Source organism: Sphingomonas mangrovi (assembly GCF_047975845.1).
In the GTDB taxonomy this organism is placed as follows: Bacteria; Pseudomonadota; Alphaproteobacteria; order Sphingomonadales; family Sphingomonadaceae; genus Sphingomonas.
Genome location: NZ_JBIUCZ010000009.1, coordinates 55,418 through 112,764, shown reverse-complemented (window position 1 = coordinate 112,764; position 57,347 = coordinate 55,418). Strand labels below are relative to the sequence as shown.

Genomic DNA, 57,347 nt, shown 5'->3' with positions numbered 1-57,347 from the left:
AGACCAACCTCGACAGCATCCCTGCGACCTTTGTCGAACGGGTCGCGCGCGCCTACAACAACACCCCCAGAAAGTGCCTCGGCTTCCGTACCCCCGCCGAGGCGTTCCAACTGTTGCACTTCGAATGTGAATCCACATGCTGACTTCCGTTAGCATGACGGCGACAATAGGGGGTGTTTTCCTCACCCCAAACGCAAACGGCCCGCCGCTCCGGAGAGCGACGGGCCGCAATTGCGTACGTCGTGGCGCGTCAGTCGCCGATGCGCACCGGCATGTAGATGCCCTGGCCCCGGCGCTGGACGAACAGCAGCACCTGGTCGCGCCCGGCCGACTTGGCCTGCGTCACCAGCCGCGCCACGTCCGCCGAGGTCGCGACCGGCGTGCGGTTGACCGAGACGATCACGTCGCCGCGGCGGATGCCCTTGCCGGCGGCATCGCTCGACGGATCGGTGCCGGTGACGACGACGCCCTTGGTCGCGGGATCGACGCCGATGCTGCGCGCGATCGACGGCGTGAGCGGGGTCACGCCGATGCCGAGCGACGCCGCGGCGCTGTCGGCGGGCGGCTGGTCCTGCGGCATGCCGCCGTCCTGGTCGGCGTCGAACTGCGCGAGCTGCTCCTCCGGCGGGCGCTTGCCGACGGTGACGTTCACCGTCTGGCGCTTGCCGTCGCGCAGCAGCTCGACCGGGATGCGCGTGCCGGGCGTGGTGTTGGCCACCAGATAGCTGAGCGTCTGCTCCGGCGTGACTTCCTTGCCGTTGACCGAGACGACGACGTCGCCCTGACGGATGCCGGCCTTGGCCGCTGCCTCGCCCGGCTCGACCCGCGAGATCAGCTCGCCGCGATCCTTGCGCAGGCCCAGCGCCGCCGCGATGTTCTCGTCGACCGGCTGGATGCCGACACCCAGATAGCCGCGCTCGATCGACTGCCCGCGCATCAGCTTGTCGACGATCGGCTTGGCCTGCTCGGCCGGGATGGCGAGGCCGATGCCGATGTTGCCGCCGGTCGGCGACAGGATCTGCGAGTTGATGCCGATCACGTTGCCCTGCAGGTCGAACATCGGTCCGCCCGAGTTGCCCCGGTTGATCGCCGCGTCGGTCTGGATGAAGTGATCGTAGGCGCCGCCGCCGGTGACGCGGTTGATCGCCGAGACGATGCCCGCGCTGACCGAGCCGCTCAGCCCGAACGGGTTGCCGATCGCGACGATCCAGTCGCCGACGCGTGCCTGGCTCGAATCGCCGAAGCGGACGAACGGGAAGGTCGCGCCCTCGATCTTGAGCACCGCCAGGTCGGAGGCCGCGTCGTGGCCGACCAGCTTCGCCTTGAACTCGCGGCGGTCGGACAGCGTCACGGTGATCGATTCGACGACCGCGGAGGCGGTGCCGGCCGAGACGACGTGGTTGTTGGTGACGACATAGCCGTCGGCCGAGATCAGGAAGCCCGAACCGAGCGACTGCGCCTCCTGGGTGCGGGAACCGCCGCCGCCGCGCGGACCGCCGAAGAACTGCTCGAACGGCGTTCCGGCGAACGGGTTGTTCTGCTGCACGGTCACGCGCTGGGTGGTCGAGATGTTGACCACCGCCGGCTGGAGCCGCGCGACCATGTCGGCGAAGCTCATCGGCGCGGCGGCGCGCGGCGCGCTGGCCGCGGCGACGGCGCCCGGCTCGTTCTGCGCGGTCTGCGCGCCGGCAGGCGGCTGGAAGCTGAAGGCTGCCGCGGTGCCGCCCAGCAGCAGCGCAGAGGTAAGGGCGTAGGCGTAACGCACTAGGATAGGTCCTCTCTAACGACGGGGATCGTAACGACGAAACGCGTCCGACCCGATGGTGCCTTGGTCATGCTGAACTTCGTTTGAATATGGCGGGCGCGCTCCTCAGCGCTCGCGCCCCCGGAATTCCCGCAGATAGCCGTTGTCCGGCGAGAGAACGATCGACGTGTCGCCGTTGCCCTGCTGCTTGGCGAAGGTCGTCCGATAGGATTCCATCGCGCGCCAGAAGGCGTAGAAATCGGCGTCCTTGCCGAAGCTCTGCGCATAAATCTGCGCCGCCTGCGCCTCCGCATCGGCGCGGATGATCTGTGCCTGCTTCTGGCCGCGCGCCTGGATCGTCACCGCCTCCTGCGTCCGCGCCGAGCGCATCCGGTTGAGCGCGCTGGTGAGCGGGCTCCCCTCGGGCAGGTCGGCATGCTTGATCCGCACATCCACGATCTCCGCGCCATATTGGCTGGCAGTACGCTGGAGCGCCGTCTGAATATTTTCCATAACCTGGGTGCGTTCCGGGCTGAGCAGCGCGGCGAACGGCCGCTTGCCCAGCTCGCCGCGCAGCGTCGAGCCGAGGATCGGCTGCAGCTGGTTCGCGACGCTGTCCTCGGAGCCGGCGGTCACCACCATCTGCACCGGATTGACGATGCGGAAGCGGGCGAAGGCGTCGACCTCGAGCCGCTGCTGGTCGCTGGAGAGCACCTGCTGGTTGTCGAGCTCGACCGCGAGCACGCGCTTCTCGACCCACACCAGCCGGTCGAAGAACGGCAGGCGCAGCACCATGCCGGCCCCGGTGCGGCCGAACGGCTCGTCGGCGCGATACTGGTTGACGATGGCGATCGGCTGCTGGACGCGCAGGATCACCGCCTGCTTCGTCTCCGGCACGATCGCGATCGACGCGGCCGCGAGGATCGCGAGCACGAGCAGCGCGATTCCGATCGCCACGGGATTGCGGAACAGGCTGCGGCTCATCGTGCGGTCTCCACGGCGGGCGCTTCCGCGGCCGGCGGTTCGGGCGGGGGCGGCGTCGTCGCGCGACGGCGCACCTCGGGCAGCGGCAGATAGGTCTGCACGCCCGGCTCGACGATCGTCTTGTCGGCACCGCGGAGCACCTGCTCCATCGTCTCGTAATAGAGCCGGCGGCGGGTGACTTCGGGGGCCGCGCGATACTGTTCGTAGATGCGGTCGAACTGCGCGGCATCGCCCTGCGCACGCTCGATCACCTGCTGGGCATAGGCGCGTGCGTCGTTGAGGTTGGACTGCGCCTCCTGTTGCGCGGCGGTGACGGCCTTGAACGCGTCGTCGACCGCGGCGGGCGCCGCCGCCTGCTTGATCGCCACGCCCAGGATCCGCACGCCCGATTCATATTCGTCGAGCAGCGTCTGCATGCGCTGCTGCACGTCGTTCTGGATGCCGATTCGGCCGGCGCCGATCGCCTGGTCGAGCTCGACGTTGGCGATCGCCGCGCGCATCGCGCTTTCGGCCACCGCGCGCACCGTCTCCTGCGGCTGGGCGATCTCGAACACGTAGTTCTCGGGATTTTTGATGTCCCAGCGCACCGAATAGCCCAGGTCGACGATGTTCTGGTCGCCGGTCAGCATCAGGTTGGGCTGGTTTCCGCTGGGGAAGTTCTCCGTCCGGACTTCCTTCACGTCGACCATCTCGACCGACGCGAACGGCGCCGGCAGCGTGACCTTGAAACCGGGGTCGAGCGTTCCGGTATAGCGGCCCAGGCTGGTCGCGACGCCGCGCTCCTGCGGCCCCACGATGTGGAAGCTGGTCGCCAGCCAGATCAGCAGCAGCACGAAGGCGCCGAGCACCCACAGCTTGCCGGTGTTGGCCGGCAGCACCGGGCCACGGCCGTTGTTGCCACCGCCCCCGCCGCCGCTGCCGCGGGCGCGGCGCAGGAAATCCTCGAGCGAGTTGGCGGTCGCCGGCTTGGCGGGGCGATTGCCCGGAGGCACCGCCCAAGGGTTGCGGGGCCCGCCCGAACCGTCGCCGCCGCCCGAGCCGCCCTCGGTTCCGCCGCGTCCGCCCCAGGGGCCCTTGCTGTTGTCGTTCCTGAGCACGCCGGCGCGTGCGAACCAGCCGGTAAAGCTTCGCATCCGGCCGTATATAAGTCCGTGCCGCGCGATTTACAGTGTCAACACGTGTCCGCGGGGACTATCTGCGGCGCCATGACCGACCGTTTCGCCGTGCAAGCCGCCCTCGCCCCCCTCGCCGCCGGCCGCGCCACCGCGCGTGTCGAGGGCGCCCGCGCCAGCATCGTGCTCGACGTGACCGGACTCGCCGCCCCCGCGCGCGACGCGCTGGAGGCCGACGTCCGCGCCGCGACGCTCGCGCTGCCAGGGATCGACGAGGTGCGCGTGGCGCAGACCAGCGAGCGCGTCGGCCGCCGGCTGATCGCGGTGGCGAGCGGCAAGGGCGGCGTCGGCAAGTCGACCGTCGCCGCCAATCTCGCCATCGCGCTCGCCCGCGCCGGTCGTCAGGTCGGGCTGATCGACGCCGACATCTACGGCCCCTCGCAACCCAAGCTGATGGCGGTCGAGGGCACCCGGCCGGAGGCGCGCGAGAAGCAGCTGCTGCCGGTCGCCACCCCCTATGGCGTGCCGCTCTTGTCGATGGGCCAGCTGGTCGCGCCGGGTCAGGCGATCGCATGGCGCGGGCCGATGGCGGGCGGCGCGCTCACCCAGCTCGCCGACGCCGACTGGGACCCGGCCGACACGCTGGTGGTCGACCTGCCGCCCGGCACCGGCGACGTGCAGCTCACCATGATCCAGAAGCACAAGCCGGCGGGCGCGGTGATCGTGTCGACCCCGCAGGACCTGGCGCTGATCGACGCCACCCGCGCGATCGACCTGTTCGCCAAGGCCGAGGTGCCGGTGATCGGGCTGGTCGAAAACATGTCCGGTTACGTCTGTCCGCATTGCGGCGAGGCGTCCGAGCCGTTCGGCCAGGGCGGCGCCGAGGCGGCGGCGGCCAAGCTCGGCATTCCGTTCCTCGGCCGCATTCCGCTGGCGATGGCGGTGCGCCAGGCATCCGACGCGGGCACGCCGCCGGCGGCCGGGAACGGGGCGGAGGCGACCGCGTTCCATCAGATCGCCGGCCAGGTCGGCGAATGGCTGGACCGCAAGAAGGGATGACCCGCATGCCGCTGACCCGCGACGAGGACATCAAGGCGCTGCTCGAAGGCGCCCGCACCATCGCGCTGGTCGGTGCATCCGATCGCCCGAACCGCGCCTCCTATGGCGTAATGGCCTATCTCCAGGACTGCGGCTACCGCGTCATTCCGGTAAACCCGCAGATCACCGGCGAGCACCTCCACGGCGAGTTCGTGTTCCGCGAGCTCGCCCAGATCGGCGAGCCGATCGACATCGTCGACGTCTTCCGCAACTCGGCCGCGGCCGGCGACGTGGTCGACGAGGCGATCGCCGTCGGTGCCAAGGCGGTGTGGATGCAGCTGGGCGTCGTCAACGAGGCCGCCGCCGAGCGCGCCGAGGCCGCCGGTCTGCAGGTGGTGATGGACGCCTGCCCCAAGATCGAGATCCCGCGGCTGGGCGTAGCCCGGGTCGGCTGAGGCCTAACGCCCTTCTGTGTACCCCGGCGAAGGCCGGGGCCCAGTTGGGGGACCTCCCCGCATTTCACGAACCGCCCGCACCTGGACTCCGGCCTCCGCCGGGGTACACAGAAGGGACCTAGTCGCTCGCCCCAACCGTGCTCCTGCGCAGGCAGGAGCCTAGGATTGCGAGTGTGCCACCCTGCCGCCCTCTCCCTCCGTCATCCTGACGGAAGTCAGGATCCATTGCCGCTCCGTTCACGATTCGCGAGCCGTGCGCGTCTGGATGCCACCCTGCGCTGGCATGACGATGTTGGAGCGGACCGCGCGCATGCCCCGTACCGCAGCGCCCGGTACCCTGGGCCCCTGCCTGCGCAGGGGCACAATCGAATCAATCGCGCAGCAGTTCGTTGATCCCCGTCTTCGCGCGCGTGCTTTCGTCGACGCGCTTGATGATCACCGCGCAATACAGCGCCGGCTTGCCCTCGCCGCCGCCCAGCGATCCCGGCACCACCACCGCATAGGGCGGCACTTCGCCCATCGTCACTTCACCGGTGGTGCGGTCGACGATCTTGGTCGACTTGCCGAGATAGACGCCCATCGACAGCACCGCGCCCTCGCCGACGCGGACGCCCTCAGCCACTTCCGCGCGCGCACCGATGAACGCGCCGTCGCCGATGATGACCGGGTCCGCCTGCAGCGGCTCCAGCACGCCGCCGATGCCCGCGCCGCCCGACAGATGGACGTTCTTGCCGATCTGCGCGCAGCTGCCGACGGTAGCCCAAGTGTCGACCATCGTGCCTTCACCGACATAGGCGCCGATGTTGACGAAGCTCGGCATCAGCACCGCGCCCTTGCCGACGAACGCACCATGGCGGACCACGCTGCCCGGCACCGCGCGGAAACCAGCGGCGCGGAAGCGCGCCTCGTCCCAGCCCTGGAACTTCGAGGGCACCTTGTCGAACCAGGTCGCGCCGCCCGGGCCGTCCATCACCGCATTGTCGTTGAGGCGGAACGACAGAAGGACTGCCTTCTTGAGCCACTGGTTGACGCGCCAGCCGCCCTGGCCGTCGGGCTCGGCGACGCGGGCGGTGCCGGCATCGAGCTGCGCCAGCGCCTCGGTCACCGCGTCTCGCACCGCGCCGGTGGTGGCGAGGCCGAGCTCCGCGCGATTGTCCCAGGCGGCGTTGATGGTGGCTTGCAGGTCGGTCACGCAGGTGTCTCCAGGATGGTGTCGAGCCAGTCGCCCAGGTCGGCGACGGTGTAGTCGATGAAACTGCGGTCGTCGCCCGGCCCCTGTTCGGAGCCGTTGTCGATCCACACGGTCCTCATGCCGATCGCCTTGGCGGGCCGGAGGTTGCGGGCGAGATCCTCGACGAACAGCGCCGTCGCCGGATCGATCGCATAGGCATCGCACAGCCCTTGATAGGCGATCGGATCGGGCTTGGGCCGGTACTGGGTGGCATGCACGTCGTGCACCGCCTCGAACGCTTGCGAAAGGCCGATGCGGTCCAGCACCCGCGCGGCGTAAGTCGCGTCGCCGTTGGTGAAGACCAGCTTGCGCCCGGGCAGCGCGCCGATCCGCGCGGCCAACCCCAGATCCTCCAGCACGTCCATCTCCACGTCGTGGACATAGTCGAGGAAATGGTGCGGGTCGGTGCCGTGGTCGGCCATCAGCCCGGCGAGCGTCATGCCGTGTGCGTGGTAATACTGCTTCTGCAGCGTGCGCGCCGCTTCCGGCTCCATGCCCAGATGCTCGGCGATATAGGCGGTCATCCGCGCGTCGATCGCCGGGAACAGGCTCACGCTCGCCGGGTACAGCGTGTTGTCCAGATCGAAGATCCAGGTGCGGACATGGGCGAGCGCGGGGAGCATAGGCGGCGCCCGTTTAGGGGGGTGCCCCCCGCCCGGCAAGCTTGGCGCGAGCGCGGCGCGTTCCCATCTGTCGGCGATGACCGACTATTCGCTGCTCGACTTGGTCCCGATCGTCGCCGGGGGCGACGCCGGCACTGCGCTCGCCAACGCCGCCGATCTGGCCGCCCATGCCGAGGGGCTCGGCTACAAACGCTACTGGGTCGCCGAGCATCACGGCATGCCCGGCATCGCCAGCGCCGCCACGGCGGTGGTGATCGGCCATGTCGCCGCCGCCACCCGCACCATCCGCGTCGGCGCCGGCGGCATCATGCTCCCCAACCATGCACCGCTGGTGATCGCCGAGCAGTTCGGCACGCTCGACGCGCTGTACCCCGGCCGCATCGACCTGGGGCTCGGACGCGCGCCCGGCTCCGACCAGCGGGTGGCGCGGGCGCTGCGCCGCACGCTCGACAGCGATCCCAACGCCTTCCCGCAGGACGTGCTGGAGCTGCAGAGCTATTTCGCCGCCGACGGACAGACGGGGATCGAGGCGGTGCCCGGCGGCGGCGCCACCGTGCCGCTGTGGATTCTGGGCTCCAGCCTGTTCGGCGCGCAGCTCGCCGCGGCATTGGGCCTACCCTACGCCTTCGCCTCGCACTTCGCGCCCGCCGCGCTCGACCAGGCACTGGCGATCTACCGGCAGGACTTCCGCCCCTCGGCGCAGCTCGACAAGCCCTACGCGATGGCGGCGTTCAACGTGCTCGCCGCCGACACAGACGAGGAGGCACGCTTCCTCGCCAGCTCGACCGAGCAGGCGTTCGTCGCGATCCGCACCGGCCGCGGCATCCAGATGCCGCCGCCCGTCGCCGGCTACCGCGACTCGATCGGCGCACAGGGGCAGGCGATCCTCGACCAGGTGCTCGAATGCTCGGCGGTCGGCGGGCCGGAAACGGTCGAGCGCGGCCTCGCCGCCTTCCTCGAACGCACCAAGGTCGACGAGGTGATGATCACCGGCGCGATGTACGACCCCGCCGCGCGCCGCCGCAGCACCGCCATCGCCGCCGACGCGATGCGGCGCCTGAACGGCTGACGCGGCGGCGCCGGCTGACGCCTATTTGGCGATGACGATCAGCTCGGTGCGGCGGTTCTCGAATCGGCCCTGCGCGGTCGCGTTCGTATCGACCGGGGCGTTCTCGCCGCCCGACGCGGCGGCGATGCGGCTGCGGTCCACGCCCTTGGCGATCAGCGCCTGGGCGACCGCCTCGCCCCGCTGTTGACCGAGCTCCGCATTGCCCCGGCCCGTGCCCGTCGTGTCGGTGTAGCCGACGACCTGCGCACGCGCCTCGGGGTAGGCGTTGAGGATTTCGGCCAGCGCGTCGACATTCGCCTGATCCTGGGCGCGGATCGCCGCCGAACCGATGTCGAAGTTGAGCTTGTCGAAGGTGAAGGTGCGCGGCGCCGGCGCGTTCGAGGCGAGATAGGCCTGGAGCGCGTAGTTGAGCGAGTTCGGCTCTGCGGAGATCGTGCGGCCGCCCGGCAGCGTGACCTGCTCGACCGGCAGCGCCGCCGTCCCGGTGGCCGGCGCGGCGGGTTCGGCAGCATAGGGCGCCGTCATCGCGGTGTCGCTCGCGACTGGCTCGGTCCGGTCGGGAGAACAGGCCTTGGTCAGCAGGAGCAGCAGCAGGACGAGGCCGACCAGCCCGACAATCCACGGCAGGTAGAAGTTGCGCCGCGGTGCGCTGCCCTCGACGGCGCGGTTCTTGACCGGCGGCAGCGGGCTGGCGGCGGTGGCGTCCCCCGTCGTCGCCGCGGTCGCGGTGGCGACGCCGACGAGTCCGAGCGCCGCCGCGGTGCGATCGAGATGGACGTGCGCGTCGACCCGCGCGACGGCCGAGAGCGGCACGTAATGATGGTCGCCGTCGGGCGAGTCGCGGCGCGCCAGCTTGATGCGGTCGCCCTCGATATGATCGACCGTACCGACGTGCGCACCGTCCGAGCCGAGCACTTCCATGTGCGGCCGGATCTGCGAAGTCTCCACCATCCTCGTCCCTCCTTTTTTTGCTGAGCGCGTAACGGCAGTGGCGTCCGGAGGTTCCGGCGGAGGTTCCGGCGGCGGCGCTGGGCTCTTGCGGTTGCCGAGAATGGCGCTATTCCGCGGGTCTCCCGAAAGGGGGCGGTTAGCTCAGTTGGTAGAGCATCTCGTTTACACCGAGAGGGTCGGCGGTTCGAGCCCGTCACCGCCCACCACGCGCGATGCGCGCCCGCGGACCTTGCACACTCTGGCGCCCGCTACCGGGTCGATTTTTCGCGCATCTGCCGCCATAGGGCGCGCGAGCGACGCCGTGTCCGCTGGGGACGCGGCCGACAGGAAGGACATGCAATGGGGCTGCTCAACGATCTCGGCGCCAAGGGCACCGCACCGTGGCTCGACTTCGTCGACCGCAAGTTCCTCGAAGCGGGCGGGCTGGAGAAGCTAGTGGCCGAGGACGGGCTGACCGGCGTCACCTCCAATCCCGCCATCTTCGAAAAGGCGATGGGCTATGGCGACGCGTACGACGCCACGCTTGCCGCCTATGACGCCGCCCATCCGGGCGCGGCGACGATCGACCGCTACGAGCATCTGGCGATCCAGGACATCAAGGCCGCGGCAGAAACGCTGCGCCCCGTCTATGACCGTACCGATGCCAAGGACGGCTATGTCAGCCTGGAGGTGTCGCCGTACATCGCCGACGACACCGACGCGACGGTCGCCGAGGCGCAGAAGCTGTGGGCGGCGGTCGACCGGCCGAACCTGATGATCAAGATCCCCGGCACGCCCGCCGGCGCGCCCGCGATCGCCGCGACGATCGCGGCCGGCATCAACGTCAACGTGACGCTGCTGTTCTCGCAGGAAGCCTATCGCCGCGTCGCCGAGGCGCATGCCGCCGGGCTGGAGCAGCGCGTGGCTGAGGGCCTGCCGATCGACCGCATCGCCGGGGTCGCGAGCTTCTTCGTCAGCCGCATCGACGCGGTGATGGACAAGGCGATCGACAGCCGCGTCGCCGAGGGCGACCCGGAGGCGGAGGCGCTAAAGGCGCTGCGCGGCAAGATCGCGATCGCCAACGCCAAGCTCGCCTATGGCTGGTACCAGGACTTCGTGGCGAGCGACCGCTGGCAGGCGCTCGCCGCCAAGGGCGCGCAGCCGCAGCGGCTGCTGTGGGCGTCGACCGGCACCAAGGACCCGGCCTATCCCGACACGCTCTATGTCGACGCGCTGATCGGGCCGGACACGGTCAACACCATGCCGCCCAAGACGATGGACGCGTTCCGCGAGCGGGGCACGGTCGCCGAGACGCTGACCGCCGACGTCGAGGACGCGCGCCACGTGCTGGTCGAGGCCGAGCGGCTGGGGCTGGACCTGGACGGCGCCACCCAGCGGCTGGTGGAAGAGGGCGTCGCGCAGTTCGTCGGCGCGTTCGACGACCTGCTCGGTGCGATCGCGAAGAAGCATCCGGGGGCCTGAACGCCCCCTGCCCTTCCCTCGTCAGGAGGACGGGGGAAGGGCCGCGCAATGTGATGTACCCCGGCGGAGGCGACACGTTCGCGAAGTATGCACCAGCCCCCTTTGATTGCCGTATCCCTGCGCAGGCAGGGATCCAGGGCCAAGCGGAACAACAGCGGCCGGCGTCCGGAACCCTGGGCTCCTGCCTGCGCAGGAGCACGGCAAGGGTTGCGCAAGGTTCTCCTTCGCTCAGATCAAGTGGGCGCGGCCTCCGCGGACCCTGTGCGTACCCCGGCGGAGGCCGGGGTCCAGTTGGGAAGGTGGTTGCGGGGCACGACTCCCAACGGACTTCGTCGCAACTGGGCCCCGGCCTTCGCCGGGGTACGGTCGGGTAGTTGGCGAGGCTAGCGTGCCTCGCGTGCCTCGCCGGCCGCCGCTCCCAACTCCGGATAGCGCTCCAGCAGTGCGCTGGTGACGCCGTTGGTCCAGCCGAAGCCGTCCTGCAGCGGATATTCGCCGCCGCCGCCGGGCTTGCGCTCCTCGATGTCGTATTTCTCCAGCATCTTGCCCGTCTCGGTGTAGGCGGCGGCGACCGTGCCGATCCAGCGGCGGGCGATGTCGCGCGCGAGCGCCGGGTCGGTGGCCGCCAGCCCGCCGATCGCCACCCATTGCAGCGGTGCCCAGCCGTTGGGCGCGTCCCATTGCTGGCCGGTGCGCAGGGTCGTGGTGCGCAGCCCGCCGGGGGCGAGCAGCTGCGCGCACACGGTCGCGGCGAAGCCGCGCGCCTGGGCGGGGCTGGCGTGGCCGGCGAACAGCGGGAACAGCGTCGCGGCTGACAGCACCGGCGTGGGCTTGCCCGTGCTGCGGTCCCAATCGGCATAGCGACGCGCGCGCGGCTGCCAGAGATAGCGGTCGATCGCCTTGCGCCGGGCGGCCGCCGCCCGGGTGAAGCTGCGCGCGCAGGGCTGGTCGGCAAGTGCCGCGCAGCGTTCGGCGATACGGCGCTCCATCGTCCACAACAGGCTGTTGAGGTCGACCGGCACGATGTCGGTGGTGTGGATGGTCGCCAATTGCTGCGGGTCGCGCAGCCAGCGGCTGCTGAAGTCCCAGCCGCTTTCCGCGCCCGCGCGCAGGTGGCGCTGCACCTCGACTGCGGGGCGCGGCGCGGCTTCACGCGCGGTGGCGACGTCTTCCGCCCAGCTTTCGTCGCGCGGGGTATCGCGATCGTCCCAATAGCGGTTGAGCAGGCTGCCGTCGGGCATGCGCACCACCCGCTCGCACGCGCCGCGCGCATCGAGGCAGCCGCGGCCGTGCATCCAATAGCCGTGTTCGGTGCGCAGCGCCGCCAGCCGCCGCCGCGCGAGCACGGGGTCCTTGTTCTCCGACAGATCGAGCATCAGCGCGAAGAACGGCGGCTGCGAGCGGCTGAGGTAGTAGGTCCGGGTGCCGTTGGGGATGTGGCCGTAGCGCTCGACCAGCGCGGTGAAGTCGGCGAGCATCGCCTCCACCAGCGGCTGCTCGCCGTCGGCGCGCAGGCCCAGCATCGTGAAATAGCTGTCCCAGTAATAGATTTCGCGGAAGCGCCCGCCCGGCACGACATAGCGTTCGGGCAGCGGCAGCGCCGAGCTGCCCGGCTCGGGCTGCTTCGGCGGGCGGGTGAGCGCGGGCCAGAGCTGGCGGACGTGCGCGCGCAGGTCGGTGCGCGCGGCGTCGTTGACGCCCGGCACGGTGAAGCGCCGCAGCACGAACGCGCGCAGCGCCTCGGGGGTCGCCGGCCGCTCCGCGCGATAGGCGGCGAGGATCTCGGCCGGCGGCTGGTGCGGCACCGCGTCGACGAATGCCTTGCCGTCGTCGAACACGCGGCCGCGCTGCACCGCCTCGAACAGCGGGCTGTAGAGGTCGGCCGGAGTCTGCGGGCCGGGCGCGGCGCCCGCCAGCAGCACGGCGGCGGCGAGCGTCGCCAGCGATCGGATCGGGTGCTTCACGTCTGCCTCTCCGGTGGTTGCCGGAGAGGCTATGCCGGATCGGGCTGCGGGTGCGAACCCCTCAGCCCGCGCGGACCCGCAGCAGCACCGCGCCGTGCGCCGGGACGGTGACGTCCGCCGCCGGATCGGCGACGCGCTTGTTCGCCCACAGATCGTGCGCCTCGCCGATGCGCGTGGCACCCGCGTCGGCCGGTGCCAGCAGCATCCGCTTCGCCGCCGTGCCGCGGTTGAACAGCGCCACCGCGACCGATCCGTCGGCGAGCGGCTTGGCCCAGACCTCGGCATCGCCGTCCTTGCGCACGCGCGTGCCCTGGATGCCGCGCGCGTCCTGGTCGATCGCGATCACCGCGCGATTGGTGAGCAGCGCCAGCGCCTCCGGGCTGGTCTCACGCAGGTCGTGGCCCATCACCAGCGGCGCGGCGGAGATCGCCCACAGCGTCATGTGGGTGACGTATTCGTCGTGGGTCATGCCGCCGTTGCCGATCTCCAGCATGTCGGGATCGTTCCAGCCGCCGGGCCCGGCATGGGCGGGGTTGCCGTTCCGCTCGAAGCCGATGTCGGTCATCACCTTCCACTCGTCGGTGATGTCGCCGGTGGTGCGCCACAGATGGCCGCCGACCTTGCGTCCCCAGCTGCCGACGTCGAAGCGGCCGTACTCGCACAAAGAGAACAGGATCGGCCGGCCGGTCGCGCGCAGCGCTTCGCCCATCTCGTAATAGCTGCGCTGGACGGTGTCGGCGGTGTCGTAGAACCACTCGCCCGAGCACAGATCGTACTTCAGATAGTCGAAGCCCCAGTCGGCGTAGGTCTGCGCATCCTGGCGGACATGACCGTAGCTGCCCTCGTAGCCGGCGCAGGTGCGCGGCCCCTGCGAGCTGTAGATGCCGATCTTCAGACCCTTGGCGTGGACATAGTCGGTCAGCGCCTTCATGTCCGGGAACTTGGCGTTGGGGCGGATGCGGCCATCGGGGCCGCGCGTGCCCTGCCAGCCGTCGTCGATGTTGACGTAGGTGTAGCCCGCGTCGCGCAGCCCGCTGCTGACCAGTGCATCGGCCATCGCGCGCACCGTCTTGTCGTCGATATGCTCGGCGAACTTGTTCCAGCTGCTCCACCCCATCGGCGGGGTCCTGGCCATGCCGTCGGGTGCGAGCGTCCCGAGCGGCGGCAGCGTGGTGACGCGGAACGCGCGCTGCGCCGCGTCCGCTTTGGTGCCGCGGCGACCGAGTTCGTCGATTTCGGAGAACCAGATCTGGCCGAGCAGCCGCAGCTTGCCGTCCTCCAGCTTCGCGCGCCACTCGCGCGTCGGATGCTCGCGATCGTTGAGGTTGCGCATGGTGAAGGTGGCGGTGTCGCCCTCCACCGTCATGCGCGCGATCGGCATCGGGCCGTACCATTGGGTGGTGACGGTGCCGGCGGTGACGCCGCCCTTCGTGGCGATCTCCACCATCGTCACGCCGGGGCGGGGGTCGGCGTCGTCGAACAGCCACACGCCGTCGAACGGACCGGGCTTGGCATGGGCGGGCGCCGTGGCGGCGAACAACAGACAGACGAGCGAAAGGATCAGGCGGCGCATGGGTGCGGTCTCCTGTGCGGGTGGGAACGGGGATGGCTGCGCGCGGCGCCGGGGCACCGCGCGCGACGGTCAGGCGGCGGGTACCGGCACCGGTCGCCGCGCCTCGCTGTGGCGGCGGCCGTAGGCGAAGTAGAGCACCAGCCCGATGACGTTCCACAGGAAGAAGCGGGTGATCGTCGACTGCGGCAGGCTGATGAAGAGATAGAGGCAGCCGAGGATCGCGGCGGTGCCGACCACATAGGGCGCCGGGCAGCGGAACAACCGCGGCATTTCCGGAAATCGGCGGCGCAGGATCATCAGGCATGCCCCCACCGCGACGAAGGCGACGAGCGTGCCGGCGTTGGCGAGCTCGGCGATCTCGTCGAGGCGGAAGAAGCCGGCGACGGCGGCGACCGAGACGCCGGTCACCAGCGTGATGAGCGTCGGGGCGCCGGTGCGCGGGCTCACCTTGGCGAGGCGGCGCGGCAACAGGCCGTCGCGTGCCATCACGAAGAAGATGCGGCTCTGCCCGTACATCATCACCAGGATGACCGAGGGCAGCGCGACCACGGCGGCCAGCGCCACCAGATGCGCGGCGACCGGCTGCTCCAGCGAGCGCAGCACCAGCGCCAGCGGCTCGGGCGAGTTGGCGAGTTCGAGATAGGGGAGCGCGCCGACCGCGGCGACCGCGACGGCCATGTAGATCGCGGTGCACACCAGCATCGACCCGACGATGCCGATGGTGAGGTCGCGGCCCGGGTTCTTCGCCTCCTCGGCCGAGGTCGCCACCGCGTCGAAGCCGTAGAAGGCGAAGAACACGATCGCGGCCGCGGCCATCACGCCGCGCTTCTCGCCCAGCACTTCCGTGCTGCCGAAGCCATAGGGCATGAACGGCTGGAGGTTGTCGCTCTGGAAGGCGGGCAGCGCGAAGGCGACGAAGACGCTGAGCGCCACGAGCTTGATGATGACGAGGATGATGTTGAGCGTCGCGCTCTCGCGCGTGCCGGCGATCAGCATGCCCATCACCGACAGCGCGACGACCACCGCGGGCAGGTTGATGATCCCGCCGGCATGCGGCCCGACCAGCAGCGCCTGCGGCAAGGTCACGCCGGCCGCCTGGAGCCAGCCGACCAGATAGCCCGACCAGCCGACCGCCACGGTCGAGCAGGCGAGCGAATATTCGAGGATCAGACTCCAGCCGACGACCCAGGCGATCCCCTCCCCCATCGCGGTGTAGCTGAAGGTGTAGGCGCTGCCCGCGGCCGGGATCAGCGTCGCCATCTCGGCATAGGCGAGCGCGGCGCAGGCGCACACCGCACCGGCGATGGCAAAGGCGAGGATGACGGCGGGACCGGCGCGCTCGGCACCGACGCCGGTCAGCGTGTAGATTCCGGTGCCGACGATCGCGCCGACCCCCAGCGCGATCAGATGGGGCCAGCTCAGCGTCTTGGCGAGCCGGTGCCCCTCCCCGTGGCTGTCCGCCCCCCCGATGGCCTTGCGTGGTCCGAACATCGGCACTCCCCCCCTTTTTATTGCGTGTCTTTTCAGCCCGGCGAGTCCGCGCCGAACTCGGCACGAAGATCGTCCAGCGTCGCCTGGATATGCGCGGCGAGCAGCGTCTGCATGGTCGCGCCGTCGCGTGCCAGCCAGGTGTCGAGCAGCGCGCGATGCTCGAGGTGCGCGCGGTCCTCGCGGCCGGCGGGCGCCAGATGCGCGACCACATAGCGTTCGGCGAGCACCGCCAGCCGTTCGACCAGCTGGGTGGTGAGCAGCCGCCCGCTCGGGCGGACCAACGCGGTGTGGAAGTTGCGGTTGCAGACCGCGACCGCGGCCAGATTGTTGCTCGCGGCGCTGTCGAGCGCCTCGAACGCGGCGATCGCGGCGGCACGCTCGCCGTCGTCGGCATGCTCGGCGGCAAGCGCCGCGGCCGCCGGTTCCAGCACCAGCCGCAGCGCGAAGATCTCGTCGAACTCCTCCGCCGACATCGGCCGGACGAAATAGCCGCGGTTGGCCTGGCTGCTGAGCAGCCCCTCCTGCTCGAGCCGGGCGAGCGCCTCGCGCAGCGGGATCTTGCTCACGCCCAGCTCGTTGGCGAGGGCATCCTGGCGGATCGGCGCGTTGCGCGGCAGCGCGCCGGTGATGATCCGCTCGCGGATGATCTCGAACACCTGTTCGGATAGCGTGCGGACGACAATACTCATCGACGGGAGACCTCCGGAAGGACGCGGCCCGCGCGCCGGAAGTCGACTGCGGACCGCGAGGGTCATGTGACCTGAAAACCCTTCCAGAAAGGATCGATACGATCAATCCAGATCGTGTTGAAGCCGGTCGCGATCGCGGACCCTTCGATCGACGGGACGATCGCCGGCTGCTCGCCGATCGCGGTCTCCGCCTCGACCCGGCCGGTGAAGCGGCTGCCGATGTAGCTTTCGTGGACGAAGCGGTCGCCGACCCGGAGTGCGCCCTTCGCCGCCAGGTGCGCGAGCCGCGCGGAGGTGCCGGTGCCGCACGGGCTGCGATCGATCGCGCGGTCGCCGTAGAACACCGCGTTGCGCCCGTCGGCTCCGTCGCAGCGCGGCTTGTCGGCCCACAGGATGTGGCTGACGCCGCGGATGGTGGCATCGAGCGGATGCACCGGCTCGAACTGTGCGCGGATCGCCTCGCGCAGCCGCGCGCTCAGTTCGACCAGGCGGGAGGCGCCCAGGTCGTCCAGCCCGGTATAGGCGCCCTGCGGGTCGACGATCGCGTAATAGTTGCCACCATAGGCGACGTCGACGCTGAGCGGCCCCAGCCCCTCCAGCTCGACCTGGATGCCGGTCGCCGCGACATAGGCGGGCACGTTGGTGATGCGCACCGCCGTCACCTTGTCGCCCTCGGTCGTGTAGGCGACGTCGATCACCCCGGCGGGCACCTCGATGCGCAGCTTGCCGGGCGTGGCAGGCTGGATCAGCCCATTCTCCAGCCCGAAGGTGACCATGCCGATGGTGCCGTGGCCGCACATCGGCAGGCAGCCCGAGGTCTCGATGAACAGGATGCCGACGTCGCTGTCGGGCAGCGTCGGCGGGTAGAGGAAGCCGCCCGACATCATGTCGTGGCCGCGCGGCTCGAAGCACAGGCCGGTGCGGATCCAGTCGAAGCGCGCCAGGAAATCCTGGCGCCGCTCCGACATGGACGCCCCCTTCAGCAGCGGCGCACCGCCCGCAACGAGGCGGACCGGGTTGCCGGCGGTATGGCCGTCGATACAGAAGAAGGTGTGCCGCATGCGTCTACTCGTCAGGCTGCCTTGGCCACCTCGAGAGTCGGACGCGTCGCCGCGGCCTTCTCGACCATCGCGATCACCTCGGCACGGCGCTCGCCGGTGAGGACCTGACGCGGCGGCAGCACGCGCTCCGACCCGCGACCCATGACCTGTTCGGAGAGCTTGATGGTCTGCACCAGATCATGCTCGGCGTCGAGGTGGAGCAGCGGCATGAACCAGCGGTAGATCTCCAGCGCCTTGGCGGTGTCGCCGCGCGCGAAAGCCCGGACCAGCTCCACCGACTCGCGCGGGAAAGCGTTGGTGAGGCCGGAGACCCAGCCCTGCGCACCCAGGAACAGCCCTTCGAGCGCGACGTCGTCGAGCCCGGCGAACAGCACGAAGCGATCGCCGAACTCGTTGCGGAAGTCGGTGAAGCGGCGCGTGTCGGGCGCCGATTCCTTGACCGCGACGATGTTCTTCACATCGTGGAGCGCGGCCAGCACGCCGCGGTCGATCACCGTCCGGTACGCCGGCGGGTTGTTGTAGAGCATGATCGGCAGCCCGACCGACTCGGCGATGCCGCGGAAATGGGTGACCAGTTCCTCGGGCTTGGGCACATAGACCATCGGCGGCAGCACCATCAGGCCGGTCGCGCCGATCTTCTCGGCGGACTGCGCCCAACGCACCGCGCGGCGCTCGTCGTATTCGGACACGCCGGTGAGCACCGGCACGCGACCCGCCACCACTTCGACGATCGCGCTCAGGACCTGCTGTTTCTCCTCGAACATCAGCGAGTTGTTCTCGCCGACGGTGCCGAGCGCGATCACGCCCGTGACGCCGTCGCGGATCAGGTCGTCCACCACCCGCTGGGTCTCGCCCAAGTCGATCGACAGGTCCTCGCGGATCTGCGTCGTGACGGCGGGGAACACACCCTTCCAATCGACACTCATACCTGCACCATTCTCTTATCGTTGCGGACATATACCGTATACGATAGGGATCGTTGCACCGCAACAGGAGAACGGGCGTGCGTGCGATTAATCTGGTGGGCGGCGGCGTGGTCGGCTTGGCGTGCGGCGTGGCGCTCGCGCGCGCCGGCCATGCGGTGACGCTGTTCGAGCCGGACGACCAGCGCACCGCCGCTTCCTGGGGCAACGCCGGCCATATCGCGACCGAGCAGGTGGCGCCGCTCGCCTCGCCCGCAGCGGTCCGCTCGGCGCATCGCCGGCTGTTCGCTCGCGGCGGTGCGCTCGACCTGCCGCTCGCGCGCATCGCGCACTGGCTGCCGTTCGCGGTGCGGCTGCTCGACCGCTCGACGCCGCGGCACTTCGCCGCGGGCAGCCGGGCGCTGGGCGGGCTGCTGCGCGAGTCGTTGCCGGCGTGGCGGCGGCTGGTGGCGGCGATCGGCGCGCCCGAGCTGCTGGCCGAGAACGGCCATCTCGTCGCCTGGGAAACGCCCGAGACCGCACGCGCCGGCCGCGCCGCATGGGCCGAGGCCGACACCGGCACCGCCACCTTCCGCGATGCCGATGCCGCGGAGCTGGCGGCGATCGGCGCGGTGAGCCAGGTGCCGATCGCGGGCGCGATCCGCTTTTCGGGCAGCGGCCAGGTCCGCGACCTGTCGGCGCTCGCCGCGGCGCTCGAGCGCAGCTTCACCGCGGCGGGCGGGCGGATCGTCCGCGAGCGCGCGACGGTCGCGATCGTCGACGGCGCCGCGCAGGTGCCCGGCCATCCCGCCGATCTGGTGCTGGTCGCCGCCGGCATCGGATCGCGCGCGCTGATGGCGGCGACCGGCCATACCGTGCCGATGATCGCCGAGCGCGGCTATCACCTGCGCGCCGCCGCCGACCGCTGGCCCGCCGAGCTGCCGCCGCTGGTGTTCGAGGATCGCTCGATGATCGTCACCCGCTATGCCGAGTGCGTCCAGGCGGCGAGCTTCGTCGAACTCAACACGCCCGACGCGCCGCCCGACCCGCGCAAGTGGGAGCGGCTGGAGGCGCATGTCCGCGCCCTGCGACTGCCGATCGCCGGCCCGTTCCGCCGCTGGATCGGCAGCCGCCCGACGCTCCCCGACTATCTCCCGGCGATCGGGCGCTCGCGTCGCGCGGGCAACCTGCTCTATGCGTTCGGCCACCAGCATCTCGGGCTCACGCTGGCGCCGATCACCGCGGAAATCGTCGCCGCCTTGGCCGCCGATGCGTCCCCGCCGGTCGACCTCGCCCCGTTCGACCTCGCCCGTTTTTGAAGAAGGACACAGCATGACCATCGGCGGATCGAACGCAGCGGCCGAACTCGCAGCGATCACTCCCTGGGCCGAGCGCGCCACCCCGATCGACGCGGCCGAGCGACAGGCGCGACTGGCGCAGGCGCGCACGCTCGCGGAGGCGAACGGCGCCGACGGGCTGCTGGTCAACGTCGGCGCGTCGCTGCGCTATTTCGCCGACGTGCCCTGGGGCCCGAGCGAGCGGCTGGTGGTGATGCTGCTGCCCGCGTCCGGCCGCCCGGTGCTGCTGTGCCCCGCCTTCGAACTCGGCACGCTGGAGGCCGATCTGGCGATCGACGCCGACGTCCGGCTGTGGGAGGAGGACGAGGACCCGATCGCGCTGCTCGCCGACACTCTGGCGGGGACCGGCGTCACCCGGCTGGGCGTCGATCCGCTGTTCCCGTTCCAATGGGCCGAGCGGCTGCGCGCAAAGGCGGCCGGCGTCACCCTGCTCGACGGCGCGCCGGCGATCGACGGCTGCCGCATGGTCAAGTCGCCGGCCGAGCTGGCGCTGCTCGGCCAGGCCAAGGCGATGACGCTGGAAGTGCACCGCCGCGCCGCGCGCATCCTCCAGCCGGGCATCGCCGCGAGCGACGTCGTCCGCTTCATCGACGCCGCGCACCGCGCGATCGGCGCGGCGGGATCGAGCTTCTGCATCGTCCAGTTCGGCCGCGCCACCGCCTTTCCCCACGGGCTGCCGGGGGAGCAATATCTGCAGGAGGGCGAACTGGTGCTGGTCGACACCGGCTGCCTGGTCGAGGGCTATCACTCGGACATCACCCGCACCTATGCCTTCGGCAGCGTGCCCGACGAGGTGCGCAGCATCTGGTCGCTGGAGAAGGAGGCGCAGCAGGCGGCGTTCGACGCGGCGGCGCCCGGCGTGCCGTGCGAGGCGGTGGACGCCGCCGCGCGGCGGGTACTGGAAGCGGCAGGGCTCGGCCCCGACTATCGCCTGCCGGGCCTCCCCCACCGCACCGGCCACGGCATCGGCCTGTCGATCCACGAGCCGGCCTATCTGGTGCGCGGCGACAAGACGCCGCTCGCGCCCGGCATGTGCTTTTCCAACGAGCCGATGATCGTCGTTCCCAACCGCTTCGGCGTGCGGCTGGAGGATCACTTCCACGTCACCGAGACGGGCGCGGCGTGGTTCACCCAGCCGCAGCACGCGATCGACCGGCCGTTCGGGGATTGAGTACGCCGCTGGCCGCATCCGTATCCCTGCGCAGGCAGGGATCCAGGGTTTCCGCAGAGCAACGACTGCCGGTGCTTGGGACCCTGGGCTCCTGCCTTCGCAGGAGCACGGATCAACGCACGGAAACGTGCCCCCTCCCGTCACCCTGACGAACGTCAGGATCCATTGCCGCTACGATTGAAGCGCGAGCGTAGCGTGTCTGGATGCCAGCCTCCGCTGGCATGACGAACGAAGGGCGATGACGCGCCCCGCTCAGCTCTCCAGGATGTGCATCCACATCGGCTCGCCGACCAGGCTCGGCGAACCGCGCAGCCGTTCGAGCGACGCGGCGACGCAGCGCTCCGGCCCCTCGTGGGTGACGATCGCCACCAGCACGCTGCCGTCGGCGTTGGCGCCGCGCTGCATCAGCCGCTCGATCGAGACGCCGGCGTCGCGCATTGCCGCGGCGATCTCGGCGAGCACGCCGACCTTGTCCGCGACCATCAGCCGCAGATAGGCGCGGCCGCGGCGCTCGCCAGTGGACGCGGCGGGCTGCTCGGCGAGCGCCTCGGCCGGCATCGCATAGGCGGGGCCGAACTCGCCGCGGGCGATGTCGATCAGGTCGGCGACCACCGCGCTCGCGGTCGGGCCGTCGCCGGCGCCGCGCCCCTGGAAGAACAGCCGGCCGACGAAATTGCCCTCCGCCACGACGGCGTTGAGCGAACCGGTGACGTGCGCCAGCGGATGGTCGAGCGGCACCAGATGCGGGTGGACGCGCTGGAACAGCCCGTGCGCACCCGCCTCCGCCACACCGACCAGCCGCACGCGATAGCCGAGCGTCGCCGCCTCGGCGATGTCGGCGGCGAGCACGTGGCGCACGCCGGTCACCGCGACGTCGTCGAACGCCGGGCGCGTGCCGAAGGCGAGGCTGGCAAGGATCGACAGCTTGTGCGCGGCGTCGATGCCGTCGATGTCGAAGCTCGGGTCGGCTTCCGCGAAGCCCAGCCGCTGCGCCTCTGCCAGTACCTCGGCGAAGTCGCGACCCTCGGCCTCCATCTTCGACAGGATGAAATTGCAGGTGCCGTTGAGGATGCCGTAGACGTGGCCGATCTCGTTGGCCGCGGCGCCGTCGCGCAGCCCCTTGATGACCGGCACGCCGCCCGCCACCGCCGCCTCGAACTTGAGTGCCACGCCGCGCCCTTCGGCGGCGCGCGCGAGTTCCAGGCCATGATGGGCGATCATCGCCTTGTTGGCGGTGACCACGCTCTTGCCGTTGCCGAGTGCGGCGCGAACAAGCGTCAGCGCCGGGCCATCGGCGCCGCCGACCAGCTCGACCACCACGTCGGCGCGACGATCGGCGGCCAGCGCGGCGGTGTCGTCGACCCACTCGAAGCGCGACAGGTCGACGCCGCGGTCCTTGGTGCGGTCGCGCGCGGAGACGGCGACGATCTCGATCGGGCGGCCGGCGCGGCGCTCGATCAGCGGCCCGTTGGTATCGAGGAGACGAATCACACCCGCGCCGACCGTGCCAAGTCCTGCGATCGCGACGCGTAGCGGTTCCGTCATGCCTGCCTCTTTCGTTCTCCGCCGGGACACTCCGGCGGCGAAGGCGGCGTTAGCGGACGCGCCGAGGTACAAACAACCCCGAACGCGTCCGAAAACTTTGCGGAAGTTGCGAAAGCGAGCCCGGGGCAGCCGCCCAACCCTTATTTCTTGATCAGCCCGATCTCGACCAGCCGCTGGTGGAGATAGTCGTGCGCCGTGATCGGCTGCGGATAGCGGTTCCCCTCGCCGACGCAGCCCGGCAGCGTCTCGATCAGGAAGTCGGGCGCGGGGTGGAGGAAGAACGGCATCGAATAGCGCGACTTGCCGCGCCGCTCGGGCGCCGGATTGACGACACGGTGCGTGGTCGAGGGCAGGACATGGTTGGTCAGCCGCTGGAGCATGTCGCCGACGTTGACGACCATCGCCCCCTTGGGCGGCTTGACGGCGAGCCAGCGGCCGTCCTTGTCGAGCAGTTCGAGCCCGGCTTCCTCGGCGCCGAGCAGCAGCGTGATGAGGTTGATGTCCTCATGCGCGCCAGCCCGCACGCCCGGCGCATCGGCCGACACCGGCGGATAGTGGAGCAGCCGCAGGATCGAATTGCCGCTGTCGACCGCCGGCTCGAACCAGTCGGGCGCGAGCTTGAGATAGCGGGCAATCGCCGACAGGAGCTTGAGTCCCGCGGCGTCGAACGCGGCGAACAGCTCGACGAAGGTTTCCTTGAACCCCGCCGGCGCCGACGGCCAGACGTTGTCGGCCATCACCGCGCGGAAACGATGGTCGGCCGGCAGCTCGCGGCCGATGTGCCAGAATTCCTTGAGGTCGTTCTCGGTCGCGTCCTTGGCGATCTCGATCCCGAACGGCGTATAGCCGCGCGCGCCGCCGCCGCCCGGCTGGTGATAGCCGCGCTTCTCTTCCTCGGGCAGCTTGAAGAACTGCCCGGTCAGCGTCCAGGCGCGCTCGATCAGCGCGGCGTCGATGCCGTGGTCGGCGACCATCGCGAAGCCGAAGCGCGCGAACGAGCCGCCGAACGCCTGGGCGAAGCGCTCCGGATCGTCCTGCTGCTCGGCGAGCGAGACGAGGGGCACCTGGGTCATGGGAGCGTCGGCCATCGGAAATCCTGCAGGGGGTTGATTGTGCGCCTGAATACGCCCGCAAGGCGCCCGCGAACAGCCCCACGGTGCAGCGGCTGCGCGGCAGCCGCCGGCTTCTCCCCCCGCCCGCCGCTCGGATCGTCGCGGGCGGCGGGAACAGGAAGCCCCGATCGCCGTTCGCGCTGGGAAGAGTCCGCGTTTCGCGGACCACAGCAAGGAGCGAATCATGGGCGGTCACCAGGTTACGGGACAGGGCTCCGGCGACGACGGCTACGACGAGGAAGGCTATGACGAGAGCCAGCGTGCCGAGATCCTCGAGGTCACGCGCGACGGCCCCAGCGACGGCACGATGATGACCGACATGGAGCCCGATCTCGCCGAGTCCGACGACGAGGACGAAGACGAGCTTCTGATGCAGGACGACGAACTCGGCGAAGAAGAAGACGACGACGACGTGCCGGTGAACCAGGACGATCAGGACGAGGACGAACTCCAGGAGGATTTCGACGGCGACGATCTCGCCGAGGACGGTGACCTCGACGACGCGGACGAGGACGCGCTCGAGCCGTGAGTCGTCCGCTCGCCGCAGCCGCGCTGGCGCTGATGCTTGCCGGCTGCGGCGACGGTCGCGATGCCGCGCGCGACCAGACCGCCGAGGCTCAGGGACCCGCTGCCGACGCACCGGTGCCCACCGGACCCTCGGGTGCACCGTCGCCTGCCCCCGTCGGGGCGCCGGCGGACGCCGCCAGTGCCACGCCCGCCCCACCCGCCGCGGATGCCGATGGCAAGACCGCGGAGGCGGCGCGGGCGCTGGTCGAGCGCTATTACGCGCTGCTCGGCCGCGGCGACTATGCCGCGGCCCGCGCACTCTGGCGCAACGGCGGCGCGGCGTCGGGCAAGAGCCCTGCGGCCTTCGCCCGCGGCTTCGCCGGCTATGCCAGCTATCGCGCGGAGGTCGGTGCCCCCGGCCGGATCGATTCCGGCGCGGGGCAACGCTACGTCACCGTGCCCGTGACGGTCCGGGCGACGCGCAAGAACGGCCCGCCGATCGTCGAGCAGGGCGAGGTCACGCTCCATCGCGCGGGCGATATCGACGGCGCCACCGCCGAGCAGCGTTCCTGGCGGATCGAAAAGGTCGATCTCGCTTCCCGGAATACGACCGCCGCGGACATGCCGGCCAAGGTCACCGCACGCTATCGCTGCGACGACGGCACGACGCTGGTCGCCGCGTTCGACAATCGCGCCGACACCGTGACGCTGCGCCGGGGTAATGCCACGCTCGGCGTGCTCGAGGGGCAGCGCCCGGCCTCCGGCATCTGGTATGCCGGCGACGGCATGACGCTGCGCGGCAAGGGCGATCGCGCGACCTTCACGCGCGACGGCCGGGGTAAGACCGAGTGCACCGCGCGCGCGTGACGCGCTAGCTGCCATTGCCGATCAGATTGCGCAGCACGGCGAGGTCCTGATCCGTCACCGGCGCGCCGGTGACGTCGGTCAGCCCCGCGACGGCGTTGTCCTCGACGCCGTCGGCGGGCTCCCCGTCCCGACTGGCGAAGCCGACCGTCATCAGCGTGGTGACCAGGACGCCGAGCGCCCACCACAGGGCGGACCAGCGGCTGCGGAACAGCTGCGAAGGACGGCGCGGGATCATGCCGCCCAAGCTGCGCCGATCGGCGCGCCGATGCCAGCGAAACCGCCACGAAAAAAGGGGCCGGCGAACCGGCCCCCAAGGTGGTGCAGAGGTTGGACGGAAGCCGTCCGGATCACATCGAGAAACGCACGCCCAACGCGAAGGTGCGGTCGAGCAGCAAGGTGCTGGAGTTGAACTGCTCCGGCCCGCCGGCATCCTCGAACTTGTAGTAGTTCTGCTGCTTCGCCTTGGTGAGGTTCACCGCGTCGAAGGTCACGCCGATGTCGTCGGTCACGTTCCAGGTCAGCTGGAGGTCGAGGCTCTTTTCCGGTCGACGCCAGAAGCCGATCGGATTGGCGAACGAGCGAGCTTCGTTGCTCTGGAGGAAGCCCTTGCGCCAGATGTACGACAGGCGCGCCCCGATCGGGCCCTTATCGTACGCCAGCGTGGCGTTGTAGGAGAGCTTCGACACCCCGAAGAACGAGGAGGTCGTCTCGCCGACGATCTCGCCCTGCGTGTTGGTGACGGGGATCGTCTGCTCCGAATCCAGGATCGTCGCGCTGCCGGTGAAGCCGAGGCCGTCGAGCGGCCCGGGCAGGTAGGTCGGGAAATAGGTCAGGCCCAGTTCCACGCCCTTCAGCACGCCGTCCGACGCGTTTACCGGACGGGTGATGTTGAAGTTCTCGGTGTAGGTCTCATTCCGCGGCAGATAGTTGTTGGGGATGAACTCGCGGATGGTGAGCGGAACCACCAGCCCCTCGATCTCGCGGTGGAAGCCCGTCACGTAGATCGCGCTGTTGCGCTCGAAATACCACTCCAGCGCGAGATCCATGTTCTTCGAATGGGTCGCGCCGAGCGTCGCCGTGCCCGACGTGCCGGTGCCGAAGCCGATCCGCGACAGGTCGCCGGTCAGCACCCGGTTCGGGTTCAGATCGCCGAACGCCGGACGACGCAGCGTCTCACCATAGTTAAAACGAATCCGCAGATTGTCGGTGATGCCGTACCGCGCGGTGAACGACGGCAGGAACTTTTCCGACCCGGTCGACACCGACGTGCGGGCGAAGTTCGCCCCGCGATCGAAATAGTCGTAGTCGGTGTCGATCATCACATAGCGCACGCCGCCCTGCAGCTGCAGCGGCCGGCCGAACAGCTCGACCTCTCCGTCCGCCACGATGTAGGCCGCGGTGTTGATCTCGTTGATCCCGAAGACCTGCCCGAAGCTCAGCTGGTCGGACAGCAGCAGGCCCGGCGCGACGGCGCGGTACAGGGTGCGAACGGCATCCTTGTCCATCGTCCGCGGGTCGGCGATGACCCAGCTGGTCGGAACGTCCGCCCGCCCGTCGAAGAAGCCGCTGTTGGTGAACGGCGTGCCCTGCGCGAATTCCGAGAGATAAATGGGCAGACGCTCCGGATTGTCTGCCCCGATCGGGAGAGCCGGATTGAACGCCGGGTTCGGTCGCGTGAGGGCGCCCGCACCCTGATCCCGCACATAGCTGTCGGCATCGCGATTGTCGTAGCGGAAGCCGGCCTTGATGCGGCGCAGGAAACCCTCGTCCCAGCTATACTCGCCGTCGAGCATCACGGTCAGCGCGCTGCCCTTGTTCTTGGTGCCGCTGTCGAACAGGTTGCCCACCGTCCATGCCGACGGGTCGGTCAGGACTTCCTGATTGCCGAAGCTGTACGCCGGCAGGCCGCCGCCGGCATTGAAGTCGACGTCGAGGTCGAGCGGACCGCGATCGGTGCGGATGGCGAAGAACGAGGTCTCGTTCGTGCTGTTCTGATAGGCGACGTCGGCCGAGATCTTGCCGCGGTCCGCGACGTCCCATTGCCCGTTCAGGGCATAGACGAAGCTGTCCGTCTTGTTGGTCGCATAGTCGCCGCTGTTGAAGCCGGCGACCGATCCGGCGCGACGCGACTTGATGATGTTCGTGCCGTCGTACAGTTCGAAGCTCGACCCCACCGGAGTCGGGAGATCGCCCCACCAGTCGGCGAAGCTGAAGTGCAGGCTGTTGGCCGTCTTGCCGCGGAAGCCGGTGTAGAACACCTCGGCGGTGTAGACGGAGCGGTCGTTCGGCGCCCATTGCAGCGCAGCGTTGACCGACGGGCGCTCGCGCTCGCCGTACAGGTCCGAACTGATGATCGCATCCCGCGACAGATAATAGGGAACGTCGACGCCGTTGATGTTGAGCGTCGAGCCCGGCGCGGTCGGCAGGCCGCGATCGAGACCGGGCGTCCAGTTCTCGTTGCGATCGCCCGGGAAGATGCGCTGGAGCGGGGTCAGCCCGCTTCCGTCCGGCGGAGTCTCCGTCGCGAAGGGCACCATGGCGCCCGCCTGCAGGTTCTGGTTGCGATACTTGTACCGCGAATAGCTGCCGTTCACCAGCAGGCCGATGTCGCCGATGCCGGTCTCCCAGCGGTTGCTGACCAGCAGCGCCACGTTCGGATTAATCTCGTCCGCCAGCTCGCTGTAGATGCCGCGGGCGAGGCCGGAGATGGCGAAGCCGTCGAAGTCGAGCGGACGGCGGGTCTTCACGTCGATCTGGCCGGCGAGACCGGTTTCGATCTGATCGGCCGAGCGCGTCTTGTAGACGTCAACCTGCTTGACGAGGTTCGCCGAGATGTCCTGCAGGGCGAACGACGTTCCCGCCGCGGTGAAGATGTTGCGGCCGTTGAGGGTCGTCAGCGGATCGGTCAGGCCGCGGATGGTGACCGTCGCTGCTTCGCCGCCGGCGCGATCGGTGATCTGGACGCCGGTGATGCGCTGGAGCGCCTCGACCACGTTATTGTCGGGCAATTTACCGACGTCCTCGGCCACAACGGAGTCGACGATCTGGGTCGCTTCGCGGCGCACGTTGAGCGCGCCGACGATGCTGCCGCGCACGCCGGTGACGACGATGTCGCCCTCGCTGGGTGCCGCATCGGGGGTCTCGCCGACCTGGGTGACGGTAGAATCGGTAGCCGGCGCAACGTCCTCGGCGGCGGTCTGCGCCAGGGCGGGCGACGCAAGGACCAGAGCGGCAACGGACGCAGTGCGCAAGAAAACGGGCCTGAACGCCATGTTCCTCTCCCCTAACCGGGCGTTTCGCCTCGGCCAATCATCGTATTTATTACTCGGACAAAAAGTAGAGGATTTTCGTCCGATCCGCAAGAGGCTTCGTCCTGCCGCAGCACCGCGGCGCCGGGCGCGGCGCCGCCCAACGAAAGCCGCTCCGGCGGCCGGGTTGGCCACCGGAGCGGGAGCATGTGTCGGAGAGGACGGGTGGAGGTTCAGCTCACCCGGAACAGCGTGTTGGGTGCCGCACCGCGCTTGGGGCGTGCCACCAGCCGCAGCCCGCCGTCGGCGTGCGACAGCACCATGCCGGGGCGACCGGCGAGCACGAAGCGCACCGTGTCGCGGTCTACCGCCTCGCGCACGAAGCTGCTGCGCAGCACGAACTGGCGGTCGCGCTGCGGCTGGGCGAGCCGGACGCTGCCGTCGGGCGCGGCGAACAGAACGCGTTCGGGGGCATCGATCGGCACCAGCGTCACCGCGCCGGAGCCGGCCATGCTCGCCACGCCGCGGAACTGGCTGGAGGGGATGTCGCCCGCGCCGACCAGCACGCGGTCGCCGTCATGCCGCACGAACTGCTTCGGCGCATCGGCGGGCGAGAAGCGGTCGGGAACCAAGCCGTTGCCGACGGGGATGCCGAAATCCGGCGTGCCATCCTCGCGATAGTAGATGCGCTGGACTCGGGTGTGGCGGTTCGGGTCGAACAGCGGGTCGCCCTCGATCGCCTTGTAGTCGCGGCCGTGGTAGACCAGCACGTCGCGGCCCTGCTCGTCGACGGTGAAGCTGTTGTGGCCGGGACCATAAACCTTCGTCACGTCCGAGCTGACGAACACCGGCTGCGGCGATTTGGTCCAGCTCTTCGCATCCATGATGTCGGCGTCGTCGCGCGCCGTCAGCATGCCCAGGCAATAGCGGTCGTCGGTCGCGCTCGCCGAATAGGTCAGGAACAGCCGGCCGTTGCGCGCGAGCACCGCCGGCGCCTCCGCGACCTTGAACCCGCGCACCTCCCAGTCGAGCGTCGGCACCGTCAGCCGCGCCGCCTTTGCCGCCAGCGTCAGCGGCGTCTTCATCGGCGCGAGATAGAGGTTGGAGTTGGTTTCGATCCCTGGCTCGCGCTCCGCCCAGCAGAAATAGCGGACGCCGCGGTGCATGAAGATCGTCGAATCGAGGTTGAAGCCGTCGAACGGCGATTCGAACTTGCCCAGCACGCTCCAGCTGCCGGTCATCGGATCGGGGCCGTCGCACACCACCGCATAGGTGCGGATGCGGAACACGTCCTCGCCGCCGCCGCTGGGGCCGGCCGCGAAATACATCACCCATTTGTCGTCAAAGAGGTGCAGCTCGGGCGCCCAGAGAAAGCCCGACATCGGCCCGCTCGCCTGGTGGCGCCACAGCACCCGCTCCTCGGCGGTGGCGAGCCCCGCGAGCGTGCGCGAGCGGCGCAGCACCAGCCGGTCGTACTCGGGCACCGATCCGGTCAGATAATAATAGCCGTCGGCGTGGCGGAACACCTGCGCGTCGGCGCGCTGCTTGACGAGCGGGTTGACCGGCACCGGCGCGGCGGCGGCGTCGGTGGCGCGCAGGCCGGCGGCGGAAGCCTTTGCCGCGACGAGGCTGCCGGCGGCACCGGCGAGGAAGAAGCGGCGGTCGAGAGGAAGCATGGCGGCAGCTCCTTGGAGAGTTTCAGTCATTGCTAAGCGACAGGCCAGCCGTCGGCGCCCCAGGTCACGGGCGCGATGCGCAGCGTCGGCGCGCCGTTCTTCTCGCGATCGTAGGCGTGGTAGACGACGTAATCGCGGCCGTCCTTGTCGTGCAGCCAGCCGGCATGGCCGGGGCCGCGGAAGCGCTGCTTTTCCTGAAGGTCGGCGCGCAGGAAGATCGTCCCCTGCCCCTCCATCAGCGGACTGCCGTCCTTGCCGACATAGGGCCCGGTGATGTCCTTCGAGCGGCCGACGGCGGTGTAGTAGGTGCTGTTCACGCCCTTGCAGCAATAGTCGTAGGACACGAGCAGATAATAATAGTCGCCATGCGGCACGATGAACGGCGCCTCGATCGGCGCGGCCGCGCCGGCGGGGGCCATGCGGCGGGCGAGCGAGAAGCGCTTCTCCTTGGGGTGGAGGAGCTTGCCGGTCTTCTTGTCCAATTCGAACAGCTTGATGCCGCTCCAGAAGCTGCCGAGCGACAGCCAGTGGCGGCCCTGCCGGTCGATCACGAAATTGGGGTCGATGGCGTTGAAGTCGTCGCTGGGCATCGACTGCACCACCAGCCCCTCGTCGCGCCACGCGAACTTGGGCGACTTCGGATCGAGCGTGGCGTTGGTCGCCATGCCGATCGCCGAGCGGTTCGATCCGAAGGTCGAGACCGAATAGTACAGCCGCCAGCGGCCGTTCACGCGCGCGATGTCGGGCGCCCACAGACCGTTGGTGCCGGGCACCGCTTTGGGCGCCCAGTCGGGCAGCTTGGTGAACACCGGCGCGCCCGCGGTCCAGTGGACGAGGTCGGGCGAGCTCTTGGTCTCGACCAGGCGATCGCCGTGGCCGGTGCCGAACACATAATAGGTGTCGCCCTCACGCGCGATCACCGGATCGTGCGTTGGGACGAGGTCGCCGGTCAGGCGCTCGTTGAGGCTGGGCGCCTGCTGCGCCGGGGAGCCGGGCGCCTGCTGCGCCAAGGCTCCGGCGCCGCAAAGCACCAGCGCGGCTCCTATCAGAAGCGACCGAAGCATCATCCCTCTCCTCCTCCGGTGCTCCTGCGGAAGCAGGAGCCCAGGGTTTCTATGACCTACGCTTGTGGACCTGAGCCCCTGCCTGCGCAGGGGCACAAGGTCGCCTGTTACTGCAGGTCGAGCACGACCACCGACTTGGCGGGCAGCGTCACCGTCAGCGTGCCGCCGTTCACCTGCGCGCCGGTGAAGGCGGCGGGTTTCACCACCTCGGGCGCGTCGAAGCTGTTGTGCGCGTTGATGGCAGGCGCGGTCAGCACCCGGCCGGTCACCGAGGACGCGGTGAGACCGTCCAGCTTCACGGTGACGGTGTTCGCCTGGTTCGGGTCGAGATTGGACAGACCGACATGGACGCGCCCGTCCTTGCCGCGCACTGCCGATCCGCTGACCCCCGGCAAGGTGAACTGGTCCTTGTTGTACCAGGGCGCGTCGATCGTGATCGGCAGCACGGTCGCGTCCTGCCACGGCTTGTACATCTCGAACACGTGATAGGTCGGCGTCAGCACCATCTTGCTGCCGTCGGTCAGGATCATCGCCTGGAGCACGTTCACCATCTGCGCGATGGCGGTCATGCGGACGCGATCGGCGTGCTTGGCGAAGATGTCGAGGTGGATCGACGCGATCAGCGCGTCGCGCAGCGTGTTCTGCTGGCGCAGGAAGCCCGGGCGCGTGCCCGGATCCTGGGCATACCAGGCGCCCCATTCGTCGACGGCCAGGAAGACGCGCTTCTGCGGATCGTACTTGTCCATGATCGCGCTGTGCTTGGTGATCAGCTCGTCCATGTGCCAGGCACCGGCGAGCGCGTCGGCCCAGCCGTTCTCGTCGAAGTTGACCGGATCGGCCTTGGGCGGCCAGCCGCCCTGCGGCAGCGTGTAATAGTGGAGCGACAGCGCATCGAGCTGCGGGGCCGCGACGCGCATCATCGTCTCGGTCCAGTTATAGTCGTCGACGTTGGCGCCGGCGGCGATCTTGAGGATCTTGGTGCCGGCGGGCGCCTTGATGAAGGTCGCATAGCGGCGCGTCTCGTCCGCGGCGAACTCGGGCCGCATGTTGCCGCCGCAACCCCACAGCTCGTTGCCGACGCCGAAGAACGGCACCGCCCACGGCGCCTTGTGGCCGTTCTTGGCGCGCTCCTCGGCCAGCGTGCCGGCCGGCGAGGTCATATATTCGACCCACTCCGCCATCTCGCGCGGGGTGCCGTTGCCGACGTTGCCGGCGACATAGGCCTCGGCGCCGACCTGGCGCAGCAGTTCGAAGAACTCGTGCGTGCCCACGGTGTTCGGCTCGGTCACGCCGCCCCAATGGGTGTTGATCTTCACCGGGCGCTGCTTCTGCGGGCCGATGCCTTCCCGCCAGTGATATTCGTCGGCGAAGCAGCCGCCGGGCCAGCGGATCACCGGCACCGACAGGTCGCGCAGCGCCGCGACCACGTCATTGCGGAAGCCGTTGGTGTTGGGGATCTTCGAGTTCTTGCCGACCCACAGCCCCTCGTAGATGCCGTGGCCGAGATGCTCGGCGAACTGGGTGAAGATGCGCCGGTCGTAGACGGGGCCGGGCTTGCTGCCGTCGATCTCGACGCTGGCGGTGCCTGCGGCCGGGCTGGGCTCGGCGGGCGCGGTCTGCGCCACGGCGCCGAGCGGCGCGGCCGACAACAACAGCGCGAGCGCCGCGCGGCGAAGGATGCGGATCATGATTCGTCTCTCCCTGGCTGCCGGGGCGGGCCGGCGTTTCACCCTCTGATGGGGTCGCATTACTCGGACATATTGCAGCGACAGAGCGAACGCAATCGCGATCAAGCCTCCGCAACACAACGTAAAACGGGCGGGGTGTCCCCACCCCGCCCGCTTGGGAGAACCGATGGACGAACCGCTCAGGCGCCGATCAGGCGATGCTCAGGCGATGCTCAGGCCGACGTCGACGTTGTTGCGGGTAGCGTTCGAATAGGGGCAGATCTCGTGCGCGGTCGCGACCAGCTTCTCCGCATCGGCGCGCGCCACGCCCGGCAGGCTGACCTCTAGATTCGCCGTGATGCCGAAGCCGCCGGCGATCCGCGGGCCGATGCCGACGGTCGCGTTCACGCTGACGGTGTCCGGCACCTTGAGCTTGAGCTGCTGTCCCGCGACCTTGAGCGCGCCGATGAAGCAGGCGGCATAGCCGGCCGCGAACAACTGCTCGGGGTTGGTGCCCTCGCCACCGGCGCCGCCGAGCGCGGGCGGGCGCTACGCGAGGAATGCGGCTGCCTCGCCGAGGCGGGGATGGCGCGGACTGACATGACCGCCGACGCGCTCGCCGCGCTCAACCGTCAGGTGCAGGTGCTCCGCGACGCACTGGCCAAGGGCGCGCGCTAGCGTGGCGGCGCGGCGGTCGCGGCGCAGGGAGGCGCCGGCTCGGCGGGCGGGGCGGGGCGGGTGACGCGCGGGGCGAGCACCTCCCATTCCTGCACCGCCAGCGCGGCATTGCTGCCGCCGGCGTGCGACGCCTGGAACACCGCGCGCAGGCAGCGGGTGGTGACCGGCGCGAACCGAGTCTCCTGGAACGCATCGACCGCGGTGCCGTAGCGGTCGGGTCGCGGCACCGGCTTCCAGCCGCGGTCCCAGTATTCGATGCGCCAGCGCGCCGGCGGGGCAACACCCTCGCCCGACCCGGCGGGGTGGTCGGCGAAGAAGCGGATGCGCGATCCGTCGATCGTCACCGGCTGCGGCCAGCGGTACTCGATCCACTGCTGCGCGGGATTGTCGCCGGTCCAGCTGCCCCACATGTCGGGCGGCAGCGGCGACGCCTTGACGATGCCGTCGTTGAGCGCGCGGATCCAATATTGCACCGGGATCGGCTGGTTCGACGCGGCCGGCGTGGCCGCAGCGGCGATGTTGCGGGTCGGCGGCGGCACCGGCTGCGGCGCGCGGGTCGGCACCACCGGGCGGATCGCCGGCGGGGTGACGCCGTCGTCCCATTCGAGCCGGTCGAGCGCGACGCTGCGGCGGAAATGCCCCCCGCCCTCGGCATCGGCGGTGTGGTAGGCGAGATACCATTGGCCCCGGTACTCGACCGCGCCGGGGTGCGAGGTCGTCGAGGATACCGGCTTCAGCACCGTGCCGCGATAGGTCCATGGCCCCATCGGCGAGGGTGCGGTGCCATAGGCGATGCACGCATGGTAGACCGCCGGCGTGCAGGGCGAGTTCGGTCCCGCATTGTTGCCCGCATAGAGCAGATAATAGACGCCTTTGCGCTTCATCAGCCACGGCGCCTCGAAGAAGCCGGTGAGCCCCTCCACCGTAACCTCGCGCCCCTTGGGCGTCACCATGTCACGCTCCAGCTCGATCGCGCGCAGCTGGCCGAAGGTGCCCCAGTAGAGATAGATCCGGCCGTCGTCGTCGACCAGTACGGTCGGGTCGATGTTCTGGATCGCGTTCGCCTCGGGCACGCGCTGCGACACGATCGGTCCGGCGGGGTGCGCATCGACCCAGGGACCGGTGGGACTATCGGCGACCGCGACGCCGATCGCGAAGCGGTCCTTGGCGTCGCCCCCCGCCTCCAGCACCGGCGCGTAGAGGTAGAGCCGCCCGTCGGTGCCCTCGACGATCTGCCCGGCATAGGCGCGGCCGGGCTCGGCCCATCGGAACACCGCTTCGGGCCGGGCAATGGCGGGATAGTGCGTCCAGTCGCCCTTGGCCGGATCGCGGGTGGCGAGCAGCTGCCACTCGTTCATGATGAAGTCGTTGACGTCCGCCGGCGCCTCGTCGCGGCCGGCGAGGATGTAGAGCGTGTCGTCGAGCACCACCGGTGCGGGATCGGTCGAATAATAGCGCCCGTCCGCCAGGATCGGATTGCCGGCGCTGTGCACCGCCACGCCCTGCTGCGCCACAGCAGGCCCCCCGGCCACCGCGAGTGCGGCGAGTGCCGCCAGCGTCGTGCGCATCAGTCCTCGTCCGGATAGGGGCCCTTGCCACCGTCGGCGATCAGCTGGTCGACGCGCGCATCGACCACCGGCAGCGGCACCGAGCCGAGCTCGAGCACCGCGTCGTGGAAGGCGCGGATGTCGAACTTGGCGCCCAGCGCCTTTTCCGCCCGGGCCCGCGCGTCGAGGATCGCGAGCTCGCCGAGATAGTAGGACAGCGCCTGCCCCGGCCAGGCGATGTAGCGGTCGACCTCGGTCGTGATCTCGTGATCGGCGAGCGCGGTGTTGTCGTGGAGGTATTTCTGCGCCTGCTCGCGCGTCCACCCCTTGGTGTGAAGGCCGGTGTCGACCACCAGCCGCGCCGCGCGCCACATCTGGTAGCTGAGCATGCCGAACACCTCATAGGGCGTGTCGTACATCCCCATCTCTTCGCCCAGTGCCTCGCAATAGAGCGCCCAGCCCTCGCCATAGGCCGAGATGTAGCTGTCGCGGCGAAACGCCGGCAGCGCCGTGTTCTCGGCGGCGAGCGGCATCTGAAAGGCGTGGCCCGGCGCGCTTTCGTGCAGCGTCAGCGCCGGCAGCGAATAGAGCGGCCGCGCCGGCAGGTTGTAGGTGTTGACCAGGTAGATGCCCGGCCCGCCACGCCCGCCGGTGTAGAAGGGGGCGATCTCGTCGGGCACCGGCTTGATCGCGAAGCGGCTGCGCGGCAGCCGGCCGAAATACTGGCCGACCTTGCCGTCGAAGGTCTTGGCGATCCACGCAGCGCGGTCGAGCAGGTCCTGCGGCGTCTTCGCGTAGAAGCGCGGATCGGTGCGCAGGAAGGTGAGGAACGCCGGCAGGTCGCCCTGGAACTCGACCTCTTTCATCACCTCCAGCATGCGCGCGCGAATCTTCGCCACCTCGGCCAGGCCGATCGCGTGGATCGCGTCCGGGCTCTTGTCGAGCGTGGTGAACTCGCGGATCTTCGACTGGTAATAGGCCTTGCCGTCGGGAAGGCTGGTGGCGTCGAGCGGCGTGCGCGCGCCGGGGATGTATTCGGTGCGCAGAAAGGCGAGCAGCTTGGTGTGGGCGGGGACCAGCGCCTCGCGGATCGCCGCCTCGCCTTCCTTGCGCAGCGTCGCCTGGGTCGCCGCGGGAATCGTCGCCGGCATCTTGGCGAACGGCGCGTAGAAGGGCTGGTCGTCGAGCGACTTGGCCTCCGCCACCTCGGCCACGCCCGCGTCGCGCCCCTGCAGGGTGATCGCGGGCGGGGTGAAGCCGCGCTTCAGCCCGGCGCGCATGTTGACGATCTGCTGGTCGTAGTAGCGCGGCACCTCGCGCAGCATCGCGATGTAATTGCGATACTGCTCCTCAGTCTTGAGCGGCTCGCGCGCCCAGCCGGCGAGATTGCCCCAGAAGCTCGTGTCGGCGTTGAGCGGCTTCTCATACTCGCGATAGCGCTGTTCGGCGAGCAGCGCGTCGATCTGCGCCTTGTAGACCGCATAGTTGACGCGATTGGCGGGCGACAGCCGCGCCGGATCGATCGCGGCGAGCGCGCGCTCGGTATCGGTCCAGCGCTTCGTCTTCACCGCCTGCCATTCGGGGCCGACGTCGGGCAGCCGCTTGGGCGCGCTCTCCGGGCTGTCCTCGTCGGGCGCGGACTGGTGCTGCCGCCACTGCCATTCGGCGGTGTAGAGCGCCTCGAACCGCTGGTCGGCGGTCTGGCCGGGCTGAGGATGCGCCTGCGCCAGCGTCGCTGCGAACGCGGCGTCGAGCGCCGCCACCGGAGAAGAAACCATCAACGCCGCCCCAAGCAGAAACCGTGCTCCCCGCATGCCTATGCGTCCCCCGTCGTCAGTGCCATCAGATCGGCGTGCAGCGCCGCGGGCACCTGCACGCCTTCGGCCAGGCTGCGGCGGCGGGCGGCATAGCGCCGCGCCCCCGGCAACCGTGCGCCCTGCCCCTCGATCGCCGCGAACATCGCCTCCGCGCGTGAGAGGTGCTCGGCGACGCTCGCGCCCAGAAAGCCGGCCGGATCGATCGCGAGGATCAGCTCGCCGCCCAAGGGCGACGCGCCCGCGCCCTCGTCGGCCGCGATCGACTCGCGGCTGGTCCTGTCGCCGATCAGCGGGCCCGCGATCAGCTCGACCATCGCGGCGAGCGCCGAACCCTTGTGCCCGCCGAAGGTGCGCATCGCGCCGGCGAGCACCTCGGCCGGATCGGTGGTCGACCGGCCTTCGGCATCATAGCCCCAGTCGTCGGGCACCGGCTTGCCGGCGCGGCGGTGGAGCTCGATCTCCCCGCGCGCGACCGCGCTGGTCGCGAAGTCGAACACGAACGGATCGCGGCCGGGCCGCGGCCAGCCGAAGGCGATCGGGTTGGTGCCGAACACCGGCTCGGTGCCGCCCGCCGGCGCGACCCAGGCGTGGCTGGGGGTGAAGGCGAGCGCGACCAACCCGGCGTCGGTCAGCGCCTCGACCTCCGGCCACAGCGCGGCGAAATGGACGACGTTGTTGAGCGCCAGCGCGGCGATGCCGAACGCCTTGGCCTTTTCGATCAGCAGCGGCTTGCCGCGCTCGAACGCCAGCTGCGCGAAGCCGCCGCCGCCGTCGACCCGCACCAGTGCCTGTGCCGGCTCGCGCACCACCGGCACGGCATCCGTCGACACCCGGCCGGTGGCGATCGTGCGGGTGGCGACGAGCAGCCGATAGACGCCGTGCGATCCGCAACCGTCGCGCTCGCCCGCCACCAGCGTCTCGGCGACCGCGGCGGCGTGGTCGGCCGACAGCCCGGCGCCGGCGAGCACGCGGCGCGCAAGATCGCGCACCTCGTCCAGCGTCATCGCGACCGTGTCGGCCGCCGCCGCGCTCACGTCTTCGCGCCCGGCTTGGCGGTGAACAGACGGACGCCGAACACCGGCCCGGCGGTGCTGCGGTCGTGCGGCACGAACTTCACCTTCACGCTCTGCTTGCCCTTGGTGAGCGCTTCGGGGACGGGATATTCAACGTCGAAGAACTTGCCCAGCCGGTCGTTGTCGAGGTGCTGGGTGGCGAGCTTCACATTGTCGACCAGGATGTCGAAGTCGCGCGCGCGCTCGCTGCCCCAGTAGCTCGCCTGCAGCACCAGCGGCCCCGGCTTGGTCTTCATCGCGAACTCGAAATAGCCGCCGGAGCGCGCGTCTCGGCCGTTCTTGCCGCGATAGGTGACGGGATAGGAGATTTCCGACACCAGCGCATGGTCGCGCTCGGGCTGCATCTCGCCCAGGTGCATCACGTCGACCGAGCGCGCGGCGATGTCCTTGGTGCGCGCCTGTTCGGCGAGGAAGGCGACCTGCTCCTTCTGCCACGCCGTCTCGCTGAAGCGCTTGAAATAGACGGCGCTGCGGCGGTCGTACTGCGAATAGAAGGGCACGAAGTTCAGGTCCGCCGGCCGCAGCAGCCCGCGCGTGGCATAGGTCGCGCGGCCAGTCGCGGGGGTGAAGGCAGCGAGCGGCTGGTCGCCGACCATCGCAGGATCCGCCCCCTCCCAGTCGCCCTCCCCTGCGCCCAGGTCGGCGGCGAGCACCATCGGCCCGCGCACCACCGCCACCGTGTCGGGCGATCCGGGTGCGGATTCGAGCCGCAGGTCGAGCGGGAAGGTGATCGCGACCACGTCGCCCGCCTTCCAGCGGCGATCGACCACCGCATAGCCGTTGCCGACTGCCGGAGTGACGGCCTCGTCGTTCACCGTCACCTGCACCGTGCCACCGGCCCAGCCGGGAACGCGCAGCGCGATCGGGAAGCGCCCGCGCTTCCGGAGCGCGGCGAGCGTCAGCCGCGCGCCCGGCTCGAACGGATAGGCGGTGTCGAGCGTCACGTCGGCGCCGCGCGTCTCCCATTGCGCCTGGGCGGGAATGTAGAGGTTGACGATCAGGCCGCCCTCGCCCTCCCAGAAGATCGCCTCGCCGTGTTTGGCGTGGCTTTCCATGCCCGAGCCGACGCAGCACCAGAAGGCGTCCTCGTCGGGCTGCGAATAGCCGCGCTTGGTGCCCGTCATCAGCGGCGTCATGTAGGTGAAGCCGCCCGTCTTCGGGTTCTGCGCCGACATCACGTGGTTGAGGTGCGCGCGCTCGTAATAGTCGAACAGCGCGCCGTCCGGCTGCCAATGGTAGAGGTGCTGCGTCAGCTTGAGCATGTTGTAGCTGTTGCAGTGCTCGCAGGTCTGCTCGGTGATGTGGTCGGCGATCGTATCCGGCTCGGAGAAATACTCGCGGTCCGCGTTGCCGCCGATGACGTAGCTGTGGTGCTCGGTTACCGTCTTCCAGAAGAAGGCGGCGGCGTCGCGCTGCTCGGACTTGCCGGTGAGCTCGTGGAGCCGGGCGAGGCCGATCAGCTTGGGCACCTGGGTGTTGGCGTGGAAGTTGGCGAGCTTGTCCTCGCCCGCGACCAGCGGGTCGAGCACCTTGCGATCGTAGATCCGTTCGGCGACCGCCAGCCAGCGCTTGTCGCCGGTGCGCGCATAGAGCTCGGCATAGCTTTCGTTGAGGCCGCCGTATTCGCAGCCCAAGAGCTGCTGCATCTGCTCGTCGTCGAGCGCGGCGAACACCCGCTCGAAATAGCCGCCCAGGCCGGTCACGACCTCCAGCGCCTTCTTGTTGCCCCAGGCGCCGTGGACGTCGAGCAGCCCGGCGAACAGCTTGTGCACCGTGTAGAGCGGCGACCAGCTGCCGTTGAGGTCGAACCCGCCCGAGCGGATCTCGCCCTTCATCACCTCGGGAAAGATCTCCTCCCCGTCGACGATGGTGCCGTCCTTGCGCTTGCGGCCCAGCGCGCCGACGTAGCCGGTGCCGCGCTTTGCCTGCGCCTCGGCGAGTTCGTCGACGATATAGTCGGCGCGGCGGCGGCATTCGGGATCGCCGGTCTGCTGCCAGGTGAGCACCAGCGCGGTCATGTAGTGGCCGAGCGTATGACCCGCGATCGTGTCGCTTTCCCACCCGCCGTAGATCGGCGCCTTGGGCTCCAGCCCGGCATATTTGCGGAAGTTGTGGAGGAAGCGGTCGGGATCGAGCCGGTGGAGATAGCCGCGGTTGACCTCCACCGCCGTGGCATAGTCGGACGGCTTGAGCCGCACCGCATTCAGCGGCAGCGGCTTGGGCTTGGCCGGCAGCAGCGAGCCGTTGGCGCCGGCGACACGGGCGAGCGCGGGAGCACCCTGCGCGGCGAAGGCCAGCGTTGCGGCGCCGATCAGCAGCTCCCGGCGATTGCTCTGGATCACCTCATCCTCCCTGAAATACCGTATACGATTACGGTATGGCGGCCGGAGCGTCAACCGTTCGCCTCCGCTACCCCGCAGCTCAGATGATCGTATAAAGTATTTGACGCTGGTCCATGCAGCTGTTCTCATGGGTGTGTCGCGGGCCGAGGGGGCGCCGGGACCTGCTCACCGAGGAGATCCGCCGGTGCTTCGTCGTCCGCTGCTGCTTGCCTGCACCGCGTTGCTGATATCCAGCACGATCGCCGACGCCCAGCCGAGAACGCCCGGCCACCCGGCGCCCGCTGCGGCCCCCGCGCCGCCGACGCTGCCGACGCTGCCGACGCTGCCGACGCTGCCGATCGCCGCGCGCTATGCGGCCGGCGACCGCTATCTCGCCGAGTCGATGGAAAAGCTGATCGCCGACCGCGATCCGCACGCGACCTTCGTCGCTGGCGGACGCGGCATCCTGTTCCGGCGCGGTGCCCACGCCGCAGGCACGCTCTTCTTCCACGACATCGCCGCGGGCACGACCCGCACCGTCATCACCGAGCCGCAGCTCGCCACCGCGCTCGCCGCCGCCGCGCACGAGAAGGTCGCGCCCGGCAAACTGCCGATCGAGCGCGTCGACTATGATCCGCAGGCCGGCACGCTCAGCTTCGGCGCGTTCGACAAGCGCTGGACGCTCGCCGCCGACGGCACCCTCGCCGAAGCCGAGAAGGGCGCGGCGGACGGCCGCGACGCGGTGTCGCCCGACGGCCGCTTCCGCATCGGCGCGCGCGACTACAACCTGTTCGCGGTCGACCAGCGATCGGGCCGCGAGGTCGCGCTCACCATCGACGGCACGCGCGAGCAGCCTTATGGCCGCGGCATTCCCCAGCTCGCCGACATTCTGAAGGCCGGCACCGAGGAGCCGGAGATGCCGGTGTCGGTGCGCTGGTCGCCCGATTCGCGCCGCATCGTCAGCTGGCGGCTCGACACGCGCGGGGTCGAGCGACTGTCGGTCACGCAGGAGAACCCGCCCGGCAGCTTCTATCCGCGCAGCTTCCGCTACGTCTACCCGCTCGCGGGCGCGGCCAGGCTGCCTCAGGCAGAGCGGCTGGTGATCGACGTCGAGCAGGCGCTGCGCCGCCGCCGCGCGACGATCGTGCCGGTGCAGGTGCCGAGCGAATCGCTGCTCTACCCCGCCGATCCCGACATGGGATGGGAGGGCGACAAGGTTCGCGTCCAGTGGACCGAGCGCGGCTACGGCCAGCTGCGGGTCTATTCGGTCGATCCGCAAACCGGCGCCGCCACCGTCGTCGCGCGCGAAACCGTCAAGCCGATCGTCACCGTCACCTCGACCCAGCTGTGGCCGGCGCCCGACCTGGGCGGCACGCTCGCGGTCTCCGAACGCTCGGGCTGGGCGCAGCTCTATCTGGTGCGCCCCGACGATCCCGACGGCGGCATACCGCTCACCCGCGGCACCTGGGAAGTGATCGGCCTCGAACGCGTCGATGCCGAGGCGCGCGAGGTGCTGATCGCCGGCGTCGGGCGCGAGGCGGATCGCAACCCCTATTACCGCGGCCTCTATCGCGTGCGGCTCGACGGGTCGGCGCCGCAGCTGCTCACCCCCGAGCCGCTCGACCACGACACCAGCGTCTCCGAGGACGGTCGCTGGTTCCTCGACCGCATGTCGAGCCCGACGGTACCGACGCGCACCGTGCTGCGCGATGCCAGCGACGGGCGCATCGTGCTGGAACTGGGCAAGGCCGATCCCAGCGCGCTGATGGCGACCGGCTTCACCCCGCCCGAGCCGTTCACCGGCCTCGCCGCCGACGGCAAGACCGTGCTCCACGGCATGATCTTCCGACCGGCGAACTTCGATCCGACCAAGCGCTACCCGGTGATCGACAACGTCTACACCGGGCCCACCACCACCCAGGTGCCGACCAGCTGGGACGGCGCGGTGATGAGCAGCACCAACGCGCTGGCGCAGATCGGCGCGGTGGTGGTGATGATCGACGGGCGCGGCACCTCGCGCCGCGGCCAGGCATTCCGGCTGCCCGCCTATCAGAACCTGGGCGAGGTCGGCATCGACGACCATATCGCGATGATCCGCCAGATGGCGGCGCGCTACCCCTGTCTCGATGCCGGGCGGGTCGGCGTCTACGGCGGGTCGGCGGGCGGCTACGACGCGGCGCGCTTCATCCTGCGCCGGCCGGGCTTCTTCAAGGTCGCGGTGTCGTCGTCGGGCAACCACGACCTGCGGCTCGACAAGGCATGGTGGCCCGAGGTGTCGATGGGCTATGCCGATGATGCCACCTGGGAGCGCAACTCCAACCTGTCGGTCGCCGGCAACCTGGTGGGCAAGCTGCTGCTGATCCACGGCGACATCGACGACAACGTGCCGGTGACCGAGAGCTTCCGTCTCGCCAACGCGCTGATCCGCGCGAACCGCGACGTCGACATCGTCATCCTGCCGAACACCACCCACCGCGTGTTCCAGCCGTTCTTCTGGCGCAAGCTGCGCGACTATTTCACGCGCAACCTGCTCGACGAGGCGCCGCCGCCGCTCGCGCCGATCGTCCCCGAACCCACCACCGCCGCCGCCGCACGCTAGGAGCCCTTATGCGCACCGTCCGTACCCTGCCCCTCCTGGCGCTGCTCGCCGCCGTTCCGCTCGCGCCGGTGCTCGCCCCCGCCTGGGCGCAGGAGAAGCCGGCCAAGAAGGTCTACAAGCCGATCGCGCGCACCGCCTATCGCACCGCCGACTTCCGGCTGGAGCTGCGCAGCGACACGGGCACGCTCGCCCGGCTGTCGCCCCATGCCGAGCCGGCGTTCGACTTCGTGCCGGGCGGGCGCGAGGCGGAGCGCGCGGGGGACGGCTACGTCCACTTGGGCGATCTCAACCTGCGGCTGCGCACCCCCGGCGGCGCGTGGCAGGACTTCGCCTCGTCCCACCGCCGTGCGCCGGTCCGCAAGCTCGCCACGCGGCCCGGCACGCTTGCCTCCGCCGACATCACCGCGTCGATGGGCACGGGGTTCCCGCTCAAGGTCGAGCGGCGCTGGGCGACCGAGGGCAAGGCGGTGGCGCTGCGCTTCACCCTCACTAACCCGGGCAGCAGCCCGGTCGAGATCGGCGGGTTCGGCATGCCGATGGTGTTCGACAACATTATCCTCGATCGCGACCTGGAAACCGCGCACGCCCAGGCGAGCTTCGTCGACCCGTACATCGGCCGCGATGCGGGATACCTTCAGGTCACCCGGCTCAACGGCAAGGGACCGGCGCTGCTGGTGCTGCCCGAGCGCGGCACGCCGCTGGAGGCCTATCGCCCGATCCTGGAGAGCCGCTGGGCCGACAAGGGCGACGTGTTCACCGACCGCAGCCCGCGCGGCCAAGTATCGGAGGGCTTCTACGACTGGACGGTGGCCAGCAAGGGCTTCGCTGAAAAGGAGTGGAAGGACGCCGGCGAGCAGTGGAATGCGCCGACCAGCATCACGCTGGCGCCGGGCGAGACGCGCAGCTTCGGCGTGCGGCTGGTGCAGGCGCCGTCGATCCGCGGCATCGAGAACACGCTGGTGCAGCAGGCGCGCCCGGTCGCGGTCGGCATCCCCGGCTATGTCGTACCGACCGACATGGACGCGAGCCTGTTCCTGAAAAGCGCGCAACCGGTGGTGAAGGTCGAGAGCGAACCCGCCGGCGCGCTCACCGCCACCCCCGCGGCGCCCGTCAACGGCTGGGCGCGCTACGCGGTGCGCGGCCACGGCTGGGGTCGCGCGCGGCTGTCGATCACCTATGCCGACGACAGCGTGCAGACGGTCAGCTACTTCGTGACCAAGCCGCTGGGCGAGGCGATGGCCGACCTCGGCCGCTTCTCGACCACCAAGCAATGGTTCGACGACAAGGCCGATCCGTTCCACCGCGCACCCGCGATCCTGAGCTACGATCGCGAGGCCGACCGCATCCTCACCCAGGAAACCCGCGTGTGGATCGCGGGGATGAGCGACGAGGGCGGTGCCGGCGCCTGGGTCGCGGCGATGATGAAGCAGCTCGACAACCCCGACCGCGGCGAGGTCGCCAAGCTCGAGCGGCTGGTCGACGAAACGGTGGTCGGCAAGCTGCAGGTCGCCGACGGCCCGCACGCCGGCGCGGTCAAGAAGAGCCTGTTCTACTACGAGCCCAGCGAGCATCCCGGCTACTACGACCCGGACAAGAACTGGAAGAACTGGACCGCGTGGAACAAGGAGCATGCCGGCGACCTCGGCCGCTCGTACAATTATCCGCACGTCGCGATCGGCCACTGGGTGCTCTACCGGCTGGCGCGCAACCATCCCGGCATGGTCAGGACGCACGACTGGCGCTGGTATCTCGACCACGCGTTCCAGACGACCGTCGCGATGATGCGCGACGCGCCCTATTATGCGCAGTTCGGCCAGATGGAGGGCGACGTCTTCGTCGACATCCTCAAGGACCTAAAGCGCGAGGGGCTGACCGCGCAGGCGACCGAGATGGAGCGGCTGATGAAGGCCCGCGCCGACCATTGGAAGACGCTGCCCTATCCGTTCGGCAGCGAGATGGCGTGGGATTCGACCGGCCAGCCCGAGGTCTACGCCTGGATGCGCTACTTCGGCCATCAGCCGCAGGCCGACGAGACGCGCGAAGTGATCCTCGCCTACGACCCCAGCATCCCGAGCTGGGGCTACAACGGCAACGCGCGGCGCTATTGGGACTTCCTCTACGGCGGCAAGGTCGCGCGGATCGAACGGCAGATCCACCACTATGGCTCGGCGTTGAACGCGGTGCCGCTGTTCGATGCGTTCCGCGCCGATCCCACCGACAGCCACCTGCTGCGCGTCGCATACGGGGGGATGATGGGCGGGATCACCAACATCGACCAGCAGGGCTTCGCCAGCGCCGCCTTCCACTCCTATCCCGACAGGATGCAGTGGGACGCCTATACCGGCGACTACGGCATGGGCTTCTTCGGCCACGCCTATGCGACCGCCACCTATCTGGTGAACGACAAGAGCTTCGGCTGGCTGGCCTATGGCGGCAACCTGACGCAACAGGGCGGCACGCTCCACGTCGAGCCCAAGGACAGCGCGCGTACGCGGCTGTTCGTCGCACCTGCGGGGCTGTGGCTGACGCTGGAGGCGGGCAAAATCGACGCCGCCGACTACGATCCGGCGAGCGGCCGGGTCACGCTGACGCTGGCGGGCAAGGACCGCTTCACCCCCGCCGCGCGGCTGGTGGCGGAAACCACGGTCGCCGGTGCCCGCCCCTATGCGCTCGACGCGCCGGTCGAGCGCGGCGCCTACACCATCCCGCTGTCGGGCAAGGCGACTCAGGTGACGCTCACGCCGCGCTGACGCGGCGGCGCGGGTTCAGGCGGCGGCGTCGCCGGGACGCGGGGCGCCGCCGGCGTCCTTCGCGGGCCGATCGAGGAAGCGGGCGATCTCCTCGGGCGTCGGTTCGCGCGGCACGTCTTCGACGAGCGTGTCGATCGCCAGCTGGAGATGCGCCGTCGCCACGGTGCAGTGCGCGCGGTCGAGCAGCGCCAGCGCCATGCGCATCAGATTCTCCGCGACCTCCCGGTCGCCGCCACCGATCGCCTTGCTCATGCCTGCGGGCTTCCTTCTCGTACGACCTTCCCGGCAAGCGGCAACGCCTTCGGCAGCCGACCTATCCCTCCAGTCGGAGGGTGCCAAGCCGAGACGCCACCGCCCGCGCCGCCCGCGGGACGGATCGAAGGTTCGGGCCGGGCGGCGCGCGCGCCTCCTCGGGCGAACCCCCAGGTTGCGGGTCGGAGCCCGGCGGCCGACAAGCGCGGTGCCGTTGCGCGATCGCGAACGGCGGGACCGGACGGGGAAGCGAGACGATGCACCGCCTGTGGAGGCGCAGCGCGACGACGAGGGTACGCCCCCCGGCAGACCCCCGGCCCGATCGCCGCCAGCTGGTCGTTCGCGTGCATCTGTGGATCGGCGTGGTGCTGGGCGCGCTGTTCGCGCTGGTCGGCCTCACCGGCAGCGCGCTGGTCTTCTACCGCGGCATCGACGGCGCGCTGCACCCCGCCGTCCGCAGCGCGCCCGGTGCACGACCCGACAGCTGGGAGGCGGTGCTCGCGGCGCTGCGACGCGCCGACCCGACGCTTGCCGGCGGGTGGCGGATCGAGGTGCCGCCGGAGGGCGGCATCGTGCCCGCACGCTACATGGCGACGCCGGAGAGCCTGCACCGCGGCTTCGCACCGCGGCTCGCCTGGGTCGATCCGACGACCGGGCAAGTGGTGCGGCAGGAGCAATGGGGCGAGCGCGGGCTCAGCTGGATCTACGACCTCCACTATCGGCTGCTCGCCGGGCCGGCGGGCGGGACGCTGCTGGGCGTCGTCGGCCTGCTGTGCCTGGTGCTGATGGCGTCCGGCATCTACCTCTGGTGGCCGGCGACCGGGCGCTGGCGCATCGCGCTCACCGTCAAGCGCAACGCCTCGGCCCAGCGCCACGTCTACGACCTCCACAACGTCTCCGGTGTCTACGGGCTGGTGCTGCTCGCCGGCGTGACGCTGACCGGCGCGCTGCTCGAGCTGCCGGGCCAGGTCCACCCGCTGCTCGCCCAGATGAGTCCGCTGTTCGTCGCGCCGACGCTGCATTCGGCCGGCACCGGCCCGCGCATTTCCGTCGACGCCGCGGTCGCGGTGGCTACGCAGCGCTTTCCCGGCGCGAGGCTCGCCTGGATCGAGACGCCGGCCGATGCCCACGGCGTCTACCGGATCACCCTCGCCCAGCCGCACGAGCCGAGCCAGCGCTTCCCGCGCACCACCGTCTGGATCGACGCCCGCAGCGCGCGCGTGCTGGCGGTGCGCGATCCGCGGGCCGACGGTCGGGGCGACGTGCTGCTCAACTGGCTGCACCCGCTCCACAACGGCGAGGCGTTCGGCCTTTTCGGACGCCTGCTGGTGTTCGCGAGCGGACTGCTGCCGGCGGTGCTGTTCGTCACCGGCATCCTCCGCTGGCGGCACAAGGCGCGCGCCCGCCACCTGTTGCGGGCGCGGAGGTCCCCCATCCGGTGCGTACCCGAGGCGCGACCGGCGCCTGCCTGCGCTATCGCAAGCCGCTCCAGCCAATCAGGAGCCCGGACGTGACGCCAGAGATCGTCGCGCGCTACGCCGACCGGCCGTTGCCGCGCTACACCAGCTACCCCACCGCGCCGCATTTCGCACCCGGCATGACGCCCGAGCGCTATGCCGACTGGCTGGCGATGCTGCCGGGCCACGAGGTGGTGTCGCTCTACCTCCACGTCCCCTTCTGCCGCTCGATGTGCTGGTACTGCGGCTGCCACACCACTATCACCGCGCGCGACGCGCCGATCGCGCGCTACCTCGACGCGCTGCACCGGGAGGTCGACTGGGTCGCGCGCGCCACCGGGCAGCGGCTGCCGGTCGGCCACATCCATTTCGGCGGCGGCACCCCCAGCCTGATGCAGCCCGAGCAGTTCGTCGCGCTGATGGCGACGCTCGACGCCGCCTATGCGATCGACGCGGGGACCGAGGTCGCGATCGAGCTCGACCCGCGCACGCTCGACCAGGCGATGATCGACGCGCTGGCGCAGGGCGGCGTCACCCGCGCGAGCCTTGGCGTGCAGAGCTTCGATCCCGTCGTCCAGCACGCGATCAACCGCATCCAGAGTTTCGAGCAGACCGCCGCGGTCACCCGCAGCCTGCGCGCCGCCGGGGTCGCCGGGATCAACTTCGACCTGATCTACGGCCTGCCGCACCAGAGCGTCGCGTCCTGCCTGGACACCGTCGCGCAGGCGCTGACGCTCGCACCCGATCGCTTCGCGGTGTTCGGCTATGCGCATGTGCCGAGCTTCAAGATCCACCAGCGCAAGATCGACGAGGCGGCGCTCCCCGACGGTGCCGACCGCCACGCGCAGGCGGAGGCGATCGCCGAGACGCTGCAGGCCGCAGGCTATATCCGCATCGGCCTCGACCACTACGCCCGCCCCGACGACGCGCTGGCGATCTCGTTCGAGGAAGGGACGCTCCACCGCAACTTCCAGGGCTATACCACCGACGGCTGCGAGACGCTGATCGGCTTCGGCGCCTCGTCGATCGGGCGGCTGCCGCAGGGCTACGTCCAGAACGCGGTGCTGATCGGCGACTATCAGAAGCGGATCGCCGCATCGGGCACCGCCGCGACCAAGGTCTGCGCCTATGCGGGCGAGGACCGGCTGCGCGCCGCGATCATCGAACGGCTGATGTGCGATTATCGCGTCGACCTGGACGCCCTGTGCGCGCGGTTCGACGCCGATGCCGGCGCATTGCTCGCCGATGCGCCGCAGCTCGCCCCGCTGGTGGCGGACGGGCTCGCCGACGTACGCGGCACCGTCGTCGAGGTGCCGGAGGCGGCGCGCCCGCTGGTCCGCGTCGTCGCCGCCGCGTTCGACCAGTATCTCGGTCAGGGTCCGGTCCGCCACTCGCGCGCGATCTGAGATTGCCGCCGAAATCCGGTGCTCCTGCCGTCGCAGGAGCACCGACACCGCGAGAGAGGGCCGATCGTGACCGACCCCCTTGCCCCATCCCCCTTCAGAAGCGGAACTGCACGCTCGCCATGCCGAAGTCGATCGCGTCGCCGCCCGCGGCGCGGATCGCGTCGCCCGCGCTGTGGTGCAGATAATAGCCGCGCAAGGACCAGTGGCGGTCGAGCTGGTAGGTCGCGTCGAGCGAGGTGACCTGGCCGATCTCGCGCGGCGTCCCCGCCGTTCCCGCCAGCGCCGCCGCCGGGCCCAGATAGACCGCATCGGCGCGCGCCTCCTTCCACTTCCACTGCACCGCCGCCTCGACGCCCAGCCTGGGCGTGGGCTGCACGCGCACGCTCGGGCGCAGCGCGATCAGGTTGGCGAAGCTGGTGACGTTCGCCTCGTTGAAATGGGGGCCCTTGGGGAACAGCGGGTCGAAGGTGCCGAGCGTGCCGTCGCCGCGGCGATCGTCGCCCGATCCCGCGTCGAAGCGCAGCGCCAGCCGCGGCTTCCACGCCCCCGCCAGCGTATAGCCGAGGTCCGCCGAGGCTTCCCACGCGCGGATGTCCTGCCCCGCGAACCGCCCGCGCTGGAGCAGCGCCTCGACATCCCAATCCCAGCCGCCGGCCGCACCGCCGGTGCGCACGCCGATGCTGTGGCGATGTTCCTCGCCCGCCACGCCGCCGTAGCTCGCCACGTCGCGGTCGAGATAGAACCAATAGCCGTCGACCGTCCGGCTGCGCGCCGCATCCAGTCCCATCGACGCATAGAGCCCGCCGAACGCCTGCTCGTCGGCGCCGTGGTCGTCGAAGATGCCGTGGTCGAGCGTCACCGGATGGACGTAGAAGCCGTCGAGCTTGAGCGCACCGCGAAGGAAGGTGGCGCGCGCGCCGTCGAAGTTCTGGCGCACGTTGGTGCCGTCGCGGAACGAGACGAAGCGCTGGCTGGCGTTGAACGCCATCTCCTGCCGCCCGACCCGGATGGTGAGCCCCGCCGCCGGCTGTACCTCGACGAACAGTTGGTGGACGTCGAGGTGATCCTCGTCCGGCAGCGCCAGCAGCTTCTTGCCGAACGCCTCGTGCGCGCCGGCCTGCGCGAACACCCGCACCGCTTGGCCCAGGTGGAGATCGGCGTGGAGCAGCACGCGTTGGAGCAGATAGCTGTCCGCCTCGCGCCCGCCGATGCCGAACGCCGGACGGTCCATCGCCTCCGCGCGTTCGCGGAGCTCGCCTCCGAACGAGGCGTAGATGCTGCCGTCGGCGTCGAGCGGCACGTATTTGATCGCGTCCCAGTCCGAGCCGCGCTTCGCCGGGTCGGCGAGATAGCGATAGTCCTCGGCGGTGCGGTCGGGCTTGAAGGCGGGAGGCGCTGCCTGCTGGGCGAGCGCCGGCGGCGCGATCGATGCGGCGGCGGCGGCGAACAAGGTCGCGAGGCGGATCAGGGTCATGGCGGGTGTCCGGTCTGGATGGGGCTGCGGCCGCGGCGCGTGCCGCCGGCCGGAGAGAAGCGTGCGCGGCACGGCCGGCGCGGCGTCGCTGCGGCCGGGCGGCGCGGTCGCCCTCGATGATCCGATGTCGGCGAAACCCATGTTCCCCTACCCCCGTGCACGATCGTCCCGTGCACAGCGGTGGCAGCCGGCGGGCGGCATCGCTTGACCTGCCTCAAATGACCGGGACGCCTCGATTTTTTGATGCACGTCACACCCGCGGTGGGAGGGAGTGCCTAGACCGTGGGCAACGGGCAAGCACCCGCCAAGCCACGGAGATTTCCATGCGTATTCCCGCTCTGATCCTCGGCGCCGCAGCCGTCGTCGCGTTCGCAGCTCCCGCCCATGCCGGCCCGCCGAAGACCGTGAAGATGCTCAACAAGGGTGCTGCCGGGATGATGGTGTTCGAACCGGCGCTGGTCCGCGTGAAGCCCGGCGAAAGCGTCACCTTCACCCCCACCGATATGGGCCATGATGCCGAGAGCATTCCCGGCATGGTCCCCGCCGGCGCGCAGCCCTTCAAGGGCGCGATGAACAAGCCGATCACGGTCACCTTCACCAAGCCGGGCGTCTACGGCTTCAAGTGCACGCCGCACCTGGGCATGGGCATGGTCGGCGTTGTGGTGGTCGGCAATCCGACGAACCTCGCCCAGGCCAAGACCGTCACGCTGCCGGGCAAGGCCAAGACGGTGATGAGCGGATTGCTCGCCAGCGTGAACTGAGCCCCGCCTCACCCCGCGAGCGACGGGCGCCGTCCGGAAGGGCGGCGCCCGTTTTCGTGTGGGCGGTTGCGCCGCGGCGGCAGGCGGGCGGCCACGAGAATACCGGCCGCATTGCCTCCGCGCAGGCGCAAGCCAGATGCCATGCAGAACCGCGGATGGAGGCGCGTGGAACCCTGGGCTCCCGCCTGCGCGGGAGCACGGTCCCGGTCGGCACCTTGAACAGGGACTAGCTTGAGTCGCGAGAGCGCCCGGTCGTCTCACCTCGTCATGCTGACGGAAATCAGCATCCAGACACGCTACCCTTTCCAAGTCCCACCACCGCTGCGGCAATGGATCCTGACTCCCGTCAGGATGACGATCGGAAGAGGCAAGGGCGGTTGCCCCGCCGCCCACGCACAAACGCCCGCGCGGAGGACCGCACGGGCGCTTGCGTGGCGGAAGGCGGCCCGGGTGTCGCCCGGGCCGCCGCTCCGGTCAGTGGCCGGTGTTCGCGTTGGGATCGAGCGGCTGGGCGGGCTGGAAGAGGGCGGGCTGTTGCGCGCCCTCCACCACCAGCAGTCCCTTCAGGCCCCGTTCCATGCGGGAGAGCGCATGGTCGACGAGCACGAAGTTGCCGGGGACGTCGACCTTGAACTCGGCCATCGCCGCGCCGCCCGGCGGCACCGTCATCGTCTGGACGTCGGTCATCGGCGCGGAAGTGATCGACGCGAGCGGATAGGCCCGGTCGAAGATCTCGCCGATGACGTGGAAGCTGGAGGTCTTGTTGGGACCGCCCACCCCGAAGAAGATGCGCACGCTCTCGCCCACCTTCGCCTTCAGCGGCCGCTTGGCGAGCGCGTCGGCGGCACCGTTGAACACGTAATATTCCGGGGTTTCGGCGAGCAGCTTGTCGAGGCTCTCGGTGAGCTCGCCCTTGGTGCCATGCGCTTCCTCGGTGTAGATCTCGCCCTGCATCACGTAGAATTCGTGATCGACCTTCGACAGGCCCTCCTCCGGCTCGACCAGGATCAGCCCGTACATGCCGTTGGCGATGTGCGAGGCGACCATCGGCGTCGCGCAGTGATAGACGTAGAGACCGGGGTTGAGCGCCTTGAAGGTGAAGCCCTTGGTCTCGCCCGGGCCGGCCATCGTCGCCACCGCGCCGCCGCCGGGGCCGGTCACCGCGTGGAAGTCGACGTTGTGCATCATCACGCTGTCGGCGGCGTTCTTCATCGTCACCTCGACGGTGTCGCCGACGCGGACGCGGACGAACGGCCCGGGCACCTTCCCGTTGAAGGTCCAGTAGTGATAGCTGGTGCCGTCATCGAGCTGGCCGGTGACTTCGACGGTGTCGAGATGCACGCGCACGGTTTCGGGAGACCGCCGCGCGATCGGCGCCGGAAGATCGGTCGCGTCGCGCACGACGTCGCCCGTCTTCGCGGCGGCCGCGCTCGCCGGTGCGGCATGGGCATGATCTTGTGCCAGCGCCGGCGCGCCGATCAGCGCCGCGCCGAATGCCGCGATGCTCGCTTGGACAAACAGGCTCTTCTTGAACATCTTCCATGCCCCTTCTTGGTGTCGGAAGCGGCATAGCGGGGCAGTGCGGACGTCACTTGAGGAGGATCAATTGGCGGCGGTGCCGGCGCAGTTTTGATCCATCTCACGCCGCCGACGTGCCGGTGCCCGCCGCAAGCCGGTTCAGTCCGTCGCGGTCGAGGATCTGCAGCTCGTGGACGCTGACGGTGCGGACCAGCCGCGCCGCCTTGAGCGCGCTCAGCTCGCGGCTGACCGTCTCGATGCGCAGTCCCAGATAATCGGCCATGTCGGTGCGCGACATCGGCAGCAGCGCGCGCAGCGGCTCGCCCGGCCGTTGCGGGCTGTGGCGCGTCATCTGGAGCAGGAAGCTCGCGACGCGCTCGGTCGCGGTCTTGCGGCCCAGCAGGATCATCTGGTCGCGCGCGGCGGACAGCTCGTTGGCCGCCGCCGAGTAGAGCCGGCGCTCCATCTGCGGATGCGCCTCGACGAAGCCGTCGAACCGCGCGCGAGAGAAGCGGCAGAGCTGCGCCTCGCACACCGCCTCGGCGGTGAAGGGATGCTCGTCCTCCAGGGTGAGTCCCAGGAAGTCGCCGGGAAAGGCGAAGCCGGTCACCTGGCGCCGCCCGTCGGGCAGCAGGATCGACAGCCGCAGCACCCCGCGGGTGACGCTGAACACCTCGGTCGCGACCTCGCCCTGCCAGCACAGCGCCTCGCCGGCTGCGAGCAGCTTCGACGTGCCGCTGCGGCGGAACTCGGCGAGATCCTCGCGGCCCAGCGAATTGCACACGGCGGCGTCGCGGACCGGGCAGTCGAAGCACGGATGATCGCACGCCAGCGCCCGGTCCTCGCAACGCGGATCGGTGAGGTACATCGAAAGACTCCCGGATTTTGAGAAGTGAGGCAGGTCAACGCGACGCCCGCCCGGCGGCGTAGCAGGGGCGACACCCGTCGCTGCGAGCAGGTCCGTCATGCCGCTATTTTCCGTAACGGAGATGCAGCCGCGCGATGCCGCGGAGGCCTATCTCCTCGTCCGCATCGTCGCGCCGGCGGTCTCGCCCGAGCGATGGGCGGACTTCGTCACCACGCGCCCCGCCGGCATGCCGCTGCTGGTCCTGCAGACCTGCGACGGCGGCGTCTTCGGCGTCGCCAGCTACCGCATCGTCGCGCACGGCGACGGTCGGGTGATGCTGGTCGACACGTTCGTCACGCTGGAGGTCAGCGCCGCCGGGCGCGGCCGCCGGCACCTGACGGCGGCGCTCGAACAGCGCGCCGCCGAACTCGGCGCGCACGCGCTGGTCCAGCCGATCCCCGGCGACGGGCCGCTGCGCAACCACGTCGCACTCGACGCCGACACCGCACCCATCGGCGGCTGGACGGCTCACACCGCTGCCGACCTCCAGCCGCGCGCCGCTCATTGAACCGGCTCCTGGAACGGTCCCGCGACCGAGCGGATCGTGGCGGCGAGGGCGTGGGAGAGCAGCGGCTTCTCGATCAGCCGCGCACCGGCGTCCTCGATCCGCCGGCGCAGCCGCCGGCTGGGGTTGCTGGTGAGCAGGATCGCGGGCGAGCGCACGCCGGAGGCGCGCAACCGGCCGAGCAGCGCCAGCCCGTCGGTCCCCGGCAGGCGGTGGTCGAGCACCAGGCAGCGGCTGTCCTGCGGCGCGCCGAGCGCGAGCAGCGCGTCGGCGGTCTCGTAGGCGCCGACGACGAATCCCTCCACCTCCAGCGCGAAGGCGACCGCGGCGCGCACCGCGGCGTCCGCGTCGACCAGCAACACCCGGGCGCCGACGGCGCGGGATTCTTCGGGAGGAAAATCGGCCATGATCGTCGATGCTCAGGCGGCGCGATCGCGGCGGCCGGGGGCGAACGACATGGCGTTGTATTCTCCGTTCGACGCGTGCACCTGCGCTCTGCGTCTGCAAGAACGGCCTAGGCGCAGCCAGCGGGAGCGGAAACTTGGGTGTTCATCCTACGGCGGGTACCGGAGTTGAGCCGCCGACGCGGCGCACGCTTCGGCCGGCGCTGAAGGGCCGCGTTCCGGTCGCGTTCGTCGAGCATGCCAACGCCTCGCTCTCGACGCTGGCGGCGCTGGCGATCCTGGGCATCGGCTTCGCGGCACGGCTGGGGTTCGACCCGCTGCTCGAAAAGCGCGCGACCTTCATCTTCTTCGTGCCCGGCGTCGTCGCGGGGGCGAGCGGCGGCTTCTGGCCGGCGATGGTCGCCGGCATCGTCGGCGCCGCAGCCGGGCTCACCGCCGACGGCATGACGGGCGAGCTGCTGTTCGGCGACTGGGTGGCGGCGGCGGTGTTCGTATGCGTGTGCACCGTGGTGGCGGCGGGCGGCGGGCACCTCCAGCGCGCGCGCCGGCGCGAGGCCGACAGCACCCGCGAGCTCGCCCAGCGCGAGGCGCACCTCACCTCCATCCTGCGCACCGTCCCCGACGCGATGATCGTGATCGACGAGGCGGGGCTGATCCAGGATTTCAGCGACACCGCCGAGCGCCAGTTCGGCTGGAGCGCCGAGGAAGTCACCGGCAAGAACGTCAAGATGCTGATGCCCTCCCCCTATCGCGAGGCGCACGACGGCTATCTCCAGCGCTACAGCCGCACCGGCGAGCGGCGGATCATCGGCATCGGCCGGGTGGTGGTGGGCGAGCGCAAGGACGGCTCGACCTTTCCGATGGAGCTGGCGGTCGGCGAGATGCAGCTGCCCGAGGGGCGCTTCTTCACCGGCTTCGTCCGCGACCTGACCGAGCGCCAGCAGACCGAGACCCGGCTGCAGGAACTGCAGAGCGAACTCGTCCATGTCTCGCGGCTCACCGCGCTCGGCGAAATGGCGTCGGCGCTGGCGCACGAACTCAACCAGCCGCTGAGCGCGATCGGCAACTATCTGATGGGCAGCAAGAAGCTGCTGACCCGCGATCCCGTGCCCGTCGACCGCGTCGCCGATGCGGTCGAGCGCGCCGGCAAGGAGACGCTGCGCGCCGGCGAGATCATCCGCCGCCTGCGCGACTTCGTGGCGCGCGGCGAGACCGAGCGGACGGTGGAGAGCCTGCCCAAGCTGCTGGAGGAGGCAAGCGCGCTGGCGCTGGTCGGCGCGCGCGAGCACGGCATCCGCGTGCGCTTCCACCTCAGCCCGGAGGTCGAGCTGGTGCTCGCCGACCGCGTGCAGATCCAGCAGGTGATCCTGAACCTGCTGCGCAACGCGGTCGACGCGATGATCGACAGCGCGCGGCGCGACCTGACCGTCTCGCTCAAGCCCGCCGAAGACGGCATGGCGATCGTCAAGGTGGCGGATACCGGCCCGGGCATCCGGCCCGACGTCGCCGACCAGCTGTTCCGCCCGTTCGTCACCACCAAGCGCACCGGCATGGGCGTGGGGCTTTCCATCTGCCGCACGATCGTCGAAGCGCATGGCGGCAAGATCTGGGCGGGACCGAACGAGGGAGGCGGCGCGGTGTTCCGGTTCACCGTGCCGCGGATCGACAAGGAGGAACTCACCGATGGCGACTGAGCCCGTGGTGCACGTGATCGACGACGACGAAGGCGCACGCACCTCGCTCGCCTTTCTGCTCGACTGCGCCGATCTTCAGACGCGCACCTATGCGTCGGCGGTCGAGTTCCTGGCGGCGGTGCCGACGATGGCGCACGGCTGCATCATCACCGACGTCCGCATGCCCGAGATCAGCGGCATCGAACTGCTCGGCAAGCTCCAGGCGCTGGGCGTCACCGATCCGGTGATCGTCATCACCGGCCATGCCGACGTGCCGATGGCGATCCAGGCGATGCACGCCGGCGTCTCCGACTTCATCGAGAAGCCGTTCAGCGACGATGCGATCCTCTCGGCGGTGCGCACCGCGCTCGCCAAGCACCAGAGCCGCCACGAGCTGGAAAGCGAGCGCGACGAGATCGCGCGCCGGCTCGCCACGCTGTCGGGCCGCGAACGCGAAGTGATGGAGGGGCTGATCGACGGCAAGGCGAACAAGGTCATCGCCTTCGACCTCGACATCAGCGCGCGCACCGTCGAGGTCTATCGCGCCAACGTCATGACCAAGACGGGCGCACGCACCCTGTCCGAACTGGTGCGCATGGTGATGATCACGCGGCTGGCCTGAGGGAGCGTCGCTCCCGCCCGTTTCCGTTGTCTCGAGTAGGGATCGAGCTTGTCGAGAGCCCGTATCGACAGGCTCGACGGCTGATCGAGGCGAACGAGGGTAAACGGCTTCGCCCCCTACCCCGCCTTCGTGCCCCATTTCGCGGCGACCCAGTCGCGGAAGCGCGCCTTGGGATCGACCTTCTCGGCGAGCGTCTCCGCCTCCGCCGCGACTCGCCGGACTTCGGGCACCCAGTGGCGGATGGTGCGCGCGATGCCTTGCTTGAGCGTCATGCTGCCCGACGGGCAGCCGCCGCATGCGCCCTCCATTCGCACCCAGGCGGTGCCGTCGGCGGGATCGTAGCGGACCAGCACCGCGTCGCCGCCGTCGGCGGCAAGACGCGGGCGGACGTGGCGGTCGAGCACCGCCTCGATCTGCTGCCCGACGGCGCCGTCGTGCACCGCGCGCGGCGCCGCCGCCGGCTGCGAGGGCGCAGGGCGATCGAGCCAGTCGAGCAGCGTCAGCGCGATCTCGGGCCGGAGCGCCTTCCAGTCGACCGAGGCGTCGAGCCGCACCACCGTCACGAACTCGCGCCCGAGCATCACCCGCGCCACGCCCGGCAGCGCCAGCAGCTCGGCGGCGAGCGGATCGGCGGCGGCGGCGCCGCGGTCGTACTGGCGCGGACCGCCTTCCGACACAATGCGCCCTGGCAGCACGCGCAGCGCGTCCGGGTTGGGGGTCTGCTCGAACTCGATTCCGCTCATGTTCGCGCGACCCCGGCCGGTCTTGGCGGCGCGGCGACGAACCGCTGCCGCAGTCGCGACACGAGCGTGACGCCGCAAGCGTGGCGCGCAGGCGCGGCGGTCGCGCCTGCGTCCGCCTGCGGGGCGCCGGCCTCGCCGAGATCGGGAATCGGGAACGGCATCATCAGGCTGGCGCAGGGCCAAATGGCTGCGATATCTCGCGCATCGGGCGCGCGATCCTGGTCCGGCATCTCTCGTCCTCCGCTGCTGGGAACGAGGCGAGCATGCCGCCGACGTC

The 57,347-nt window shown here is 70.1% G+C and carries 46 protein-coding genes, 1 tRNA gene and 2 pseudogenes; 18 read left to right on the top strand and 31 right to left on the bottom strand.

Translation table 11 applies throughout. From position 1 onward, the window contains the following. A pseudogene (locus ACBY01_RS17200) lies at positions 1–143 on the top strand (IS30 family transposase); the annotation flags it as partial. Between the two features lie 107 nt (positions 144–250). Here the strand turns inward: ACBY01_RS17200 and ACBY01_RS06830 are convergent. The 3 genes from ACBY01_RS06830 to hflK all read right to left on the bottom strand — a co-directional run bounded on the left by ACBY01_RS06830 (position 251) and on the right by hflK (position 3,861). After that, positions 251–1,765, bottom strand: a complete 1,515-nt coding sequence (locus tag ACBY01_RS06830; RefSeq protein WP_416460046.1) for a Do family serine endopeptidase — start codon at positions 1,763–1,765, stop codon at positions 251–253. Between the two features lie 105 nt (positions 1,766–1,870). Further along, positions 1,871–2,728 carry a protease modulator HflC gene (gene hflC / locus ACBY01_RS06825; protein ID WP_416460045.1) on the bottom strand — a complete coding sequence of 286 codons (858 nt, stop codon included), beginning with the start codon at positions 2,726–2,728 and terminating at the stop codon, positions 1,871–1,873. Further along, on the bottom strand, positions 2,725–3,861 hold the full coding sequence (gene hflK, locus ACBY01_RS06820) for a protease modulator HflK (protein ID WP_416460044.1): 1,137 nt from the start codon (positions 3,859–3,861) through the stop codon (positions 2,725–2,727). Before hflK ends, hflC begins: the two co-directional genes overlap by 4 nt. Positions 3,862–3,933: 72 nt before the next feature. Here hflK and ACBY01_RS06815 point away from each other — a divergent pair, with 72 nt between their 5' ends. Both ACBY01_RS06815 and ACBY01_RS06810 read left to right on the top strand, forming a co-directional pair. Beyond that, positions 3,934–4,899 (top strand): Mrp/NBP35 family ATP-binding protein, encoded by a 966-nt coding sequence (locus tag ACBY01_RS06815; RefSeq protein WP_416460043.1) that lies wholly within the window; start codon positions 3,934–3,936, stop codon positions 4,897–4,899. Positions 4,900–4,904: 5 nt separating this feature from the next. After that, positions 4,905–5,333 carry a CoA-binding protein gene (locus tag ACBY01_RS06810; protein ID WP_416460042.1) on the top strand — a complete coding sequence of 143 codons (429 nt, stop codon included), beginning with the start codon at positions 4,905–4,907 and terminating at the stop codon, positions 5,331–5,333. Between the two features lie 370 nt (positions 5,334–5,703). Here the strand turns inward: ACBY01_RS06810 and dapD are convergent, their stop codons facing one another. Both dapD and ACBY01_RS06800 read right to left on the bottom strand, forming a co-directional pair. Then, a complete protein-coding gene (gene dapD / locus ACBY01_RS06805; protein ID WP_416460041.1) occupies positions 5,704–6,525 on the bottom strand; it encodes a 2,3,4,5-tetrahydropyridine-2,6-dicarboxylate N-succinyltransferase in 822 nt (273 codons plus the stop codon). Further along, positions 6,522–7,187: a pyrimidine 5'-nucleotidase gene (locus ACBY01_RS06800; protein ID WP_416460040.1), complete on the bottom strand. Its 666-nt coding sequence runs from the start codon at positions 7,185–7,187 to the stop codon at positions 6,522–6,524. Before ACBY01_RS06800 ends, dapD begins: the two co-directional genes overlap by 4 nt. A gap of 76 nt (positions 7,188–7,263) precedes the next feature. Between ACBY01_RS06800 and ACBY01_RS06795 the strand changes: the two genes are divergently transcribed. After that, the gene (locus ACBY01_RS06795) at positions 7,264–8,256 is read left to right on the top strand and encodes an LLM class flavin-dependent oxidoreductase (RefSeq protein WP_416460039.1); all 993 of its coding nucleotides are present in this window, start codon (positions 7,264–7,266) and stop codon (positions 8,254–8,256) included. Between the two features lie 21 nt (positions 8,257–8,277). Here ACBY01_RS06795 and ACBY01_RS06790 read toward each other — a convergent pair whose 3' ends face one another. Beyond that, positions 8,278–9,207: a DUF2171 domain-containing protein gene (locus ACBY01_RS06790; protein ID WP_416460038.1), complete on the bottom strand. Its 930-nt coding sequence runs from the start codon at positions 9,205–9,207 to the stop codon at positions 8,278–8,280. Between the two features lie 130 nt (positions 9,208–9,337). Here ACBY01_RS06790 and ACBY01_RS06785 point away from each other — a divergent pair. Together ACBY01_RS06785 and tal are read left to right on the top strand one after the other, a co-directional pair. Beyond that, positions 9,338–9,413, top strand: a tRNA-Val gene (locus ACBY01_RS06785). Between the two features lie 133 nt (positions 9,414–9,546). Next, entirely contained in the window at positions 9,547–10,668 is a 1,122-nt protein-coding gene (gene tal, locus ACBY01_RS06780; protein WP_416460037.1) for a transaldolase, read from the top strand. Between the two features lie 383 nt (positions 10,669–11,051). Here tal and treF read toward each other — a convergent pair whose 3' ends face one another. From treF to ACBY01_RS06750, 6 genes are all read right to left on the bottom strand, one after another. Then, positions 11,052–12,632: an alpha,alpha-trehalase TreF gene (treF, locus tag ACBY01_RS06775; RefSeq protein WP_416460036.1), complete on the bottom strand. Its 1,581-nt coding sequence runs from the start codon at positions 12,630–12,632 to the stop codon at positions 11,052–11,054. 61 nt (positions 12,633–12,693) lie between these two features. Continuing rightward, positions 12,694–14,205, bottom strand: coding sequence for a glycoside hydrolase family 27 protein (locus ACBY01_RS06770; protein ID WP_416460035.1), 1,512 nt, complete (start codon positions 14,203–14,205; stop codon positions 12,694–12,696). A 69-nt stretch (positions 14,206–14,274) separates the two neighbouring features. Continuing rightward, entirely contained in the window at positions 14,275–15,696 is a 1,422-nt protein-coding gene (locus ACBY01_RS06765) for an amino acid permease (protein ID WP_416460034.1), read from the bottom strand. A gap of 32 nt (positions 15,697–15,728) precedes the next feature. After that, on the bottom strand, positions 15,729–16,385 hold the full coding sequence (locus ACBY01_RS06760; RefSeq protein WP_416460033.1) for a GntR family transcriptional regulator: 657 nt from the start codon (positions 16,383–16,385) through the stop codon (positions 15,729–15,731). Between the two features lie 62 nt (positions 16,386–16,447). Next, entirely contained in the window at positions 16,448–17,446 is a 999-nt protein-coding gene (locus ACBY01_RS06755) for a 4-hydroxyproline epimerase (RefSeq protein ID WP_416460032.1), read from the bottom strand. Between the two features lie 11 nt (positions 17,447–17,457). Next, positions 17,458–18,372 (bottom strand): dihydrodipicolinate synthase family protein, encoded by a 915-nt coding sequence (locus ACBY01_RS06750; RefSeq protein WP_416460031.1) that lies wholly within the window; start codon positions 18,370–18,372, stop codon positions 17,458–17,460. Positions 18,373–18,449: 77 nt separating this feature from the next. On the opposite strand from ACBY01_RS06750, the gene ACBY01_RS06745 reads away from it, so the two are divergent. After that, on the top strand, positions 18,450–19,667 hold the full coding sequence (locus ACBY01_RS06745; protein ID WP_416460030.1) for an NAD(P)/FAD-dependent oxidoreductase: 1,218 nt from the start codon (positions 18,450–18,452) through the stop codon (positions 19,665–19,667). A 13-nt stretch (positions 19,668–19,680) separates the two neighbouring features. Then, complete coding sequence (locus ACBY01_RS06740) at positions 19,681–20,877, top strand: M24 family metallopeptidase (RefSeq protein ID WP_416460028.1); 1,197 nt, start codon at positions 19,681–19,683, stop codon at positions 20,875–20,877. 252 nt (positions 20,878–21,129) lie between these two features. Here the strand turns inward: ACBY01_RS06740 and ACBY01_RS06735 are convergent, their stop codons facing one another. After that, positions 21,130–22,422 carry a homoserine dehydrogenase gene (locus ACBY01_RS06735; RefSeq protein WP_416460027.1) on the bottom strand — a complete coding sequence of 431 codons (1,293 nt, stop codon included), beginning with the start codon at positions 22,420–22,422 and terminating at the stop codon, positions 21,130–21,132. A gap of 140 nt (positions 22,423–22,562) precedes the next feature. Next, positions 22,563–23,510 carry an isopenicillin N synthase family dioxygenase gene (locus ACBY01_RS06730; RefSeq protein WP_416460026.1) on the bottom strand — a complete coding sequence of 316 codons (948 nt, stop codon included), beginning with the start codon at positions 23,508–23,510 and terminating at the stop codon, positions 22,563–22,565. A gap of 208 nt (positions 23,511–23,718) precedes the next feature. Here ACBY01_RS06730 and ACBY01_RS06725 point away from each other — a divergent pair, with 208 nt between their 5' ends. Then, a complete protein-coding gene (locus ACBY01_RS06725; protein WP_416460025.1) occupies positions 23,719–24,063 on the top strand; it encodes a DNA primase in 345 nt (114 codons plus the stop codon). Next, on the top strand, positions 24,060–24,908 hold the full coding sequence (locus tag ACBY01_RS06720) for an MliC family protein (protein WP_416460024.1): 849 nt from the start codon (positions 24,060–24,062) through the stop codon (positions 24,906–24,908). The genes ACBY01_RS06725 and ACBY01_RS06720 overlap by 4 nt, the downstream gene beginning before the upstream one ends. Positions 24,909–24,912: 4 nt before the next feature. Here ACBY01_RS06720 and ACBY01_RS06715 read toward each other — a convergent pair whose 3' ends face one another. The 10 genes and pseudogenes from ACBY01_RS06715 to ACBY01_RS06670 form a co-directional block, all read right to left on the bottom strand. Further along, positions 24,913–25,152, bottom strand: a complete 240-nt coding sequence (locus ACBY01_RS06715) for a hypothetical protein (protein ID WP_416460023.1) — start codon at positions 25,150–25,152, stop codon at positions 24,913–24,915. Positions 25,153–25,255: 103 nt separating this feature from the next. Then, positions 25,256–28,180 (bottom strand): TonB-dependent receptor, encoded by a 2,925-nt coding sequence (locus ACBY01_RS06710; protein ID WP_416460022.1) that lies wholly within the window; start codon positions 28,178–28,180, stop codon positions 25,256–25,258. A 209-nt stretch (positions 28,181–28,389) separates the two neighbouring features. Next, on the bottom strand, positions 28,390–29,832 hold the full coding sequence (locus ACBY01_RS06705; protein ID WP_416460021.1) for a family 43 glycosylhydrolase: 1,443 nt from the start codon (positions 29,830–29,832) through the stop codon (positions 28,390–28,392). Between the two features lie 32 nt (positions 29,833–29,864). Further along, positions 29,865–30,899: an arabinan endo-1,5-alpha-L-arabinosidase gene (locus tag ACBY01_RS06700; RefSeq protein ID WP_416460020.1), complete on the bottom strand. Its 1,035-nt coding sequence runs from the start codon at positions 30,897–30,899 to the stop codon at positions 29,865–29,867. A gap of 104 nt (positions 30,900–31,003) precedes the next feature. Further along, the gene (locus ACBY01_RS06695; protein WP_416460019.1) at positions 31,004–32,584 is read right to left on the bottom strand and encodes an alpha-N-arabinofuranosidase; all 1,581 of its coding nucleotides are present in this window, start codon (positions 32,582–32,584) and stop codon (positions 31,004–31,006) included. A gap of 201 nt (positions 32,585–32,785) precedes the next feature. Continuing rightward, positions 32,786–33,109 (bottom strand): annotated as a pseudogene (locus ACBY01_RS06690) (Ohr family peroxiredoxin); the annotation flags it as partial. Positions 33,110–33,237: 128 nt separating this feature from the next. Continuing rightward, a complete protein-coding gene (locus ACBY01_RS06685) occupies positions 33,238–34,809 on the bottom strand; it encodes a family 43 glycosylhydrolase (protein WP_416460017.1) in 1,572 nt (523 codons plus the stop codon). Then, positions 34,809–36,566, bottom strand: coding sequence for a DUF885 domain-containing protein (locus tag ACBY01_RS06680; RefSeq protein ID WP_416460016.1), 1,758 nt, complete (start codon positions 36,564–36,566; stop codon positions 34,809–34,811). Before ACBY01_RS06680 ends, ACBY01_RS06685 begins: the two co-directional genes overlap by 1 nt. Positions 36,567–36,604: 38 nt before the next feature. Continuing rightward, positions 36,605–37,609: an Ldh family oxidoreductase gene (locus tag ACBY01_RS06675; protein WP_416460049.1), complete on the bottom strand. Its 1,005-nt coding sequence runs from the start codon at positions 37,607–37,609 to the stop codon at positions 36,605–36,607. Positions 37,610–37,635: 26 nt separating this feature from the next. Next, positions 37,636–40,020, bottom strand: coding sequence for a beta-L-arabinofuranosidase domain-containing protein (locus ACBY01_RS06670; RefSeq protein ID WP_416460014.1), 2,385 nt, complete (start codon positions 40,018–40,020; stop codon positions 37,636–37,638). Between the two features lie 184 nt (positions 40,021–40,204). Here ACBY01_RS06670 and ACBY01_RS06665 point away from each other — a divergent pair, with 184 nt between their 5' ends. Beyond that, positions 40,205–42,598: a S9 family peptidase gene (locus tag ACBY01_RS06665; RefSeq protein WP_416460013.1), complete on the top strand. Its 2,394-nt coding sequence runs from the start codon at positions 40,205–40,207 to the stop codon at positions 42,596–42,598. Positions 42,599–42,606: 8 nt separating this feature from the next. Further along, the gene (locus tag ACBY01_RS06660; RefSeq protein ID WP_416460012.1) at positions 42,607–45,348 is read left to right on the top strand and encodes a DUF5695 domain-containing protein; all 2,742 of its coding nucleotides are present in this window, start codon (positions 42,607–42,609) and stop codon (positions 45,346–45,348) included. Positions 45,349–45,363: 15 nt separating this feature from the next. Here ACBY01_RS06660 and ACBY01_RS06655 read toward each other — a convergent pair whose 3' ends face one another. Beyond that, on the bottom strand, positions 45,364–45,600 hold the full coding sequence (locus ACBY01_RS06655; protein WP_416460011.1) for a hypothetical protein: 237 nt from the start codon (positions 45,598–45,600) through the stop codon (positions 45,364–45,366). A gap of 344 nt (positions 45,601–45,944) precedes the next feature. Between ACBY01_RS06655 and ACBY01_RS06650 the strand changes: the two genes are divergently transcribed. Both ACBY01_RS06650 and hemN read left to right on the top strand, forming a co-directional pair. Beyond that, positions 45,945–47,114: a PepSY-associated TM helix domain-containing protein gene (locus ACBY01_RS06650; protein ID WP_416460010.1), complete on the top strand. Its 1,170-nt coding sequence runs from the start codon at positions 45,945–45,947 to the stop codon at positions 47,112–47,114. Next, positions 47,111–48,463 (top strand): oxygen-independent coproporphyrinogen III oxidase, encoded by a 1,353-nt coding sequence (hemN, locus tag ACBY01_RS06645; RefSeq protein ID WP_416460009.1) that lies wholly within the window; start codon positions 47,111–47,113, stop codon positions 48,461–48,463. Before ACBY01_RS06650 ends, hemN begins: the two co-directional genes overlap by 4 nt. A 94-nt stretch (positions 48,464–48,557) precedes the next feature. Here the strand turns inward: hemN and ACBY01_RS06640 are convergent, their stop codons facing one another. Next, the gene (locus ACBY01_RS06640) at positions 48,558–49,937 is read right to left on the bottom strand and encodes an alginate export family protein (RefSeq protein ID WP_416460008.1); all 1,380 of its coding nucleotides are present in this window, start codon (positions 49,935–49,937) and stop codon (positions 48,558–48,560) included. Between the two features lie 323 nt (positions 49,938–50,260). Between ACBY01_RS06640 and ACBY01_RS06635 the strand changes: the two genes are divergently transcribed. Beyond that, positions 50,261–50,698: a pseudoazurin gene (locus ACBY01_RS06635; protein ID WP_416460007.1), complete on the top strand. Its 438-nt coding sequence runs from the start codon at positions 50,261–50,263 to the stop codon at positions 50,696–50,698. A gap of 474 nt (positions 50,699–51,172) precedes the next feature. On the opposite strand, the gene nirK is transcribed toward ACBY01_RS06635, so the two are convergent. Beyond that, positions 51,173–52,234 (bottom strand): copper-containing nitrite reductase, encoded by a 1,062-nt coding sequence (gene nirK / locus ACBY01_RS06630; protein ID WP_416460006.1) that lies wholly within the window; start codon positions 52,232–52,234, stop codon positions 51,173–51,175. Positions 52,235–52,337: 103 nt separating this feature from the next. Next, positions 52,338–53,084, bottom strand: a complete 747-nt coding sequence (locus ACBY01_RS06625; RefSeq protein ID WP_416460005.1) for a Crp/Fnr family transcriptional regulator — start codon at positions 53,082–53,084, stop codon at positions 52,338–52,340. Positions 53,085–53,181: 97 nt separating this feature from the next. Between ACBY01_RS06625 and ACBY01_RS06620 the strand changes: the two genes are divergently transcribed. Beyond that, entirely contained in the window at positions 53,182–53,631 is a 450-nt protein-coding gene (locus tag ACBY01_RS06620; protein WP_416460004.1) for a hypothetical protein, read from the top strand. Here the strand turns inward: ACBY01_RS06620 and ACBY01_RS06615 are convergent. Beyond that, on the bottom strand, positions 53,625–54,035 hold the full coding sequence (locus ACBY01_RS06615) for a response regulator (RefSeq protein WP_416460003.1): 411 nt from the start codon (positions 54,033–54,035) through the stop codon (positions 53,625–53,627). The genes ACBY01_RS06620 and ACBY01_RS06615 overlap by 7 nt on opposite strands. A 134-nt stretch (positions 54,036–54,169) precedes the next feature. Between ACBY01_RS06615 and ACBY01_RS06610 the strand changes: the two genes are divergently transcribed. Further along, a complete protein-coding gene (locus ACBY01_RS06610; RefSeq protein WP_416460002.1) occupies positions 54,170–55,726 on the top strand; it encodes a PAS domain S-box protein in 1,557 nt (518 codons plus the stop codon). Further along, positions 55,716–56,327 (top strand): response regulator FixJ, encoded by a 612-nt coding sequence (fixJ, locus tag ACBY01_RS06605; RefSeq protein WP_416460001.1) that lies wholly within the window; start codon positions 55,716–55,718, stop codon positions 56,325–56,327. Before ACBY01_RS06610 ends, fixJ begins: the two co-directional genes overlap by 11 nt. Before the next feature lie 116 nt (positions 56,328–56,443). Here the strand turns inward: fixJ and ACBY01_RS06600 are convergent, their stop codons facing one another. Beyond that, positions 56,444–57,070: a NifU family protein gene (locus ACBY01_RS06600; RefSeq protein WP_416460000.1), complete on the bottom strand. Its 627-nt coding sequence runs from the start codon at positions 57,068–57,070 to the stop codon at positions 56,444–56,446. Further along, positions 57,067–57,300, bottom strand: coding sequence for a hypothetical protein (locus ACBY01_RS06595; RefSeq protein WP_416459999.1), 234 nt, complete (start codon positions 57,298–57,300; stop codon positions 57,067–57,069). Before ACBY01_RS06595 ends, ACBY01_RS06600 begins: the two co-directional genes overlap by 4 nt. Positions 57,301–57,347 lie beyond the last annotated feature (47 nt).

What these genes read in the sequence shown, in the direction of transcription:
- ACBY01_RS06615 (WP_416460003.1), bottom strand. Translation starts at nt 54,035, where the DNA reads ATGGCCGATTTTCCTCCCGAAGAATCCCGCGCCGTCGGCGCCCGGGTG.
- ACBY01_RS06725 (WP_416460025.1), top strand. Translation starts at nt 23,719, where the DNA reads ATGGGCGGTCACCAGGTTACGGGACAGGGCTCCGGCGACGACGGCTAC.
- hflC (WP_416460045.1), bottom strand. Translation starts at nt 2,728, where the DNA reads ATGAGCCGCAGCCTGTTCCGCAATCCCGTGGCGATCGGAATCGCGCTG.
- ACBY01_RS06740 (WP_416460028.1), top strand. Translation starts at nt 19,681, where the DNA reads ATGACCATCGGCGGATCGAACGCAGCGGCCGAACTCGCAGCGATCACT.
- tal (WP_416460037.1), top strand. Translation starts at nt 9,547, where the DNA reads ATGGGGCTGCTCAACGATCTCGGCGCCAAGGGCACCGCACCGTGGCTC.
- ACBY01_RS06710 (WP_416460022.1), bottom strand. Translation starts at nt 28,180, where the DNA reads ATGGCGTTCAGGCCCGTTTTCTTGCGCACTGCGTCCGTTGCCGCTCTG.
- ACBY01_RS06760 (WP_416460033.1), bottom strand. Translation starts at nt 16,385, where the DNA reads ATGAGTATTGTCGTCCGCACGCTATCCGAACAGGTGTTCGAGATCATC.
- ACBY01_RS06735 (WP_416460027.1), bottom strand. Translation starts at nt 22,422, where the DNA reads ATGACGGAACCGCTACGCGTCGCGATCGCAGGACTTGGCACGGTCGGC.
- ACBY01_RS06660 (WP_416460012.1), top strand. Translation starts at nt 42,607, where the DNA reads ATGCGCACCGTCCGTACCCTGCCCCTCCTGGCGCTGCTCGCCGCCGTT.
- ACBY01_RS06680 (WP_416460016.1), bottom strand. Translation starts at nt 36,566, where the DNA reads ATGGTTTCTTCTCCGGTGGCGGCGCTCGACGCCGCGTTCGCAGCGACG.
- ACBY01_RS06640 (WP_416460008.1), bottom strand. Translation starts at nt 49,937, where the DNA reads ATGACCCTGATCCGCCTCGCGACCTTGTTCGCCGCCGCCGCCGCATCG.
- ACBY01_RS06700 (WP_416460020.1), bottom strand. Translation starts at nt 30,899, where the DNA reads ATGATGCTTCGGTCGCTTCTGATAGGAGCCGCGCTGGTGCTTTGCGGC.
- ACBY01_RS06750 (WP_416460031.1), bottom strand. Translation starts at nt 18,372, where the DNA reads ATGAGTGTCGATTGGAAGGGTGTGTTCCCCGCCGTCACGACGCAGATC.
- ACBY01_RS06765 (WP_416460034.1), bottom strand. Translation starts at nt 15,696, where the DNA reads ATGTTCGGACCACGCAAGGCCATCGGGGGGGCGGACAGCCACGGGGAG.
- ACBY01_RS06810 (WP_416460042.1), top strand. Translation starts at nt 4,905, where the DNA reads ATGCCGCTGACCCGCGACGAGGACATCAAGGCGCTGCTCGAAGGCGCC.
- ACBY01_RS06755 (WP_416460032.1), bottom strand. Translation starts at nt 17,446, where the DNA reads ATGCGGCACACCTTCTTCTGTATCGACGGCCATACCGCCGGCAACCCG.
- ACBY01_RS06675 (WP_416460049.1), bottom strand. Translation starts at nt 37,609, where the DNA reads ATGACGCTGGACGAGGTGCGCGATCTTGCGCGCCGCGTGCTCGCCGGC.
- ACBY01_RS06695 (WP_416460019.1), bottom strand. Translation starts at nt 32,584, where the DNA reads ATGATCCGCATCCTTCGCCGCGCGGCGCTCGCGCTGTTGTTGTCGGCC.
- ACBY01_RS06635 (WP_416460007.1), top strand. Translation starts at nt 50,261, where the DNA reads ATGCGTATTCCCGCTCTGATCCTCGGCGCCGCAGCCGTCGTCGCGTTC.
- ACBY01_RS06795 (WP_416460039.1), top strand. Translation starts at nt 7,264, where the DNA reads ATGACCGACTATTCGCTGCTCGACTTGGTCCCGATCGTCGCCGGGGGC.
- ACBY01_RS06790 (WP_416460038.1), bottom strand. Translation starts at nt 9,207, where the DNA reads ATGGTGGAGACTTCGCAGATCCGGCCGCACATGGAAGTGCTCGGCTCG.
- fixJ (WP_416460001.1), top strand. Translation starts at nt 55,716, where the DNA reads ATGGCGACTGAGCCCGTGGTGCACGTGATCGACGACGACGAAGGCGCA.
- ACBY01_RS06730 (WP_416460026.1), bottom strand. Translation starts at nt 23,510, where the DNA reads ATGGCCGACGCTCCCATGACCCAGGTGCCCCTCGTCTCGCTCGCCGAG.
- ACBY01_RS06815 (WP_416460043.1), top strand. Translation starts at nt 3,934, where the DNA reads ATGACCGACCGTTTCGCCGTGCAAGCCGCCCTCGCCCCCCTCGCCGCC.
- ACBY01_RS06770 (WP_416460035.1), bottom strand. Translation starts at nt 14,205, where the DNA reads ATGCGCCGCCTGATCCTTTCGCTCGTCTGTCTGTTGTTCGCCGCCACG.
- ACBY01_RS06620 (WP_416460004.1), top strand. Translation starts at nt 53,182, where the DNA reads ATGCCGCTATTTTCCGTAACGGAGATGCAGCCGCGCGATGCCGCGGAG.
- ACBY01_RS06595 (WP_416459999.1), bottom strand. Translation starts at nt 57,300, where the DNA reads ATGCCGGACCAGGATCGCGCGCCCGATGCGCGAGATATCGCAGCCATT.
- ACBY01_RS06685 (WP_416460017.1), bottom strand. Translation starts at nt 34,809, where the DNA reads ATGCGCACGACGCTGGCGGCACTCGCCGCACTCGCGGTGGCCGGGGGG.
- ACBY01_RS06705 (WP_416460021.1), bottom strand. Translation starts at nt 29,832, where the DNA reads ATGCTTCCTCTCGACCGCCGCTTCTTCCTCGCCGGTGCCGCCGGCAGC.
- ACBY01_RS06625 (WP_416460005.1), bottom strand. Translation starts at nt 53,084, where the DNA reads ATGTACCTCACCGATCCGCGTTGCGAGGACCGGGCGCTGGCGTGCGAT.
- nirK (WP_416460006.1), bottom strand. Translation starts at nt 52,234, where the DNA reads ATGTTCAAGAAGAGCCTGTTTGTCCAAGCGAGCATCGCGGCATTCGGC.
- ACBY01_RS06600 (WP_416460000.1), bottom strand. Translation starts at nt 57,070, where the DNA reads ATGAGCGGAATCGAGTTCGAGCAGACCCCCAACCCGGACGCGCTGCGC.
- ACBY01_RS06655 (WP_416460011.1), bottom strand. Translation starts at nt 45,600, where the DNA reads ATGAGCAAGGCGATCGGTGGCGGCGACCGGGAGGTCGCGGAGAATCTG.
- hflK (WP_416460044.1), bottom strand. Translation starts at nt 3,861, where the DNA reads ATGCGAAGCTTTACCGGCTGGTTCGCACGCGCCGGCGTGCTCAGGAAC.
- ACBY01_RS06800 (WP_416460040.1), bottom strand. Translation starts at nt 7,187, where the DNA reads ATGCTCCCCGCGCTCGCCCATGTCCGCACCTGGATCTTCGATCTGGAC.